The 43567-nt window shown below is 68.5% G+C and carries 41 protein-coding genes and 2 pseudogenes; 17 read left to right on the top strand and 26 right to left on the bottom strand.

Going from position 1 to position 43567, the window contains the following annotated elements:
• A pseudogene (locus U4Z31_RS33100) lies at positions 1 to 509 on the bottom strand (sulfonate ABC transporter permease); the annotation flags it as partial.
• 80 nt (positions 510 to 589) lie between these two features.
• Positions 590 to 844 (bottom strand): phosphate transporter, encoded by a 255-nt coding sequence (locus tag U4Z31_RS33095; protein WP_321812588.1) that lies wholly within the window; start codon positions 842 to 844, stop codon positions 590 to 592.
• Between the two features lie 244 nt (positions 845 to 1088).
• On the opposite strand from U4Z31_RS33095, the gene U4Z31_RS33090 reads away from it, so the two are divergent.
• From U4Z31_RS33090 to U4Z31_RS33080, 3 genes are all read left to right on the top strand, one after another.
• A complete protein-coding gene (locus U4Z31_RS33090) occupies positions 1089 to 2033 on the top strand; it encodes a metallophosphoesterase family protein (RefSeq protein WP_321812587.1) in 945 nt (314 codons plus the stop codon).
• A 47-nt stretch (positions 2034 to 2080) separates the two neighbouring features.
• Complete coding sequence (locus U4Z31_RS33085; protein ID WP_124489034.1) at positions 2081 to 2422, top strand: cupredoxin domain-containing protein; 342 nt, start codon at positions 2081 to 2083, stop codon at positions 2420 to 2422.
• Positions 2423 to 2545: 123 nt separating this feature from the next.
• Entirely contained in the window at positions 2546 to 3685 is a 1140-nt protein-coding gene (locus U4Z31_RS33080) for a patatin-like phospholipase family protein (protein WP_124489035.1), read from the top strand.
• Between the two features lie 47 nt (positions 3686 to 3732).
• On the opposite strand, the gene U4Z31_RS33075 is transcribed toward U4Z31_RS33080, so the two are convergent.
• Positions 3733 to 4437: an SDR family oxidoreductase gene (locus tag U4Z31_RS33075; protein ID WP_124523727.1), complete on the bottom strand. Its 705-nt coding sequence runs from the start codon at positions 4435 to 4437 to the stop codon at positions 3733 to 3735.
• Between the two features lie 120 nt (positions 4438 to 4557).
• Between U4Z31_RS33075 and gcvA the strand changes: the two genes are divergently transcribed.
• From gcvA to U4Z31_RS33060, 3 genes are all read left to right on the top strand, one after another.
• Entirely contained in the window at positions 4558 to 5457 is a 900-nt protein-coding gene (gene gcvA, locus U4Z31_RS33070; protein ID WP_321812586.1) for a transcriptional regulator GcvA, read from the top strand.
• Positions 5458 to 5579: 122 nt separating this feature from the next.
• Positions 5580 to 5888 carry an ArsR/SmtB family transcription factor gene (locus tag U4Z31_RS33065; protein ID WP_059449595.1) on the top strand — a complete coding sequence of 103 codons (309 nt, stop codon included), beginning with the start codon at positions 5580 to 5582 and terminating at the stop codon, positions 5886 to 5888.
• A gap of 71 nt (positions 5889 to 5959) precedes the next feature.
• Positions 5960 to 7021: an alkene reductase gene (locus U4Z31_RS33060; protein ID WP_321812585.1), complete on the top strand. Its 1062-nt coding sequence runs from the start codon at positions 5960 to 5962 to the stop codon at positions 7019 to 7021.
• Positions 7022 to 7036: 15 nt separating this feature from the next.
• Here U4Z31_RS33060 and U4Z31_RS33055 read toward each other — a convergent pair whose 3' ends face one another.
• Positions 7037 to 7564, bottom strand: a complete 528-nt coding sequence (locus U4Z31_RS33055; RefSeq protein WP_321812584.1) for a GNAT family N-acetyltransferase — start codon at positions 7562 to 7564, stop codon at positions 7037 to 7039.
• Between the two features lie 83 nt (positions 7565 to 7647).
• Here U4Z31_RS33055 and U4Z31_RS33050 point away from each other — a divergent pair, with 83 nt between their 5' ends.
• A complete protein-coding gene (locus U4Z31_RS33050) occupies positions 7648 to 8259 on the top strand; it encodes a LysE family translocator (protein ID WP_321812583.1) in 612 nt (203 codons plus the stop codon).
• A gap of 40 nt (positions 8260 to 8299) precedes the next feature.
• Positions 8300 to 8500, top strand: a complete 201-nt coding sequence (locus U4Z31_RS33045) for a hypothetical protein (protein ID WP_321812582.1) — start codon at positions 8300 to 8302, stop codon at positions 8498 to 8500.
• Here U4Z31_RS33045 and U4Z31_RS33040 read toward each other — a convergent pair.
• Entirely contained in the window at positions 8486 to 9406 is a 921-nt protein-coding gene (locus tag U4Z31_RS33040; RefSeq protein ID WP_321812581.1) for a phosphatidylinositol-specific phospholipase C, read from the bottom strand. The two genes, U4Z31_RS33045 and U4Z31_RS33040, sit on opposite strands and share 15 nt — an antisense overlap.
• A 6-nt stretch (positions 9407 to 9412) precedes the next feature.
• On the opposite strand from U4Z31_RS33040, the gene U4Z31_RS33035 reads away from it, so the two are divergent.
• Positions 9413 to 10435 (top strand): LacI family DNA-binding transcriptional regulator, encoded by a 1023-nt coding sequence (locus U4Z31_RS33035; RefSeq protein ID WP_321812580.1) that lies wholly within the window; start codon positions 9413 to 9415, stop codon positions 10433 to 10435.
• A 9-nt stretch (positions 10436 to 10444) separates the two neighbouring features.
• Here U4Z31_RS33035 and U4Z31_RS33030 read toward each other — a convergent pair whose 3' ends face one another.
• From U4Z31_RS33030 to U4Z31_RS32960, 15 genes are all read right to left on the bottom strand, one after another.
• Complete coding sequence (locus U4Z31_RS33030) at positions 10445 to 11305, bottom strand: carbohydrate ABC transporter permease (RefSeq protein ID WP_321812579.1); 861 nt, start codon at positions 11303 to 11305, stop codon at positions 10445 to 10447.
• A complete protein-coding gene (locus tag U4Z31_RS33025; RefSeq protein ID WP_321812578.1) occupies positions 11302 to 12171 on the bottom strand; it encodes a sugar ABC transporter permease in 870 nt (289 codons plus the stop codon). The genes U4Z31_RS33030 and U4Z31_RS33025 overlap by 4 nt, the downstream gene beginning before the upstream one ends.
• Positions 12172 to 12205: 34 nt before the next feature.
• On the bottom strand, positions 12206 to 13444 hold the full coding sequence (locus U4Z31_RS33020; RefSeq protein ID WP_321812577.1) for an ABC transporter substrate-binding protein: 1239 nt from the start codon (positions 13442 to 13444) through the stop codon (positions 12206 to 12208).
• 193 nt (positions 13445 to 13637) lie between these two features.
• Positions 13638 to 14846, bottom strand: coding sequence for a porin (locus U4Z31_RS33015; RefSeq protein WP_321812576.1), 1209 nt, complete (start codon positions 14844 to 14846; stop codon positions 13638 to 13640).
• A 176-nt stretch (positions 14847 to 15022) separates the two neighbouring features.
• The gene (locus tag U4Z31_RS33010; protein ID WP_044846726.1) at positions 15023 to 15961 is read right to left on the bottom strand and encodes a helix-turn-helix domain-containing protein; all 939 of its coding nucleotides are present in this window, start codon (positions 15959 to 15961) and stop codon (positions 15023 to 15025) included.
• Positions 15962 to 16021: 60 nt separating this feature from the next.
• Positions 16022 to 16612: a DUF3156 family protein gene (locus tag U4Z31_RS33005; protein WP_321812575.1), complete on the bottom strand. Its 591-nt coding sequence runs from the start codon at positions 16610 to 16612 to the stop codon at positions 16022 to 16024.
• The gene (locus tag U4Z31_RS33000) at positions 16609 to 18111 is read right to left on the bottom strand and encodes an APC family permease (protein ID WP_321812574.1); all 1503 of its coding nucleotides are present in this window, start codon (positions 18109 to 18111) and stop codon (positions 16609 to 16611) included. The genes U4Z31_RS33005 and U4Z31_RS33000 overlap by 4 nt, the downstream gene beginning before the upstream one ends.
• Positions 18112 to 18363: 252 nt before the next feature.
• Complete coding sequence (locus U4Z31_RS32995; protein WP_321812573.1) at positions 18364 to 19704, bottom strand: aspartate aminotransferase family protein; 1341 nt, start codon at positions 19702 to 19704, stop codon at positions 18364 to 18366.
• A gap of 106 nt (positions 19705 to 19810) precedes the next feature.
• Positions 19811 to 21313: an aldehyde dehydrogenase family protein gene (locus U4Z31_RS32990; protein ID WP_321812572.1), complete on the bottom strand. Its 1503-nt coding sequence runs from the start codon at positions 21311 to 21313 to the stop codon at positions 19811 to 19813.
• A 315-nt stretch (positions 21314 to 21628) separates the two neighbouring features.
• Entirely contained in the window at positions 21629 to 22360 is a 732-nt protein-coding gene (locus U4Z31_RS32985; RefSeq protein ID WP_124489048.1) for a helix-turn-helix transcriptional regulator, read from the bottom strand.
• A 395-nt stretch (positions 22361 to 22755) separates the two neighbouring features.
• Positions 22756 to 23631, bottom strand: coding sequence for a neutral zinc metallopeptidase (locus tag U4Z31_RS32980; RefSeq protein ID WP_321798986.1), 876 nt, complete (start codon positions 23629 to 23631; stop codon positions 22756 to 22758).
• A gap of 364 nt (positions 23632 to 23995) precedes the next feature.
• Positions 23996 to 26023: a sigma-54-dependent Fis family transcriptional regulator gene (locus tag U4Z31_RS32975; RefSeq protein ID WP_321812571.1), complete on the bottom strand. Its 2028-nt coding sequence runs from the start codon at positions 26021 to 26023 to the stop codon at positions 23996 to 23998.
• Positions 26024 to 26371: 348 nt separating this feature from the next.
• Positions 26372 to 26878: an acetone carboxylase subunit gamma gene (locus U4Z31_RS32970; RefSeq protein ID WP_034180969.1), complete on the bottom strand. Its 507-nt coding sequence runs from the start codon at positions 26876 to 26878 to the stop codon at positions 26372 to 26374.
• Between the two features lie 40 nt (positions 26879 to 26918).
• A complete protein-coding gene (locus U4Z31_RS32965) occupies positions 26919 to 29243 on the bottom strand; it encodes a hydantoinase B/oxoprolinase family protein (protein ID WP_044846667.1) in 2325 nt (774 codons plus the stop codon).
• An 11-nt stretch (positions 29244 to 29254) separates the two neighbouring features.
• On the bottom strand, positions 29255 to 31399 hold the full coding sequence (locus U4Z31_RS32960) for a hydantoinase/oxoprolinase family protein (RefSeq protein ID WP_321812570.1): 2145 nt from the start codon (positions 31397 to 31399) through the stop codon (positions 29255 to 29257).
• 430 nt (positions 31400 to 31829) lie between these two features.
• On the opposite strand from U4Z31_RS32960, the gene U4Z31_RS32955 reads away from it, so the two are divergent.
• The 5 genes from U4Z31_RS32955 (at position 31830) to U4Z31_RS32935 (ending at position 36843) form a co-directional block, all read left to right on the top strand.
• Entirely contained in the window at positions 31830 to 32621 is a 792-nt protein-coding gene (locus U4Z31_RS32955) for an SDR family oxidoreductase (RefSeq protein ID WP_321812569.1), read from the top strand.
• Between the two features lie 222 nt (positions 32622 to 32843).
• Positions 32844 to 33896: a LysR family transcriptional regulator gene (locus tag U4Z31_RS32950; RefSeq protein WP_321812568.1), complete on the top strand. Its 1053-nt coding sequence runs from the start codon at positions 32844 to 32846 to the stop codon at positions 33894 to 33896.
• A 99-nt stretch (positions 33897 to 33995) separates the two neighbouring features.
• Positions 33996 to 34682 (top strand): DUF4286 family protein, encoded by a 687-nt coding sequence (locus U4Z31_RS32945; protein ID WP_321812567.1) that lies wholly within the window; start codon positions 33996 to 33998, stop codon positions 34680 to 34682.
• Between the two features lie 90 nt (positions 34683 to 34772).
• Positions 34773 to 36092: an MFS transporter gene (locus U4Z31_RS32940; RefSeq protein WP_321812566.1), complete on the top strand. Its 1320-nt coding sequence runs from the start codon at positions 34773 to 34775 to the stop codon at positions 36090 to 36092.
• A gap of 49 nt (positions 36093 to 36141) precedes the next feature.
• Entirely contained in the window at positions 36142 to 36843 is a 702-nt protein-coding gene (locus tag U4Z31_RS32935; RefSeq protein WP_321812565.1) for a DUF2848 domain-containing protein, read from the top strand.
• A 74-nt stretch (positions 36844 to 36917) separates the two neighbouring features.
• Here U4Z31_RS32935 and U4Z31_RS32930 read toward each other — a convergent pair whose 3' ends face one another.
• Complete coding sequence (locus tag U4Z31_RS32930) at positions 36918 to 37898, bottom strand: NAD-dependent epimerase/dehydratase family protein (protein ID WP_124489056.1); 981 nt, start codon at positions 37896 to 37898, stop codon at positions 36918 to 36920.
• Positions 37899 to 37997: 99 nt separating this feature from the next.
• Between U4Z31_RS32930 and U4Z31_RS32925 the strand changes: the two genes are divergently transcribed.
• Positions 37998 to 38897, top strand: coding sequence for a LysR family transcriptional regulator (locus tag U4Z31_RS32925; protein ID WP_321812564.1), 900 nt, complete (start codon positions 37998 to 38000; stop codon positions 38895 to 38897).
• A gap of 42 nt (positions 38898 to 38939) precedes the next feature.
• Here U4Z31_RS32925 and U4Z31_RS32920 read toward each other — a convergent pair whose 3' ends face one another.
• From U4Z31_RS32920 to U4Z31_RS32910, 3 genes are read right to left on the bottom strand one after another with little or no spacing between them, the layout of a single operon-like run.
• Complete coding sequence (locus U4Z31_RS32920) at positions 38940 to 39260, bottom strand: hypothetical protein (protein ID WP_257769343.1); 321 nt, start codon at positions 39258 to 39260, stop codon at positions 38940 to 38942.
• A 26-nt stretch (positions 39261 to 39286) separates the two neighbouring features.
• On the bottom strand, positions 39287 to 39553 hold the full coding sequence (locus tag U4Z31_RS32915; RefSeq protein WP_321812563.1) for a hypothetical protein: 267 nt from the start codon (positions 39551 to 39553) through the stop codon (positions 39287 to 39289).
• A 59-nt stretch (positions 39554 to 39612) separates the two neighbouring features.
• Complete coding sequence (locus tag U4Z31_RS32910; protein WP_044846723.1) at positions 39613 to 40485, bottom strand: LysR family transcriptional regulator; 873 nt, start codon at positions 40483 to 40485, stop codon at positions 39613 to 39615.
• 159 nt (positions 40486 to 40644) lie between these two features.
• On the opposite strand from U4Z31_RS32910, the gene U4Z31_RS32905 reads away from it, so the two are divergent.
• Positions 40645 to 42105: an MFS transporter gene (locus U4Z31_RS32905; protein ID WP_321812562.1), complete on the top strand. Its 1461-nt coding sequence runs from the start codon at positions 40645 to 40647 to the stop codon at positions 42103 to 42105.
• Between the two features lie 69 nt (positions 42106 to 42174).
• On the opposite strand, the gene U4Z31_RS32900 is transcribed toward U4Z31_RS32905, so the two are convergent.
• Positions 42175 to 42372: an oxidoreductase-like domain-containing protein gene (locus U4Z31_RS32900; protein ID WP_039321747.1), complete on the bottom strand. Its 198-nt coding sequence runs from the start codon at positions 42370 to 42372 to the stop codon at positions 42175 to 42177.
• Positions 42373 to 42477: 105 nt separating this feature from the next.
• On the opposite strand from U4Z31_RS32900, the pseudogene U4Z31_RS32895 reads away from it, so the two are divergent.
• Positions 42478 to 42561 (top strand): annotated as a pseudogene (locus U4Z31_RS32895) (RidA family protein); the annotation flags it as partial.
• Between the two features lie 88 nt (positions 42562 to 42649).
• Here U4Z31_RS32895 and U4Z31_RS32890 read toward each other — a convergent pair.
• Positions 42650 to 43363, bottom strand: coding sequence for an SDR family NAD(P)-dependent oxidoreductase (locus tag U4Z31_RS32890; RefSeq protein ID WP_321812561.1), 714 nt, complete (start codon positions 43361 to 43363; stop codon positions 42650 to 42652).
• Positions 43364 to 43567 lie beyond the last annotated feature (204 nt).

Raw genomic sequence — 43567 nt, 5'->3', positions numbered from 1 at the left:
CTCAGGTCGCGCGGCACCGTGCGCAGCGACTGGTAGAAGCTGAACGTCATGTTCCACGCCTGGCTCGTGAAGATCGCGAAGATCGCCGCGAGCTCGGCGCCGAGCACGCGGCCCGGGAACAGTGCGAGGAAGAACGTGACCGTAAACGAGATATAGCCGAGCACCGGCACCGACTGCAGGATGTCGAGGATCGGGATCAGCACCATGCCGGCGCGGCGGCTTTTCGCGGCGAGCGTGCCGTATACAAGCGTGAATACCAGCGACGCGACCATCGCGGCAAGCATCCGCAGCGTGGTGCGCAACGCGTATTCGGGCAGGTTCGACGGATCGAGCGAGATCTTCTGCGTCTGCAGGACGGCAATCGGCGCCATCGTCTGATGAAAGCCGACGATCGCCATTGCGAGTATGCCGATGATCAGCGGAAACGCGACCGCATCCCAGCGGTTGGGGAGCACGCGCCACGCGGACGCGTTGGCGGTGCGATTCGGATCGAAGAAACTGATATCCATCGGTAGCGTCTTGGTCGAATTGAAAATCGATGGGATCGGCCGCGTGACGCGCGGCCGGATGCGCCGTTAGCCGGCGCGGCTCAGAACGGCTTGTGGCGCGCCCGGTACAGGACCGCCGGACGCGCGATCGACGCAGGCAAGACCAGCACCCGCGCGACGGCGGGCAGCATGATCGGCAGGACCGAACCCTCCTTGACCGGACCGGGATCCGCGCTCAGGTGAACGCCGACGTAGACGATGCCGCAGGCAACGATCGGCAAGAACGGCGCGAAGCCGATGGTGCGCGTGCGATGACCGCCCGCACCGCTGGTTTCCGTTGCCGCGAGATTCGGCATGAGGGGCTCCGGAGAAGTGATTCGGTGTCGCAGGCTATCGGGCGGACATGACGCAAACGTGACGTGTCACTTACAGGACATTGACAGGTCATCGGCCGGTGGTCCGTCATTGCGCCGCAAGCCGCGAGCAACCTCGCAACGCGCGGGAATAAATCCGCCGCCGCAGCGGTATGGCATACGAAGGCGCCGGCTTATTCCAGGACGATCCGGCCGTCCGGTTCCGTCACACGAATGCGAGGCTCACATGTCTTCATCGAATCCCATCCGCCCGTCGCGCCGTAAAGCCTTGCAATGCATGGCGTTCGGCGGCCTCGGCACGCTGTTTACGCTGTCGGGCGGCATCCTGACGCCGTTCGACCTCGCGCTCGCGCAAAGCGGCGCCGCACTCCCCGCGGACAAGGGCCGGCCGCTGTTCGTGCAGATCAGCGACACGCACATCGGCTTCAACAAGGACGCGAATCCCGACGTCGCGGCCACGCTGCGGCAGACCATCGAGCTCGTCAACGCGATGCCTGCCACGCCCGCGCTCGCGATCCATACCGGCGACATCACGCACCTGTCCAAGGCAGCGGAGTTCGACCAGGCGTCGCAGCTGCTGTCCGCGCTGCGCGTGCCGGAGCTGCATACGGTTCCCGGCGAACACGACGTGACCGACGGCTCGGGCGCCGAATATTTCAGCCGCTTCGGCAAGGCGTCGGACAACCGCGGCTACTACAGCTTCGATCACGCGGGCGTGCACTTCGTCGCGCTCGTCAACGTGATGCACTTCAAGCCGAACGGACTCGGCAGCTTCGGCGACGAGCAGCTCGCGTGGCTCGCGCAGGATCTGAAGGGGCAATCGTCGAGCACGCCGATCGTCGTGTTCTCGCACATGCCGATGTGGACCATCTACGAGCCGTGGGGCTGGGGCACCGGCGACGCACCGCAGACGATGGCGCTGCTGCGCCGCTTCGGCTCGGTCACCGTGCTGAACGGGCACATTCACCAGATCGTGTCGAAGGTCGAAGGCAACGTGACGTTCCACACCGCGCGCTCCACCGCGTTCCCGCAGCCGACCGCCGGCAACGGCCCCGGCCCGGTGCCGCTCACCGTGCCGCGCGACCGGCTGCCCGCGATGCTCGGCGTGACGACCGTCGACTTCGCCGGCCATCCCGTGGCGGCGTCGCTGCGCGACACGACGCTGGCCTGATCCCTCGCCCGATTCCTCGCCCGATTCCGCTACGCAAGGAGACCGACATGACCATCCTCAAGCCCTCGACGCTGCTGGCGGCGCTGACCCTGTGCGCGGCCGCCGCCGGCACGCCGCTCGCCGCATTCGCGCAACCGCCGGCCGGCCCGCTCGTGACGATCCACAACTTCATGTTTTCGCCGATGTCGACCACGATCAAGGCCGGCACGACGGTCACGTGGAAGAACCTCGACGCGGAACCGCATACCGTCGTCAACGACGCGGGCATCTTCCATTCGAATGCACTCGACCAGGACGAGACCTACTCGTTCCGCTTCGACAAGCCGGGGGTCTACAAGGTGTTCTGCGGGATTCATCCGTACATGAAGGAGACCATCACCGTGGAATGACGCGGCGCAGCGCGCCGCGCCACGCGCGCGAAGGTCCGGCACCGCGGAGCGACGCCCGCCGATCGCCTACACTGGTTCCAACCGGCCGGCCCCCGCCGGCCGTCACCGACCACGAGGCAAGCGATGACGGCAAGTCAACCCGCACACCCGAAGCTACCGGGACAGGTCGTGCTCGTGCTCCAGGGCGGCGGCGCACTGGGCGCATACCAGCTCGGCGTATTCGAGGCGATGGACGCGGCGGGCATCCAGCCGGACTGGGTGATCGGCACGTCGATCGGCGCGATCAACGCGGCGCTGATCGCCGGCAACGCGCCCGCGCACCGCGCGCAGCGAATGGCCGAATTCTGGCGCCACGTCACCGAACGGCCCGCCGTGACCGTGCCGGGCTTCCCGACGACCTGGGACAAGATCGGCTCGGAACTCGCGGTGATCGGCGCGGGCCTCACGGGGTTCTTCCGGCCGAATCCCGCCGCGTGGCTCGGACCGCTCGCGCGGGTCGGCGTCGAGCACGCGTCGTATTACGTGGTCGAGCCGCTGCGCGACACGCTCGCGTCGCTGATCGACCTCGACCTGCTGAATGCGTGCCGGCCGCGACTGACCGTCGGCGCGGTCAACGCGTGTACCGGCACGATGCGCTATTTCGATTCGCGCGACCGGCCGCTCGACCTCGACCACGTGATGGGCTCGGGCGCGCTGCCGCCCGCGTTCCCGGCCGTGCGGATCGACGGCGCACCCTACTGGGACGGCGGCATCTATTCGAATACGCCGGTCGAGGTCGTGCTCGACGATGCGCCGCGCCGCAGCTCGATCATTTTCTCGGTGCAGATGTGGAATCCGGTCGGGCCCGAGCCGCAAAGCATCTGGCAGGTGTCGGAGCGACAGAAGGACATCCAGTACGCGAGCCGCACGGACGGCAACATCGCGCGGCAACAGCAGATTCACCGGCTGCGCCACGTGATCAAGGAACTGGTGATGCGGCTGCCGGAGGCGGAGCGCACGTCGGCCGACGTGCAGGCGCTCGCCGCGTGGGGCTGCCAGACGACGATGCACGTGATCAAGCTCGCGGCGCCGCGGCTCGACGGCGACGATCAGTGGAAGGACATCGATTTCACGCCGGACGGCATCGCGGCGCGCCGGCAGGCCGGGTTCGACGCGACGATGCAGGCGATCGCCGCGCGGCCGTGGGATCAGCCGATGGACCCGACGGAAGGGCTCAGCGTCTGGAGCCCGGAAGAGAACCGGATCGGCGAACGGCACAACTGAGGCAGCCGGCGCAACGTCCGCGCGCGCACCGCCTGCCCGGCAGCGGCTTAAAGCGCACGGACGATGCCGCCGTCGACGCGAATGTTCTGCCCGGTGATGTAGCCGGCGCCTTCCGACAGCAGGAACGTCACGGTCTGCGCGATCTCCTGTGTCTTGCCGAAACGGCCGGCCGGAATGCGGGCCACGATCTCGGGCGTCTCCGGCCAGCTGTCGATGAAGCCGGGCAGCACCGAATTGATGCGGATGTTGTCCTTCGCGTACCGGTCGGCGTACAGGCGCGTGAACGCACTGAGCGCCGCGCGCAGCGCGGACGACACCGGCATCGCCTGCTCGGGCGCGTCGGCCGCGAAGCTCGAAATGTTGACCACCGCGCCGCCGCCCTGCTTCAGGAAGACCGGTGTCACGCGGCGCAGCACGCGCGCGACGTTGAGCACGATCAGGTCGAGCCCTTCGTGCCATTTGTCGTCGTCGATCGAGAGCAGGTCGCCCTTCGGCGGATGCCCGGTATTGTTGACGACCGCATCGATACGGCCGTACTTCGCGAGCGTCTCGTTCACGAAGCGCGCGATGTCGGCGTCTTCGGTGACCGACCCCGCCACGCCGAACCCGCCGAGTTCCTTCGCCAGTTCGACCGCGCTGCCGGACGGCGACATCAACGCGACGCGATAACCGTTGCCCGCGAGATCCCGCGCTATCGCGGCGCCCATGCCCTTGCCCGCCGCCGTCACCAAAGCCACTTTCTCTACAGTCATGCTGTTCTCCTGAATGGGTCGGCGCAGCGCCGCGATCATCGTCCATGGCAGCACTGTAGGACTCTATAATCGGCTTGTCGAACCATGATTTCTCCACCCACCCTATAGAATTTCTACTGCATGAAGGCGCTATCGCGTACCCGCCGGTTCCCGCCGCTCAATGCGCTTCGCGCGTTCGAGGCCGCCGCGCGACACCTCAATTTCCGGCTGGCCGCCGACGAACTCGGCGTGACCCAGGGCGCGGTGGCGCAACAGGTCAGGCATCTGGAGGACGTCGTGGAGGTTCAGCTGTTCCGGCGGCTGCCCAGGGGGCTGGCGCTGACGCGCGAAGGGCTCGAGTATTTTTCGTCGGTCCAGCGTGCGCTGCAGATCATCTCCGACGCCACGGACGCGCTCGGGCAGCGCCCGACGGTTCTGGCGGTCAGCACGACGCCGTCGTTCGCGTCGAAGTGGCTGATTCCGCGCCTGTCGGACTTCGGCCGGCTGCATCCCGACATCGAGGTGCGCGTGATCGCCGACGAAAGGCTTGCGTCGTTCCGTGCCGACGGCGTCGACATCGCGATTCGACTGAGCAGGCCGCCGTTCCCGGCCGGCCTGGTCGCCGAGTTGCTGTTTCCGCTCGACATCTTTGCCGTCGCCAGCCCGAAACTGCTCGACAGCGGCTCGCCAATCCGGACGCCCGCGGACCTGGCAAAGCACGTGCTGTTGCACGACGCGCACGATCTGTGGCCCGAGTTCATCGACAAGCTCGGCGGCAAAGGCCGGGCCGATCCGACGAAAGGGCCGCGGTTCAGCCAGTCGCTGCTCGCAATCGACGCCGCGGTCGCCGGCCAGGGCATCGCGCTGACCAGCGAGCCGCTGGTCGAACGCGATATCGCGGATGGCCGGCTGCGGCGCGTGTTCGACTTTTCGTTTCCAATGTCGCTCGGGTTTTACGTCGTCTTTCCGCAGGCCAATGCGCATTCGGAGGCGCTCGATGCGATGCGGCGGTGGCTGTTCGCGCAGTACGGGAACGGGTGACGCGCTGAAGTCCGACCGATCAACAACCCCACTTCCATCAGTGCCTTCGCGCGTATCGTTATTTTCCGATATATGATTCGCCCATCGACGATACCCGTTTGCCCAGAACACCACGCCCTTCCATGCCGACCGAACTCGACATCGACGCGATCCTGAAAGCGCTCTCGAACCCCGTGCGCCGGGAAATCCTCGTCTGGCTGAAAACGCCGGGCGCGCACTTCCCGGAGCAGACGCTGCCGTACGACCACGGCGTCTGCGCCGGGCAGATCGACGCGCGCTGCGGGCTGTCGCAGTCGACTGTCTCCGCGCACCTCGCGACGCTGCAGCGCGCGGGGCTCGTGACGTCGACGCGGATCGGCCAGTGGGCGTTCTTCCGGCGCAACGAGGCCGTCATCGACGCATTTCTCGACGCCCTGCGTCGCGAACTCTGACCCAGGCCATGCGGGCCACCCGCCGCGCACGACGCGACGGCCATCCCGTCTTTCGTGAAGAGGTTATCTCCATGCCCACCCTGTTCGATCCCGTTACCCTCGGCGACCTGACTCTACCGAACCGCGTCGTGATGGCGCCGCTCACCCGTGCCCGCGCCGGCAGCGCGCGCGTGCCCAACGACCTGATGGCCCGCTATTACGCCGAGCGCGCATCGGCCGGCCTGATCATCAGCGAAGCGACTTCGGTCACGCCGCAGGGCGTCGGCTACGCGGACACGCCGGGCATCTGGTCCGACGAGCAGGTGGAAGGCTGGAAGCGCGTGACGCAGGCCGTGCACGCGGCGGGCGGCCGCATCGTTTTGCAGCTCTGGCACGTCGGCCGGATTTCCGATCCGGTGTTCCTGGACGGCGACCTGCCGGTCGCGCCGAGCGCGATCGCCGCGGGCGGTCACGTGAGCCTCGTGCGGCCGCCGCGTCCGTACGTGACGCCGCGCGCGCTCGACATCGATGAAACTCCGGGTATCGTCGCCGCGTACCGCAGGGGCGCGGAAAACGCGAAGAAGGCGGGCTTCGACGGCGTCGAGATCCACGGCGCGAACGGCTACCTGCTCGATCAGTTCCTGCAGGACAGCACCAACCTGCGCACCGACGCGTACGGCGGCCCGATCGAGAATCGCGCGCGCCTGCTGCTCGAAGTGGTTGACGCGGCGATCGACGTGTGGGGCGCGGGCCGTGTCGGCGTGCACCTCGCACCGCGCGGCGACGCGCACACGATGGGCGATTCCGATCCGGCCGCGACGTTCGGCTACGTCGCACGCGAGCTCGGCCGCCGCAAGATCGCGTTCATCTTCACGCGTGAATCGTATTCGGGCGACCAGCTGAGCCCGCGTCTGAAGGAGGCGTTCGGCGGCCCGCTGATCGCGAACGAGCAGTTCACGCTCGAATCGGCGCAGGACACGCTCGCGAGCGGCCACGCCGACGCGATCGCGTGGGGCAAGCTGTTCATCGCGAATCCGGACCTGCCGCGTCGACTCGAACTCGGCGCACCGTTGAACAAGCCGGTGCCGGAGACGTTCTACGCCGAAGGCGAGACGGGTTACACCGACTACCCGGCGCTCAGCGACGCGGCCTGACGGCCGGCGGCCCGTTCATGCGCGCACGTCCGCGCGCATGAACACGCGCTGCGTCTCGTCGAGCCCGCGTGCAACGTGATGCGCGCGGATCGCATGCAGCGTGTCGTCGAGCAATGCGTCGTCGATGATGTCGAAGCCCAGGCGCGCGTAGTACGGTGCATTCCACGGCGCGTCGCGAAACGTCGACAGCACGACCTGCGCGATGCCGTCTTGCGCGGCGCGCGTCATGATCCGTTCGATCAGGCGCGCGCCGATCCGCTGCCCCGCATGCGACGGCGCGACGTCCAGCTCCTCCAGATAAAGCCGCTGCGCATCGAGCAGCCGGTAGAACGCGAAACCCACGCAGGCCCCCGCTTCGTCCGTCGCCACATACGCGCGGCCGTCGTCGATGCGTGCGAGCACGTCGGCCGCATCGGTCGGCTCGCCTTCGGCGATGTCGGACATGCCGATGTCGCGAAAGCGCTCGGCAGCGGCCACTTCCACCGCGGCCATCGCGGCCGCGTCTTCCCGCGTGGCGGGACGAATCCGGATCGATACTGTCATCACGACGAGGTAGGCAGGCAGGAACGGCCGTCACTATAATCGAAACTTCATACCTTTCGAACGCCTTGCCCACGAGGTTCGCCATGACGCTGTCCGCGCTCGCCGTGTTCGCCATCGCCCTGCTCGTCACCGCCGGCACGCCCGGCCCGAGCGTCGCCGCGCTCGTCGCGCGCGTGCTGACGAACGGCGTGCGAGACGTGCTGCCGTTCCTCGCCGCGATGTGGATCGGCGAGGCGCTGTGGCTCACGCTGGCGGTGGCCGGGCTGTCGGCGTTCGCACGCACGTTCGAGACGGGCCTGCTCGTGCTGAAGCTGCTCGGCGTCGCGTACCTGCTGTTCCTCGCGTGGAAGATGTGGACCGCGCCGACCGACACGCAGGCCGGCGGCCTGCCGCGCGGCCAGTCGCCGTGGCGCATGTTCGTCGCGGGCACGCTGGTCACGCTCGGCAACCCGAAGATCATGCTGTTCTATCTCGCGCTGCTGCCGACGATCGTCGATCTGACGCATGTCGGTGTGCTCGCGTGGGCCGAGCTCGTCGGCACGATGCTCGCGATCCTGATCCTCGCCGACTGCTTCTGGTCGCTGCTCGCAGTGCGTGCGCGGGCATTTCTGACGTCGGCACGCGCGAAGCGGGTCGCGAACCGCACGAGCGCGACCGCGATGGCGGGTGCGGCGGTGGCGATTGCGACGCGGTAGTCCGTCGATCGCACACCCTACCGCTCTCTGCAGACCTGCGATGCCGCAACTCGAGAAAATTCCCGCGGCACTTGCCGCACTGTCGATTTCTCGTCGCGAGATCGTGCTTCCGCTCGACGCCGCGCTCGAATGCATTGACTATTGCGAGCGTCATCGCATTCCGATCTATGGTTGGGAAGGTTGGGTCCTGACTGTCGGCGAGTTCGCGGTCTTCAATGTGAATGCGCTAACAACCCATTAGCCTGCGCCTGCCACCCACCACGGGCCCATCCTCATTACACTCGACCAGCGCCCGCACCAACGCCCAGTCATCGTCGTCGCAGAAGTCGAGCAGCATCGCACCGCACGGCCCGCGCGCTTCGCTCAACCGCGCCGCGAGCCGCGCCTGAATCCCGGCCACCCTGCCGTCGCCGCGCGCGACCACCGACGGATTCGCGCCCATTCCCGTGCCGCTGCAGAAATTGATCGCCCAGCGCCCGCTCTCCGGCGACGGCATGCGGCTCAGCAGCGCATCGATCACACGCCACTTGTAGTGGATCGACCCGGCGACAGGCACACGGTATTCATCCTGGATCACGAACGCCGCATCCGGATGATCGACCGTAAACGTCGCATTGTCGGGCCACGCGGTCAGGTCGATGCCCAGCGGCCGGCTGCTGCGGAACCGCCGCAACAGCACCACCGCGCCGCGCACGTCGCCGAGCGCCGGCAGCGCGCCGCCCGCATGCCAGCGCAGCCGCGGATGCCGCGCGCAATGCGCATCGAACGTCGCGTCGAAACTGCGCGTGCACGCATGCGCCGGCCATTCGTCCTTCACCGACATCACGATGCATTCGCGCGGATGCGCATCGAGAAAGCGCGTGCAGTCCGCGAGCACGTCGTCGAACGACAGGCCGAGCGCGATGCCGCCGTGATGGATGGCGAACGTATCGCCCCGGTGCCGGCAGCGAATGTCGAGCAGCCGCACGCCATGCGCGAGCTGCGCATCGAGCGGCGCGCGCTGCGTGCGCACGAGCGGATCGTCGACCGTATACGCACAGGTGTCATGGCTGCCCGGTAGGGTCAGCGTATGCAGCGGCCGCGCGTCGTCGAGCGCCGACATCCAGTCGGCCAGTGGCGTGGAGGCTTCGTGTCGCGAAGGGATCATGAATCGATGACTGACAAGGAAAGAAAGACGTGGGTGACCGCGTCGGATGTCGCCGTGCGGGCCGGCGTGTCGCGCTCCGCGGTGTCGCGCGCGTTCTCGCCGACGGCGAGCATCGCGCCCGAGACGCGCGAACGCGTGATGGTGGCCGCGCGTGCGCTCGGCTACCAGGTCAACCTGATCGCGCGCGACATGATCACGCAGCGCAGCAGCATGATCGGCGTCGTGACGGCCGGGTTCGAGAATCCGTTCCGCGCGCGGCTGCTGTCGGACCTGATGGCCGCGCTCGGGCAGCGCGCGTTCACGCCGCTCGTGACCAATGCGGACGATCCGCATCAAGTCCGGCAATCGCTCGAACGGCTGCTCAGCTACCGGATCGCGGGCCTGGTGATGACGTCCGCTTCGCCGCCGCTGTCGGTCGCACGACAGTATCTCGACCACCGGATTCCCGTCGTGATGATCAACCGCGAAGCGAACCTGCCGGGCGCGGACGTCGTCGTCAGCGACAACGCCACGGGCGCCGTCCACGCGGCGCAACGGCTCGTGCGGGCCGGCGCGCGCCGGCTCGCGTTCGTCGGGCCGCGCACCGCGAGCTACAGCGCACGCTCGCGCGCGGATGCGTTCGAGCAGGCGCTGCAATGCGGCGACGCGTACGATGCGGCGCTCGTCCGCGTGATCGATACGGACTCCGACACGCACGCATGCGGCCTCGACGCCGCACGGCAACTGTTCGCGACGGGCGAGCGGCCGGACGGTGTGTTCTGCTCGTCCGACCTGCTCGCGCTCGGCATGATCGACGCCGCGCGCGACGCCTTCGGCTTGCGCGTGCCCGACGACCTGCGCGTGATCGGCTTCGACGACATCCCCGCCGCCGCATACGACGCCTACCGGCTCTCGACGCTGCGCCAGGACACGCAAGGCCTCGCGCACGCGGCCGTCGACCTGCTCGCCGACCGGATCCAGACGTTCGATGGCGCCTCGCGCATGCGGGTCGTGCCGGTTACGCACGTGGTGCGGCATAGCTGCGCGTAACGCGTCGCGTCACTTCAGTCCGCCGGCGAAGCCGCGCAGCAGGTAGCGCTGCACGTAGCCGGCCACGGCAAGGGTCGGCAGCGACGCCAGCAGCCCCGCGCTCATCAGGTCGCCCCAGTCGATACCGTTCTCCGTCACGTAGCCGGCAATCGCGAGCGGCAGCGTGAAGCGGCTCGGCGTCGACACGAACAGCAGCGCGATCAGGAACTCGTTCCATGCGGCGATGAACACGAAGATCGCGGTCGCGATCAGCCCCGGCGCGCACAGCGGCAGCACGATCTGCACGAGCCGCCGCGCGAGCCCCGCGCCGTCGATGCACGCGGCCTCCTCGTATTCGACGGGCACGTCGCGCACGAACGCGAGCAGCATCCAGATCGCCATCGGCAGCGCGTAGATCTGGTAAGCAAGCATCAGCCCGAGCGTCGAATCGAGCAGATGCAACCGCTTCGCGAGCGCGAACAGCGGCACCGCGATCGTGATCGGCGGCATCAGCTTCAACGCCAGCACGAGCATCAGGAACAGCACATCCAGCCGCGCCGGAAACCGCAGCCGCACGAGCGCGTATGCGGCCGGAAACGCGAGCGTCAGCGCGAGCAGCGTCGTGCCGAACCCGACCAGCAGCGAATTGGCGAGCGGCGCGCCGATACCGTTCGACCACACCGACGCGAAATGCTCGAACGTCGGTGCAGCCGGCCAGATCCGCAGCGGATGATCGAGGCGTTCGAGCGTCGGCATGAACGCCGCGCCGGCCATCCACAGGCACGGCAGCAACAACAGCGCGAGCGCAATGATGCGCAGCGCCCACGGCGCGGCATGCGTGAACGCGGCACCCTTTCGCGCGTGCGCGAGGTACGCGGATCGCGCCGTCATGCGCGCCGCTTGCGAACCGTCTGCCATACGTACCCCGAAACGAGCAGCGCGGACGCCGCGAGCATCAGCACCGACGCGGCGCTCGCCGGCCCGACGTTGAAGAAGCGGAAGCCCGTGTCGTAGATGTAGGTCGACAGCGTCTGCGTCGCGTTGCCGGGACCGCCGCCCGTCAGCGCATAGACCTTGTCGAACAGCTTGAACGTGTCGATCGAGCGCAGCAGCAGCGCGAGGCCGATCTGCGGCGCCGCGAGCGGCAGCGTGATGTCGCGCAGGCACTGCCATTCGCTCGCGCCGTCGGTGCGCGCGGCTTCGTACAGTTCCTGCGGGATCGATTGCAGCCCGGCCAGCACGATCAGGAACGCCATCGGCGTCCACTGCCACACGTCGACGAGCGCGAGCGACCACAACGCAAGATGCGGATCGGACAGCCAGCGCACGCCTTCGACGCCGAACGCGGCGAGCAGCGCGTTCAGGAAGCCGTCGAAGTTGAGCCAGTTGCGCCAGATCGCCGAGCACACGAGCGTCGAGAGCATCATCGGCAGGATCGCGAGCGGCAGCGCAATGCGCCGCCCCGGAAACGCGCGCACGAACAGCAGCGCGAGACCGAAGCCGAGCGCGACCTCGACGAGCGACGCCGCGATCGTGAAGCGCAGCGTGTTGCCGAAACCGGCCGCGAACGCGTCGTCGCCGAGCACCGCGCGATAATTCGCGAGCCCGACGAACGCGCGCCGGCCGGCCGCATAGTCGACCTGGCAGAACGAGTCGATCAGCACCTGCGCGACCGGGTACAGCGCGAGCGCGGCCAGCACCAGCAGCGCGGGCCCGAGCAGCGCGACGAACGGCAGGCCGCGGCCGAGGGCTTTCATGCGCGGTTTCCGGACGATGCGTGGCGGCGTGCCGTCATTTGCCGGCCGCGGCCATCGCCTGCGCGATCTTCTGCTGCGCCTGGCGCAGCGCGGCGTCGGGAGCGGCCTGCCCGGTCAGCGCGAGCTGCAGCTGGTCGCCGAGAATGCTCTCGACCTGCTGCCAGTCCTTCACGCGCGGCCGCGCACGGCCGGCCTCGAGCGCCTTCAGCTGATCGGGGTACCAGCGGTACTGGCGCACCAGCGCCGGATCGGCGAACACGCTGCGGCGCGTCGGCGGAATGCCGATCCCGGCGAGACGCGTTTGCGTGTCGCGCGAGCTCAGGTAGGCCAGGAAATCCTGCGCGAGCTTCGCGTGCGGCGCATCCTTCGGAATGCCCATCTGCCAGATGCCGAGCATCGGCGCCGGGCCGGCCGTCTGCCCGGGCGGCGGCTGCAGCGCGATCTGCCCGACCACGCGCGACTGCTTCGGATCGTCGAGCGCCGGGATCCACGCCGGCCACACCTCGATCGACTGCGCGGCCGTGCCGCGCTGCAGTGCGTCGCGCACCTCGGCGGCGCCGTACACGTCGACGTCCTTCGGCGCGGCGGTCTTCAGCGCAAGGAAAGTCTTGAGCGCGGCCTGCGACTCGCGCGAATCGATCGTCACGTTGCCGGCACGGTCGAACACGTCGCCGCCGTAGGCCCACAGGATCGGCAGGAAGCCCGTCACGACCGGGTTGCCCTTGGTGCCGCGGAACACGACGCCCGACACGCTCTTGTCCGCGCCGCCGATGGTCTGCGCGATCTTCAGCACGTCGTCCCAGTTGCGCGGCGGCTGCAGCTGGTACTTCGCGAGCAGATCCTTCCGGTACGCGAACATCTCGACGTTGCCGACGATCGGCAGCGCGTACAGCGCGCCCGCCGCGTTGCGGCCGAGCGCGACCGCGGACGGCACGAGATCGGCGTCGGCGAGCGCTGCGGGCAGCGGCTTCAGCCAGCCGTTGCCGATGAATTCGGGTGCCCACGTATCGTCCATCATCACGAGGTCGTACGTGCCGGTGCCTTCGCGCATCGACAGCTTCAGCTTCTGGTACAGGTTCGCGTTCGGCAGCTTGAGCAACTCGATGTCGGTGCCCGGATGCAGCTTGGTGAAGCCGGCGACGGCGTCGGCCAGCCCCTTGCCGTAGATGTCGTCGCGGCCCGCGATGACGAGGTCCGCCGCGAAGGCGTGCGAGGCGGCAAGGGACAGCGCAACGGCGGCGGACAGCCCGCGCAGGCGGCTCAGCAGGGTCATGTGGTCTCTCTCGATCGGCGTGGTGGCGAGCCGCCGGGCGTTGCACACGTGTGCAACGCGGGCGACGCTTCGGGCGGCCTGAAGCGAACGCCATTGTTCACGTCGATCGTTAAGAATTTGTGGCACGCGGCGAAAGCGGCCGACGGTGCGGCCGCCCGCCCCGCCCGCCGCCCGTGCCGTCATGTGCCTGCCGTCAGAAGTTCACGCGAATCCCGGCCATCACCGCGAGCTGCCGGCTCGAATTGCTGTTCGCGAGCACCGGAATCTGCGCGTAGTTCACCGCATTGCCGTTCGCGTCGGTGCCGAGCCCCGTGCCGCTCGCGATCTGGCCGATCGCGACCGCATACAGCGCGGTGCGCTTCGACAGGCTGTAGTTCGTGCCGACGTTGACCTGGTGAAAGCGCGTCGTGCCGCGGCCGTCCGTGTGCGCGGCGTTGAAGATGTACGCGACGCCGCCCTGCAGCGCCGGCGTGAACATGTACGTGACGTTCAGCTCGCCGATGTCGAACGTGAACGCCTGCGTGCGCGGCTGCGCGCCAGTCGAGAAATAGCGGCTGTCGCCGAGGCGCGTGTGCGTGTAGGTCAGCGCGACCGTCGCCGCGCCGAGCGTCACCGAGCCGCCCGCGCCGAACGCGCGCATCGAGCCGGCGTCCTGCAGCAGGCAGTACATCGCGCCCGGGTTGCTGCACGCGAAGTCGCCGATATAGCCGCTCGCGCCGCCGAGCGCCGCGTCGAGCGGCTGGTGCAGGTCGAGATAGCCGACCGAGAACGCGACCGGCGCACGCGTGTAGGTCGCGGCGACCGCATAGCCGCGCTTCGCGGAAAAGTCGCCGGCCTGGCCGCCGAAGCTGAACGTGCCGCCGAACGTCAGGCCGTTGAAATCCGCGCTGGTGAACTTCACCGCGTTGTTGAAGTTGAACGCGGCGTTCAGGTTGTCGACGTCGCCGAGGTGCGAGCCGTACGGCGTCGCCCAGTTGTTGCTCGATACGTATGCGCCGAGCATGTCCGTGTACGAGTCGTATTGCCGGCCGAGGCCGAGCGTGCCGATCGCATCCTGGCGCAGCCCGACCCACGCCTGCCGGCTGAACGCGGTGCCGCCCTGCAGCGCCTGCCCGTTCGCGGACAGGAACTGCTGCTCGAGCGAAAACACCGCGTCGAGCCCGCCGCCGAGCGGCTCGGCACCCTGAAATCCGAAGCGGGACGGCACGAGGTTGCCGCCGCCCATCTGCCATGCATGGCCGCCGCCCGTGCTGCCGTCGGCGCGCGTGAACTGCTGGTTCGTCGAATAGATGACGCCGGTGTCCACGGTGCCGTACAGCGTCACGCTGCCGGAGGTCTGCGCGTGCGCGTGCATGCAACCCAGCGTGGCCGCGGCCGCGGCCAGTCTTCGTCCGATCTTCATGTCCCGTCCCTCTGTTGTCATCGATTCGTAGTGCGAACCGACGGTGTTGTCGATTTCGGTCACAGGACTCTATCCAGCGAAAATTCGGGACCCCTATCCCAAATCAGCAAATGGTGAAGCGAACGGAACGGGCGACACGCGGCGGCGCCCGGCGGCGCCGTCGCGATGCGAAGACGTCATTCGGGGCGCAAGGTTTGCGACGGCAGCTCGCCGAACAGGTCGCGATACTCGCGCGCGAAATAGCCGAGATGCGTGAAGCCCCAGCTTGCTGCGGCCTCGCCGACGCCGAGCTGATGCGCGGACGTCGTGCGCAGCAGGCGCCGGACCGCGTTCAACCGGATCGTGCGCAGATAGCCGACGGGCGTGACGTCGGCGACGCGCTGGAAGCTCGTCTGCAGCGTGCGGCGGCTGCAGCGCAGCGCGCGGCACAGCTCGAGCACGGTGACGGGTTCCTCGGGCCGGTCGCGCAGGTGTTTCTCGCAGCGGCTGACGATATCGCTGTAGGTGGCGTGCGTGATGTCGCGGCGCTCGACGCCGATGCCCTGCTCGAGCGCATCGAGGAACATGCCGAGCATCGTGTCGCGGAACATCTTGCGGGTGGCCGCGTATTCGAGGCAGCCGGGGTTGCGCTGCGCGTCGTCGATCAGCGACGACAGCCGCGCGCCGAGCGCGACGCCTTGCGCGTCCGACAGCCGCGTGACGTGCCGCAGCTTGCGCGCGCCGGCTGCGCCGAATTCGGCCTCGCAGAGCTCATCGACCATGTCCGACGCCGCGCTGATCCCGACCAGCCCCATCCCTTCCGGCGTATGGAATTCGAAATCCTCGCCGGCGCGCAGCGCGAGCAGCGCATAGCCGTCGACCGGCTGGCTCTGGAACGTGCCGGCGAGCGGCACCGACAGCGGCACCGCGAGCGACGTGCGCCCGGCCGGTGCGAGGCCGGTTTGCGCGACACGCCGGTTGGTCGTCTCGCGGAAGAAATGGAAGTCGTCGTACAGCACCTGCGTGACGGTGCCCCTGAAGCGGCCCGGCGTCATCTGGCGGTAGACCTGATGCCAACCCGCGATCGCGAGCCCGTGGTCATGCACGTCTTCGTGTGAGCGTGACTGGAACAGCATCGGCATCTCCGGTAAAACCCTGATTCCACGCTGCGGCCGCACGGCACGCAGCGCCACAGCTTACCCCCGCAAAATTCCGCGTAGTGCAGTTTCGAATGCAAGACAGGCCGCCGACAGCGCGGCGGCCTGCTCACCGGTCACGCGCACGTAGCGGCGAAACGACGGCATCCGGTTCACGACCTCGCTGCCGCCGAACGGCACGACGGCGAGCGTCCAGCGGCCGTCGCGCGCGGCGATCGTACAGTCGGTCAGGTGCAGCGGGCGCAGCGCGCCGGCGAGCGACGAATCGGCGACGAGCGCGGCCACCGTCCGCGCGAATCCGGGGTCGCTTCCCGGCTCGGGCGCGGCCGCGATGCCGGTGCGCCGCAGCCAGCCGGTCTGCAGCACGCGCGCGAGACCGTGCCCGGCCGGGCCGTCTGCGTGGATCGACAGTTGCACGCTGACCGTATGCATCAGGAACTGGCGGTCGATGCGCTCTTCGATGCTCACGCGCACGCCGTTCGGCAGCCGGGCCAGGAGTTCGGCCGCGCCGCCGTTCGCGTGGCACACCGCACCGAGGTCGGCCAGCACGCGCGCGGCGATCGCGCCGGGCCGGTGGCCGGGCGGCGGTGCGTCGGGCGCCGCGCGCCAGCGGGCGAGCGCGGCCCTCACGAGGCGACGTGCTCGTTGCGCAGCACTTCCTCGACCGGCACCGGCCTGAACGGATGCCGGCGCTGCACGACGAGCGTCCAGAACAGCGCGTACAGCGCGGTAAGCCCGAGCATCACGCCGAACGGCACGTAGATGTCGCGCGCGTTCATGCCGGGCGGCGTGATGTACCAGATCGCGAGCACGATGCCGACGCTCGACACGATCTGCGGCAGCGGAAACAGCGGCGAACGGTACGGGCGCGGCAGGTCCGGGCGGCGGATGCGCAGCATCACGACCGACGCGGTCACGAGCAGGTATGCGGTGCCCCATGCGCAGGTCGCGGCGAGCACCAGGTGCAGGATGCTGTCGAGATTGCCGTTGATCAGCCACGCATGGAAGATCGGCACGACCGCCGCCGCGACGATGCCGACCACCGGCGTCTTGAAGCGCGGATGCAGATACGCGAAGCAGCGCGGCAGCGCGCCGTCGATCGCCATCCCGTACAGGATGCGCGGCAGCCCGGCCATCAGCGTGTTGATCGTCGCGGCGCCCGCGCACAGGAACGCGATGCCGAACCAGATGCGGCCGAAGGGCCCGAGCACCTGCAGCGCGAACGCGGGAATCGCGCCCGGCGTGTCGAGCAGGTGCGTGAGGCCGTCCGGGCTCACCGGCACGTTCGCGACCTGGCGCCGGATCGCCGCGCCGTACAGGAACATGCAGATCGCGACGCCGACGAGGCCGAGCGCCATCGCGCGCGGAATCGTGCGGCCCGGCGCCTTCATTTCCGGCGCGAGCGGCGTGACGAACTCGCAGCCGACGAACATGAACATCGCCATCCCGACCAGCGACAGCACGGCCGGCACCGACGTGCCGACTTCCGAGCCGCCGAACCAGCCGTCGAGATGCACGGCCGGCGCGGCCGCGAGGCCGAGGATGCCGAAGATCATCAGCGACAGCCACATGCCGGCCGTCAGCACGATCTCGAGCTTGCTGAACACCTTGATGCCGATGATGTTGGTGATCGCGAACGTGACCACGAGGCCGACGCCGACGAGCCACGAGCTGTTGTGCTTCTCGAGCGCGGCGTTCAGCGATTCGAAGTTCACGAGCGCCATGATGCCGCTCAGGATCGTCTCCGCCGTGCCGGCGAACACGTGCACGAGGAAATACGCGGAAATCGTGCCGGTGATCGCCCAGAAGCGGCCGAGCCCGCACGACAGGTAATCGTAAACCGAGCCGGCCGTCGGCAGCATCGCGGCGGCTTCGGAGAACGTCGTCGCCTGCGCCTGCATCATCACGAACGCGATGAGCATCGCGATCGCGAACGCCCAGCCGCCCATCCCGAAGCCCGAGGTCGCGGTGAGAATCACCGGGCTCGCCATGATGAGGCCGACGGCGCTCGCCAGCGCGGTCGGAAACCCGACCGCACCGGCCTTCAGCACCGTGCCGCCGCCCGCTTCAGCCGACGCACCGGCGGGCGTGTCGCCCGCTGCGCCGGTCATTCCAGACCATCCCGACATCTTCGTCTCCTTCCCTTTTCGGGCCGGAACCGGCGCTGCGGCGCCCGCTCCGAGCCATGCTTCGCGGTCGGCCCGGGGCGGCGCTCAAGCGCCGGCACCCGGGCCCCTGTCGATCCAAACCTGATCCGATGTCGAAAAAATACGCAGGCAAAATAATCCGGTCATAGCGCAAATCGGCAAACCGGCGGTGGCGGACGGGTTATCCCGCCCTCCACCGCCGGTTCGGCGTCATGCGCTCATGCCGTCACGGCCTCATGCGAACGGCACGGCCTCGAAGCCCGCCGCGAGCGCGTCGACGATCCGGTCGAGCTGCTCGCGCTGGATCACGAGCGGCGGCGACAGGATGATCTTCGTGCCGACCGGCCGCACCAGCACGCCGTGCTCGCGCGCCACTTCCGCGACCGCGTTCGCATAGCCGGACAGCGGGTCGATCGGCTCGCGGGTCTGCTTGTTCGCGACGAGATCGAGCGCGAGCATCAGCCCCTTGCCGCGCACCTCGCCGACCGCCGCGAAGCGTTCCGGGAACGACTGCAGCGCTTCGAGCAGATACGCGCCCTGCTTCGCCGCGTTCGCCGGCAGGTCTTCCTTCACGACGATGTCGAGGCTCGCGATCGCGGCCGCGCAGGCGACCGGGTGCCCTGCGTACGTGTAGCCGTGCATGATCGCGCCGCCGAAGTCCGCGTTCGCGGCGAACGCATCCTCGATCCGCGCGTTCACGGCCGTCGCGCCGAGCGGCACGTAGCCGGACGAGATCCCCTTCGCGAGACACATGATGTCGGGGCGCACGCCCCAGCCGCGGCTGCCGAACAGGCTGCCGCTGCGGCCAAAGCCGGTCACGACTTCGTCGGCGATCAGCAGCACGCCGTAGCGGTCGCACACCTCGCGCACGAGCGGCCAGTAGTTGGCCGGCGGCACGATCACGCCGCCCGCGCCCTGCACAGGCTCGGCAATGAACGCGGCGACCGTGTCGGGGCTCTGGAACTGGATCTCGCGCTCCAGCATTTCCGCGCAGATCCGCCCGAGTTCCTCCGGATCCTGCGTGAACGGGTTGCGGTACAGCCACGGCGTCTCGACGTGGAAACAGCCGGGCAGGTTCGGCTCGTAATTGCGTCGGAACACCGTGTTGCCGTTCACCGACGCGCCGCCGAAGTGCGTGCCGTGATAGCCCTGCTTCAGCGAGATGAACTTGGTGCGGTCGGCCTGGCCGCGCACCTTCCAGTACTGGCGCGCGATCTTCAGCGCGGTCTCGATCGAGTCCGAGCCGCCCGAGCTGTACAGCACGCGGCGCATCCCTTCCGGCTCCATCATGTCGATCAGCTTCTTCGACAACTCTTCCGCGCGCGGATGCGAGATGCCGTCGAACAGCTGGAAGTATTCGAGTTCGTCGAGCTGGCGCACGATCGCATCCTTCACTTCCTGGCGGTTGTGCCCGACGTTCACGTTCCACAGGCCCGCGACGCCGTCGACCAGCTGCTTGCCGCTTTCGTCGAACACGTAGCAGCCGTCGCCGCGCACGATGCGGATCGGCTTGCGCTGTTTCATTTCGTTCGGGTGCAGCATCGGGTGCCAGAATTTCGCTTCGTTGTAGCTCATTGCAATCTCCACTTTCGGATCGTTTGAACCTCGACCGTCCGGGGTCGGGGTTCGAGGTTTTCGGGTTGTTCGCGGGGTTCGTGGTGTTCGGAGCAGGCGCCGCGCGTCAGTGCGCGATGCAGACGGATTTGGTTTCGGTGAAGCCTTCGATCGCGTACTGGCCGAACTCGCGGCCGATGCCCGATTGCTTGTAGCCGCCGAACGGCATCGACGGGTCGAGCGGAATGTGACAGTTCACCCACACGGTGCCGGCCTCGATCTGCGGCACGAGGTTCATCACGCGCTTCAGGTCGTTGCTCCAGATGCTCGCGGCGAGGCCGTACGGCGACGCGTTCGCGAGTCGCACCGCGTCGGCCGCATCGTCGAACGGCACGACGACGATCACCGGGCCGAACACTTCGTCGCGCACGATCGCGCTGTCCGGATGCGGATCGGCGATCACGGCCGGCTTCACGTAGTAGCCGGGCAGGTCGTCGGCCGGCGTGCCGCCCGCGAGGAACGTGAGGCCCGCGCGGCGCGCGCCTTCGATGTGCTCGACGACCTTGTCGCGATGGTGCGCGGAGACGAGCGGGTTGATCTGCGCGGTGGTATCGAGCCCCGCGCCGAGCTTCATCGACTGCGCGACGCCCGCGAGGCCGTCCGCGAGCTGCGCGAATTTGCTGCGATGGACGTAAATGCGCGACGCGGCCGCGCACACCTGCCCCTGGTTGAAGAACGCGCCGGCGGCGACGCCGTCGAGCGCCTGCGCGACGTCGACGTCGTCGAGCATCACGATCGGGTTCTTGCCGCCGAGTTCGAGCGAGAAGCGCGTCATGTTCTGCACGGCCGCCGCGCCGACCAGCTTGCCGGTCGCGGTCGAACCCGTGAACGAGATCTTCGCGATCGACGGGTGGCTCGACAGCGCGGCGCCGCACGTGCGGCCGCCGGTGACGACGTTGAACACGCCGGGCGGCACGCCGGCGTCGAGGGCGAGTTCAGCGAGGCGCAGCGCGGTGAGCGGCGTTTCCGGCGACGGCTTCAGCACGATCGTGCAGCCGGCCGCGAGCGCCGGAATCAGCTTCCACACCGCGATCATCAGCGGGAAATTCCACGGCACGATCGCCGCGACCACGCCGACCGGCTCCTTGCGCGTATAGGCCGCATAGCGCGCGCCGGGCGGGAACGGGATCGACACGTCGAGCGTCTGGCCGGTGATCTTGGTCGCCCAGCCGGCCATGTAGCGCACATATTCGACGCTCGCGCCGACCTCGATCGCGCGCGACACGTGGATCGACTTGCCCTGGTTCAGCGTTTCGAGTTGCGCGAGCGTTTCGGCGTCGGCCTCGATCAGGTCGGCGAGCTTCAGCAGGATGCGCTCGCGGTCCGCCGGGCGCAGCCCGCTCCACACTCGGGTGTCGAACGCCTGCTTCGCGCTCGCGACCGCGCGGTCGACGTCGTGCGCGTCGGCATCGGCGACCGTCGCGAGCCGCTCGCCCGTCGCCGGGTCGTACACGTCGAGCCGCGCGGGCGAGTGCGCGCGCTGCATGGCGCCGTCGATGAAAAGGCCGAAGTCGCGTGCGACGAAGGTGCGCACGGTGTCGCTGACCGCGACGAAGTTCGTGGTGCTCATGGGCGTCTCGATGATTGTCATGACTGGGCCGCGTGCGCTTCGGCATGCGGGTGTCGAACCACTTTATCGACGGGGGATCGCGCCCGGTGAGCGCAAATTGGCAAGCGCGTGCGGGACCGGAACGCGGGTGACTCGGGAACGTGGAATGGCGGCGTGCGAGCGTCGCGTTATCGTCGGATCGATGGCGGGGTGCGATGCGATCGGTGCAACGTGGATGCGGGTGCGGGTGCGGGTGCGGGTGCGGATGCGGATGCGGATGCGGATGCGGATGCGGACGCGGGTGCGGATGCGGATGCGGATGCGGATGCGGAAAAGCTACAGGAACAACGCGCCGACCAGCTCGGTGCGGTTCGACACGCCGAGCTTCCGGTACATGCGCATCAGATGTGTCTTGATGGTCGGCTGGCCGAGCGCGAGATCGCGTGCGATTTCCTTGTTCGAGCGGCCGTCGCGTACGAGTCGCGCGATCTGCTCCTCGCGGTAGGTCAACCGCTCCTCGCAGCCGATCCGGTGAATCCCGCGCCGCGCGCGCAGCAGCGGGGCCAGCGCGGCTTCGGCGACCGGCTGCAGCCGTGCCAGCGCGTCGATCTCGCCTGATGCGAACCGGCCCGCCGTGCGGTTGCCGTCCGCGTCGCCCGTCCCGAAGCGCAGCAGCGAAAACGCGCCGACCGTGCGGCCCGCGTCGTCGCGCAGCCAGATCTCGACGACGTCGGCCACATCGTGCCGTCGCAGGAAACGGGTCCAGTACGCGGACGCATCGCGTCTTTCGTCAGGCAATTGGGACGCGAGCGTCACGACCGCACGTTCACCTGCCGCGCAGCGCGACGGGTGCAGCGGATCGAGCATCCGGTAGCGCGCGATGTAGGTGCGATGCATCGCCTCCGGCATCCCGAACAGCTCGAAATCGGCCGGCTCGCCGCTCAGGTCGAGCCGGTAGAACACGGTCGCGGACGGGCTCGCAAACGCGTCGAACGCATCGACGCACGCGCGCAGCGCGCGCTGCCAGTCGGCGGCTTCGTGGTCGGCGGAAGCGGATGAGGTCGGCATGATGGGAGCGGCCGGCGGCCGAACGCGTCGAAGGTCGAGCCAGCCTACCCGCGCCGAAATGGGCCGGTGAGCACAAATCGGCAATTCGTCCGCAGGGGGCGGATGACGAAGCTGCCGGCCATGTCGCGACAACGGAGCCTGCGACGGGAAGGCATGCGCCGTGAGCCGTGCGGACGATGATGGCTGTCGAGGGTGACGCGAGTCATCGCACGCGCCGGCGGCGACCCGACGACAGAATCCACGTCGCGTAGGCATGCGCCGCAAGCCGTGCAGTCGAGAATGGACGTCGAGGGTGGCGCGAGACATCGCGCGCGCCGATCGAGCATGATCGGAATGATCAGCGAAATGCGCGGAGCGGCAGCGTTTGCGCCGCGCCCGGTCAGTCAGGGTCCGCGTCAGTGCGCGTTCGCGGCGAACGTGTCGCAGGCACTTACTTCACCCGACTCCATCCCGCGCCGCAGCCAGTACACGCGCTGCTCGCTGGTGCCGTGCGTGAAGCTCTCCGGTACGACATAGCCCTGGCCTTGCTGCTGCAGCCGATCGTCGCCGATCGCAGCCGCCGCCTTCAGCCCCTGCTCGAAATCGCCGGGCTCCATCAGCCGCTGGTTCGCGCGCTGCGCGTTGTTCGCCCACACGCCGGCGAAGCAGTCGGCCTGCAGTTCCATCCGCACCGACAGCGCGTTCGAGCGCGCTTCGCTCGAACGGCGGCGCGCGGCATCGACCTTGTCGGAAATGCCGAGCAGGTTCTGCACGTGATGGCCGACTTCGTGCGCGATCACGTAGGCCTGCGCGAAATCGCCGCCCGCGCCGAACCGCTTGCGCAGTTCGTCGTAGAAGCCGAGATCGATGTACACGTTGCGATCGCCCGGACAGTAGAACGGCCCCATCGCGGTCTGGCCGGTGCCGCACGCGGTCGGCGTCGAGTTCGTGAACATCACGAGCTTCGGCGGCTGGTACTGCGCATGCAACTGGGTGTTGAAGACGCCCGTCCACGTGCGCTCGATATTGCCGAGCACCTTGCGCGTAAATACCGCACCGGGATCGTTCGCCGGCGCGCCCTGATGCTGCGTGGGCGCGGGCTGCGCCTGCTGCTGGCGGCCCTGCAGCGCCGATGCGCCTTCGAGCACGACGCGCGGGTCGATCCCGAAGAAATACGATGCGGCCAGCGCGACCACGATCGTGCCGATGCCGATCGTCGCACGCCCGCCGCCGAACCCGCCGCCGCGTCGATCCTCGACGTTCACGCTTTCTCTTTCGTCGTCCAGCCTCATTGCCGGCCCTCCCTTCCTTGTCGTTGTGCTGACCGGACAGCCCCCGGCAGACGATTGATTCCCATTGCGACGTGCAGCGTCCGGCGCGCCATCGCACGGCGGCACCGCCCGGTCAGTGGTGCGGCACCATGCAGTACCGCGCCGCCCCGCCGTTACACGACGCACGCGGCATCCGGACGACAGTCTGGCGCACGCGCCATTTTGCCGACCTTGGCGTCTTATCGCAAAATAAGGAGCATAGAGCGACCGGACCGGCGACATCGTCATTCTTTGCAAAATGACGGCGCGTGCGGCCCGGGAGGACGAGATGACCGGCGGAAGAACCAGGCTTGCCCGTCGGCCGCCCGGCCAGGCCTGCCGCGACTTACTTCGCGTGACCTCGACGAACGTCGCTCACTGCTTCGAGCAAGCGGTACTTGCGGATCTTTTCATAGAGCGTGCTCTTCGCGATGCCGAGCTGACTCGCTGCCTTCGTCAGATTGCCGGCATGACGCGCAAGCGCGCGACGGATCGATTCCGCCTCAGCCATCTTCAACGAGTCGCCCGCATCCGGCGCGAGCGCGTCGACGGCCCGCGCGGCGCATGCATCGATCGGCGCCCCCGCGCCGATCTCGGCAGGCAGTTTGTCGGCCTTTATCACCGGGCTGTCCGACAGCAGCAGCGCCCCCTCGATCGCGTTCCGCAGTTCGCGCACATTGCCGGGCCACGGATAGCGCAACAGGCGTGCATACGCATCGTCGTCGAACGACCTCGGGGAGAGGCCATACGACTCGCACAGATGCCCGAGCCAATGCGCAATCAGCGCCGGCAGGTCCTCGCCGCGCTCGCGCAAGTTCGGTATCGACACGGTCGTGACCGCGATCCGGTAGTACAGATCCATCCGGAACCGGCCGTTCGCGACGGCGTCCTTCAGATCCCGGTGCGTCGCCGCGACCAGCCGGAAATTCACCCTGCGCGGCGTATTCTCGCCCAGGCGATAGATTTCGCTCTCCTCCAGCACGCGCAGCAGGTGCGGCTGGATGTCGAGCGGCATTTCCCCGATCTCGTCGAGAAACAGCGTGCCGCCATCGGCCGCTTCGATCTTGCCCGCCGCACCGGACTTGCGTGCGCCGGTAAATGCGCCTTCCGCGTAGCCAAACAACTCGCTGGCCAGGAGGTCTCTCGACAACCCGCCGCAGTTGAGCGCAACGAACGGACCGTCGGCGCGATCGCTCGCCTGGTGGATACCCTGCGCGAACAGCTCCTTGCCGACGCCGGTTTCGCCGAGCAGCAGCACCGGCACCCTGGACGGCGCGAGCTGGCGCGCACGATTCACGGCCGCCCGCAATGCGGCGCTGTCGCCGACGATACGCTCGAACCCTCGCGGCTCGCCGCCGTGCCGTTCCCGTCCGCGCGCGATCGGGACGGCCCCGCGGGGATTCGTGATGCCCGGCGTCACGATCATGTAGCCGAGCACGTCCGCACCGTCACGCACGGTTTCGATGTGGCTGCGCGACAGCCATGCCGGCGCACTCGCCGACAGGCGGCCGTCGCCCGCGTAGTGCTCGAGTTCGGGCAGCGCGAACGCAGCGTCGCACCGGATATCGAATCCGAGCCGGCGCAACACCGGAACGACCTGCGCGTTGGCCTTGACGAGTCGGCCGCGTTCGTCGACGACGATCACCGCATCGGAGGAAGACGCACCGAAGCGTGACGCGCAGCGGTCGAGCAGGCTCAGACGGCGCGCCATGCCCTCCTTCGCGAGCCGGCTTTCGATGCGGCCCGCAAGCGATACCGCGAGCGCAAGGCTGTATGGGTTGTAGGTCTGCGCGAGCCCCGAAATGTCGATCACGCCCAATACGTGCCCGTCGCGCGGATCCTGGATGACGGTCGCCGAGCAGGTCCAGCGCTTGATGCCCGCGCAGAAGTGCTCCGCGCCATGGATCTGGACCGGCTGCCTGAGCGCGAGCGCGGTGCCGATCGCATTGGTGCCGCAATTCAGCTCGGTCCACTCGCAGCCCGGAATGAGGCCGACCTCGCGCGCAGGCTCGACGATCCGCATGTCGCCCTCCTGCTGGAGGATCATCCCGCTCGGATCGGCCAGCAGCATTACCGTACCCGTCTGCGAAAGAAAATCCCGGGTGTGCTGCATCAGCGGCAGGCTCGCATCGACGAGGCGACGGTTCGACGTGCGCCACTGCACGAGCCCGTCTTCATCGAGCGGCGGCGGCGCACGGTCGACGCCGGGATCGACGCGGCTGACGAGACAGCGCTGCCACGAATCGTCGACCACGCCGCGTACGTCGGGCGAACGCCACTCGCTGCCTGTCACCAGATGCTCCCATGCGGCCATGATGCTCGCGTCATGGCGTGGACTGGGAAACCAGTCCATCGGCGTGCCTCTCTGTTGCATGTCTGTCTCCTGGCGGTGTCGTGACGGCACCAACCGCACGGCCGTCTCAGCGGCCATTTTGTCGACTTTGTGGGGCGCCCGACCGCAGCCGGCGGCGAGCGTAGCGACTATCGTACTCCGTCCCGGCGCCTCGACGTCCGTCCGGACACCAACCACTGCAAGCAATGCGCGCGCCAGCAAGCGGTCGCCCGCACGTCGTCGCGCGGCTCGGCACGCCGTCGAGAACCGGTGGCCGAAAAGAAACCGGCCGTTCGAAAATCGAACGGCCGGAAATCGAACACTTTCCGCGAACGAAGCCGAAGCGAGGCCGGCGAACGCCGAGCCACGCGGACAGCGTCAAATGTCAGATCATTGCACGCGCTCCGGAACCGGCAGCTTCACCCATTCCGCGTAGAACGCATCGATGTCGGGTTCGAAGTCGTGAATGACCGGGTACCACGGCGTAGGCGCCTCGACGTCGTGCATCGCGCCGCAAGTCGGGCAGTAGTATTCGCGATAGACCTGCCATTGCGTGTCGGGCGCCATCAAGCGTGGGTAGACCTCGTCCATCGCCTCTTCGGATTCGCGCACGAAGATGTTCGCATGCAGTTTCCAGTTGTCGCGGTAATCGCAGAACACATGACCGCAGTCGCATTGCGTGACCCAGTGCTTCGTCGCCCATTGCTGCACGATGTACAGGTGCGGGCCGAGCGGCAACACGATGCGGTCCTTCCAGCCGAGCTTCTGCTGCAGCGCATCGACATACATCCGGAAGCGCTCGCCGTCCTTCGGCATCGACAGCATGCGCAACGTGGTGTCCCAGTCGAGCTTGCCGTCGACCATGTTCCTGATCTGTTCCTTGGTGTAGGTAGACATCTCCAGTCCTCCATGTGGGTGATAGTGCGCAGGGTCCGGTTCACTCCTCGACCAGCACCACTGTATTGACGTCGGGCATCTTCGACAGGTCCATGCGGAATTTCGAGCCGTAGGTCGGCACGTCGAGCTCGTCCTCGGTGAGCGTCCACGTGTCCGGCAACTCCCAGAACGCGCGGAACTGCTGCTCGAATTTCGTCGACAGGCCGAAGCTCGTCGCGAACATGTGCTGCACCTGTGTCGATGCATGCTTGAGGAGGATCCGCTCGCGCTCGCCCTTCATCCATTCGCGAGTCGGTTGCGAGCGCGCGAGACGCGCGTTGCGGATCTCGATGCGCCGCAGAGCGGTCGCTTGCGGATCGACCGTCCAGATGCCGTTGACATCCCGCGTCGCCACCGCCCCATAGACCTTCTGCGCGTATTCGGGCAGCAGCACCGCGTTGTTGAGATCGCGTTCGATCGCGTCGATCTCGCGGTCGAGCGGATCGCCGAAGCCGGGGCCGCCGCGCAGATAGTTCAGGTAGAGATCGTAGTTGCTGTAGCAGTCCTCCGTGGTCATGCATTGCTGGTCGCGCTTGACGACCGCGCCGGCGTTCAGGTGGTTTTCGTAATCCGGCAGGTCCGGATTCGTATCGCCGCCGAGCGGCAGGCTCTCGCCGAGCGCGATGCGCTCCTCGATGCCAGTGCGATGCGCTTCGAAACGATAGCCGGTGGCGGGCGGGTAGCCGCCCATCAGGCCCCAGTCGCTGTTCATGTAGCCGTTTCCCATGAAGAACATCGTCCAGTCCTGCGCCTTCCAGACCATGCGCAGCGTCTCGAATCCGCAACCGCCGCGGTACTTGCCGTAGCCGCCCGAATTCGACTTCACGTTGCGGCCGAGGTACAGCAGCGGCTCGGCCATCTCCCAGATCTCGATGTCGCCCATGTCGCCTTCGGGGTTCCAGATCGCGGCCGCGTGATTCAGACCGTCCTTGATCGCGCACGCGCCGGTGCCGCACGACGACGCCTCGAAGCTGTTCACCGCATGGATATCGCCGTCCTGGTTGATCCCGCCGCCCTGCAGCCAGTTCGACGTGTTGGCGTTCCCCGCGTTGACCTCCTCGAGATAGCCGCGGCTGAAGTACGCCTGCGACAGGGCGCGCCACATCGCGCTCCAGCCCGACACCAGGAAGTGCCACGCGTAAGCGTGTCCGGTGCGGCGGTCGTCCGGGTTCATCCACGCGCCCTTGGGCAGGTGGAATTCGGTGCCGAAATACGCACCGTCGTTGATGCGCTGCGTCGGCACCAGCGTCTGCGTCATCATCACCCAGATGCCGCTCGTGAACGCGACCTGGTGCGCGTTGTACGAGTGCCAGCCCCAGCGGCTCGCGCCCTCGAAATCGAGACGCCACGAGCCGTCCTTGCGAATCTCCATCTCGACCGGCGAATGCATGATCGAGTCGAGCTTCGCAAACGCGGACGACGTCTGCACGTCCGGATGGTCGTACGGCACGTCGACGAACGCGACCTTGCGATACTTGCCCGGCAGCGTCATCGCCTTGAGGCGCGTCTGCAACCCGCGCCGTCCTTCCTCGATCACCTCGAAGCCGAATTTCTCGTAGGCGTCGAGGCCCTCCTCGTCGATCACTTCCTCGATCAGATCGCGGATCATGTGGCAGCCGGCGATGCGCGTGCGCTCGTCGAGAATCCAGTACTTCGGCGTGCGAACCGAGCGCTGGCTCTCGTGCAGCCAGTCGCGCAGCGGCGTGTCGTTCACCCCTGTCTTACGGCACGTAATCATGTAGCCGTCGCCGAAACGCTGCACCTGGCCCGTCGACATCGATCCCGGTGTCACCGCGCCGGTATCGATCACGTGCGTGACGCCGCCAACCCACCCGACCAGCTTGCCGTGCGCGAAAATCGGCACGATCGTTGCGATGTCGCACGGGTGGACGTTGCCGATCGAGCAGTCGTTGTTGGTGAACATGTCGCCGGGCTGAATGCCCGGATTGGCTTCCCAGTTGTTTTCGATCATGTACTTGATCGCCGCGCCCATCGTGCCGACGTGGATGATGATTCCGGTCGACGTGAGCACGCAATCGCCCGCCGCGTTGTAGAGCGTGAAGCACAGCTCCCCTTCCTGCTCGACGATCGGGCTCGCGGCAATCTTCTTGGCCGTTTCGCGCGCATGCACGAGGCCGCCGCGCAGCTTCGAGAAGATCTTCTCGTAGCGGATCGGATCGCGCTCGCGCAGCTCGAGCCGTTCGAGCCCGTTGTAATGGCCGGTTTGCGCGGTGCGCTCGAGAATGCCGTCGCGAAACTGCTTGAGCGTCTGGCCGTTCTTCAGCAGATCGGCGAAGCCGACTTCCTGGCTGGACATCATGTTCATCGCATGTCTCCTTACTTGACTTCGCTAAGATGGAAGAGGCGGTGCTTGTCGAGCGTGGTGGCGAAGCCCTTCGGGACGACGAACGTCGTCGCGTCGGATTCGATGATCGCGGGCCCCGCGATCTCGTTGCCCGGCTTGAGCGACTCCATTCGCCAGATCACCGCGTCATGCCACTGCTTGTGCCGATACAGACGCCGCGTGCCGATACGCGCGTCCGCCGGCGGCGTGGGGCCGGCAATGGCGTCTTCCGGCAATACCGGCTTCTGCGTGACGACCATGCCGCGCATGATCGCGCCCGTGACCGAGAAACCCAGCTCCGGCGAGCGCGCGGAGCTCGCGTACACGCGGCCGTAGGTCTCTTCGAAGGCCGTCACGATCTTGTCCCAGTCGTCCGCACCGGACGCGCCCGCGATCGGCGATTCGATTTCGAGGTCGTTGAGCTGGCCCATGTACTGCATCCGGAAGCCCGGCCGCAATATCACGTCCCGCTCGCCGAAACCGTTGATGCGAAACTCGTCGATCACCTTGGCGGTCAGTTCGGCCCAGGCCTTCTGGATCGTCTGCGCGGCCTGCGCCTTCTCGGCGTCGGACGCGAGCTGCGGCAGCGCGAGATCGACGCTCTTGTCGTAGCGATACTCGAAATCCGCGCACGCGCAGCCGAATGCCGAGAAGCCTGCCGCCCACGCCGGCACGACGACATCCTTGAAGCCGAGGCCCTCGGTGTAGCCATAGGTATGAACCGGCCCCGCGCCGCCATACGAGAAGCACACGAATTCGGTCGGGTTGTACCCTTTCGCGCTGACGTTCGAGCGCAGGTATTCGCGCAGTTGCAGGTCGAGCAGCTCGATCACGCCGGCCGCCGCATCCTCCACGGAGAGTCCGAGCGGCTCGGCGATCTGCACGCGAATGTGCTCGCGGGCGTGATTCACGTCGAGCTTGATCTGGCCGCCGAGGAAGTTGTCCGGGTTCAGGTAGCCGAGCACGACGTGGCAATCGGATACGGACACCGTCGTCAGGCCGCTGTCGGGCCAGCACGTGCCGACGCGATAGCCGGCGCTGTCCGGCCCGAGCTTGATGGCCCCGCTGTACGGATCGAGCCGCACGAAGCTGCCGGCGCCCGCGCCGACCGAATCCATCGTGACGAGCGGCAGCGACAGCACCAGGCGCGCCATGTCCGGGTCGGACGCGATCGCGAATTTGCCCTTCGTGATGAGCGCCATGTCGAATGACGTGCCGCCGATGTCCGAGCATGCGATGTTGTCGTAGCCGAGCGCCTCGCCGAGGAGCTTCGAGCCGATCACGCCGCCGATCGGCCCCGACACGATGGTGCGCGCCAGTTCCTTCGCTTTCCAGCTGATCGTGCCGCCGTGCGTCGCCATCACGCGCAGGTCGAATTTCGCGCCGTGCTTGCGGAAGCGGTCGCTGACTTTCCTGAGCGTCTGCCGCGACGGCTCGGCCGCATACGCTTCGAGCACCGTCGTGTTCATCCGGTGGCTTTCCTTGCGCTGCGGGTAGTAGTCGACCGATGCGAACACCGGGAGATCGACGCCGCGCGCAGCCAGCTCGTCGCGCACGATGTCCCGCGCCTGGCGCTCGCTCGCGGCGTTCTTGTGCGACTGAAGAAAACAGATGACGATCGCTTTCGCACCGGCGGCGACGAGCTCCCGCGTAGCCTGCCGCACTTCGTTTTCCCGCAACGGAATCACGATCTCGCCCTGGACGTCCGTACGCTCGGTGACACCTCGCGTTCGCGACAACGGCACGAGCGGCTCGTCGTAGCGGTGCGTATTCAGGTGGATGCGCTCTTCGAGCGCGTACCCGAGGTAGCTCTGGATCGCCCGCCCCATCAGGTGCACGTGCTCGAAGCCCTTGTTGACGAGCAACCCGACGTCGAGCCCCTTGCGCTGCACGACGCGGTTGAGCATCGCAGTGCCGGAATACACGCAGGTGACCAGTTCCGGATAGACGTCGTCGACGTCGCGTTGCCAATGCGCGAGCGCGTCCTGCGACGAGTTGAAGATCGCGAGTGATTCATCCTCCGGATTGCTTTGCGCCTTGCCGACGACAAACCGTCCGTCCTCGCGCACGAAGAAGGTGTCGGTCATCGTGCCGCCCGCGTCGATGCCCAAGACCTGGACTTGCGAAAGTCCTTCCATGGTGATGTCTCCAATGATTGAAGTCGTGATGAGCCGCGCTCCGGTTCGAACGGGGTCATCGTTCGATCCCGGGCGTCGGCTCATCTGCAAGGAGGCAACAACCGTGCCATTCGGTGGATCCGGCCGATCGGCGCGCCCCGGTCAAGCCAGGCGGGGCGCCCATCGGATGGAGCGGGTTGCTTCGGGCAGGCGACTCACCTTGGACGTCCGGATTCCGGACTGGTCAGGCGTCCGAATATCAGTCGGCTCCCCCGGCGGGCGGGTGCACGCTTGCCCCGGATCAGGAACGGAGGCAGCGCGGGCGCCTCGCCGTGCGGCGTGACGTCATCGCCGGCCGTCGCCCCTCATTCACGTTCATCCTTTCGGCTGATACCGGCATTCATCCGTGCCGCCTAAAGTGACCGGAAACGCCCCCCTTACGGAGAACGACATGACGCACCCGCAACCCCGTACGATCGCGATCACCGGCGCCGGCACCGGCATCGGCGCCGCGTGCGCGCGCCGCTTCGCCGCCCGCGGCGACCGCGTCGTACTGATCGGGCGGCGCCGCGCACCGCTCGACGCGCTCGCCGCCGAGACGGGCGGCCTCGCGCTCGCCGGCGACGCCGCGAGCACGGCCGACTGGGCCCGCTTCCTGCCGGAGATCGCCGGGCGGTTCGGCCCCGTCGATGCGCTCGTCGCGTGCGCGGGCGGCCACGGTCTCGGTCGCGCGGACGCAACCGACGACGCGCAATGGCGCGACGCGCTGCATGCGAACCTCGACACCGCGTTCGTCAGCGCACGCGCGTGCCTCCCCGACCTGATCGCGCAGCGCGGCAGTATCGTGTTGGTCGCGTCGATCGCCGCGCTTGCGGCCGGGCCCGGCGTATGCGGCTACACGGTCGGCAAGCATGCGCTGCTCGGGCTCGCGCGATCGCTTGCACGCGACTACGGGCCGCACGGCGTGCGCGCGAACGCGGTGTGCCCGGGCTGGGTCCGTACGCCGATGGCCGATGCAGAAATGGAACCGCTGATGTCCGCATACGGCGACACGCTCGACGGCGCGTATGCCCGCGTGAGCGCCGACGTGCCGCTGCGGCGCGCGGCCGATCCGGACGAGATCGCGGCCGTGTGCGCATTCCTGGCATCACCGGATGCGTCGTTCGTAACGGGCGCGACGCTCGTCGCCGACGGCGGCGCAACGGTCGTCGACGTGCCGACGCTCGCATTCGACACGCTTTGATGCATGGGGATACGCCGCCCGCACGACGCATCTTCGTTGCACTGGGACGCATCGCCCGCGCGCGCATCGTGACGGGCGGCCGCGCTCGCCCGCCGGTACGCGACCGCCCGTTCCCTCGCCCGGCGCATGCACCACGCCGCGCGCGCTTCCCGCCCCGGAAATCCGCTAACATCGACCGATCCCGCCGCCCCCGCGCGGCACTGCCTCACCGATCGGCATTCGATGAACATCCGGTTTCTTGAAACCTTCGTCTGGCTCGCGAAGCTGGAGAACTTCCGGCTCACGGCCGAGAAACTGCACACGACGCAGGCGGCCGTGTCGAGCCGCATCGCGTCGCTGGAAGAAGCGTTCGACGTGCGGCTGTTCGACCGCAACACGCGCTCGGCGACGCTCACGCCCGCGGGGCGGCGCATGCTCGCGTACGCGGAACGCATCGTGCGGCTCGACAGCGAGATGCGGCGCGACATCGACGCGGCGAGCGACGCGGGGCTGATCCGGATCGGCGTGATCGAGTCGATCGTCCACAGCTGGTTTCCGGCACTGATGGCGCAATTGCGCGAGCGCTATCCGCGCCTCGACGTCGAGATCACCAGCGACACGACACTGCACCTGATCCGCCTGCTGAGCACCGACGGCGTCGACCTGATCCTGCAGACCGACCCGGTGCCGGGCCCCGACTTCACGAACCTGCCGCTGTGCGAATTCCCGGTGCGCTGGGCGGCGAGCCCGCGTCTCGGGCTCGGCGGCGAACGGCTCGACGTCGCGCGGCTTGCCGCGTACCCGATCATCAGCTTCTCGCGCCACTCGGGCCCGCACGCGACGATCGAGCGGCTGTTCGCGGCCGTCGAGCGGCCGGCCAGCATCAACTGCATCACGTCGGTCGCCGCGATGATCCGGCTCGTCGCCGACGGTTTCGGCGTGGCCGCGCTGCCGCCTGCGATCATCGGGCGCGAACTGCAGGAAGGCGCGCTCGAACTGCTCGACGTCGAACCCGAATTCCCCGCGCTGCCGCTCGTCGCGTCGTATCGCACGCGGGGGCTGCCGGTCGCCGCGCGCATCGCGGAACTGGCGAGCGAAGTCGCGCGCGCAATGCCGGCGGTTTCCAGTCATGCGAGGCCCGCCGCGTCGGCAAAGGCCGAAACCGAAACCGAAACCGACATCGTCGACAAGTCCCCCGCCCGCTCGGCGAAAAAAGCCCGACCCGCGTCGGCAAAACGCACGCCCCAATCCGCGTCGCCCGCCCCCTCGGCGAAACGCCGCCCGCGCCGCTCATAAGAAAACCTGTTCACCGCGAATTTGTTTTCTTGTTGGACGGGTGCGGCCCGTCTTCGGGACACTGCGGTTCCTGACACACCCCGTCACAAGGAACCCGCCATGTCCCGCCTTTCCCTTCCGCACGGCCAGCTCTGCGTCTGGACGGACATCGATCCCGCGCACGAAGCCGATTTCAACGCGTGGTACGACCGCGAGCACATGCAGGAGCGTGTCGCGATTCCCGGCTTCACGCATGCGCGCCGGTTTCGCGCGACCGACGGCGGCCCGCGCAAGTACCTCGCGCTGTACGTGACGGACACGCTCGACGTATTCCATAGCGACGCGTACCGGCGCGCGTTCACGCAGCAGACCGCGTGGTCGCTCGCGAACTTCGAACGGATGACGGGCACGCAGCGGCGGGTCGGCGACCTGACGATCGAGGCCGGCGACGGCGAAGGCGTGCATCTCGCGCTGTTCGTGCTGCCGCCGGAGCGCGTCGACGTGCCGCACCTGCGCGAGCGCTTCGACGCGGCGCTGCACGAGCCCGGCATCCACGCGGCCCGGCTGTTCCGCACCGCGCCGGACCTGTCCGCGCCGATCGGCGCCGACGCGGCCGCGCGTCCGGCCGCCGACGCGCTCGTGCTGATCGAGGGCAGCGATGCCGCGGCCACGCGCCGCGTCGCCGCCGCGATCGCCGGTCACGACGACGTGCGCACCTTCGACCTGCTGTGGCGCGCCGCCGCGCCGCTGCCGGCTGCCGGTCGCGACGCCGAAGCCGAACCGGCCGCCGCCGCGCTGCCGGCCTGAACGCCGACGCCGCCACCGGCCGCGCCGTCCGTGATCCGCACGCGGCCCGCGCATCGGTCCCCGCGCGTCACCCCCGTCCTCCTTCACGACATGCCCGACACCATGAGCACTCTCGCCCAGCCCGCCGCCCACGCGCCCCGCCGCGTCCGCAACAGCCGACTCGCGACCGCGAGCATGATCGGCACGTCGCTCGAGTGGTACGACTTCACGATCTACAACACGCTCGCCGCGCTCGTCTTCAACCACCTGTTCTTTCCGTCGGTCGATCCGCTGGCCGGCACGATCCTCGCGTTCTCGACCTATGCGGTCGGCTACGTGTCGCGTCCGCTCGGCGGCTTCGTGTTCGGCAACCTCGGCGACCGCATCGGTCGCCGCGCGGTGCTGATGCTCACGCTCGTGCTGATGGGTGTCACGACCGCGCTGATGGGCGCGCTGCCGACCTATGCGCAGGCCGGCATCCTGAGCCCGATCCTGCTCGTCACGCTGCGCTTCGTGCAGGGCGTCGCGCTCGGCGGAGAATGGGCCGGCGCGGTGCTGCTGTCGGTCGAGCACGGCGACCAGAAACGGCGCGGACTGTCCGCGTCATGGACACAGATCGGCCCGTCGTTCGGCACGCTGCTCGGCACCGGCTGCATCGCGCTCGTGACGCTCTCCACCACGTCCGACGCCTTCCTGTCGTGGGGCTGGCGCGTGCCGTTCGCGGCCAGCGCGCTGCTCGTCGTATTCGGTTTCTGGCTGCGGCGCGGCGTCGACGAAACGCCGCAGTTCGAGCAGCTCGCCGAATCGCACGCGACCGCCGACGTGCCTGTCGCCGAAGTGCTGAAGTGTCACTGGCGGCGCCTGCTGATCGCCGGCGGCTCGCGGATCGGCTCCGACGTGCTGTACGCGCTGATCGTCGTGTTCACGCTGACCTACGTGACGACCGTGCTGCACCTGTCGCGGCCGGTCGCGCTGACGGCCGTGATGATCGGCACGGCCTGCAACGCGCTCGCGGTGCCGTTCTTCGGCGCGCTGTCGGACCGCTTCGGACGCCGTCCGGTATACCTCGCCGGCGCGATCGCCGGGATCGTATGGGCGTTCGTGTTCTTCGCGATGCTCGATTCGGCGCGGCCGGGCGCGATCGTCGCGGCGGTCGCGATCGGCCTCGTGATCCATGCTGTGATGTACGGCCCGCAAGGCGCGTTCGTCACCGAACAGTTCCCGACCCGCGTGCGTTATGCGGGCTCGTCGCTGGCCTACACGCTCGCCGGCATCGCCGGCGGCGGCTTCGCACCGCTCGTGATCGCCACGCTGTTCCGCCAGACGGGCACGACGACGGCCGTATCGCTGTACGTCACCGCGGCGCTCGTCGTCACGTCGATCGCGCTGCTGGCCGCGCGCGAGACCGCGCACCGGCCGCTCGCGGATTGAACATCCCCGCCGGTCGTTTCACTCATTCGCACTTCGAACGGATACCCGCATGCAAGCCCTGTCGTTCAACGTGTTGTCCCTGCAAGGCGCGCCCGCCCAGGTCGACGTCGAGATCGAACGTGTCGTGATCGCCGGCTGGGCCGGCCGCGATCCGGACGCGATCCGCGCGCACATCGACGAACTCGCGGCGCTCGGCGTCGCGCCGCCGTCGGCCACGCCGTGTTTCTATCGCGTGTCGTCCGCGCTGCTCACGCAGGCGCCGTCGATCGGCGTGCTCGGCGCACGCTCGGGCGGCGAGATCGAGTGCGTGCTGATCGACAGCCCGGTCGGCACGCTGGTGACGGTCGGCTCCGATCATACGGATCGGGAAGTCGAGGCCTACGGCGTCGCGGTGTCGAAACAGGTGTGCGCGAAACCGCTCGGCCGCGACGCGTGGCGTCATGCGGACGTCGCCGATCATTGGGACGCGATCGAGATGCGTTCGTGGTGGATCAAAGCCGGCGGCGAGCGCGTCGCATATCAGCACGGCGCGGTCAGCGGGCTGCTTGCGCCCGCCGCGCTGTGGCACCGCTTCGACGACCGGCGCACGATGCCCGCGCGCTGCGCGATGTTCGGCGGCACGGTCGCCGTACACGGCGCGATCGCGGCGATGGGCGACGGTGACGCGTTCGAGATGGAACTCCACGATCCGGTGCTCGGGCGCAGCCTGCGGCATCGGTACGAGGTCGAGGTATTGCCGGTTGTCGCGTAAAGGCGGTGGCAGGTGCGCAGGCAATAAAGAACCCGCCCGCACGCGGCCCCGTCACCCGCCTTCAGCGCTCGCCGTCATCGCAAGCAGCCCAGCCCGGCCAGCGTCGCCTCCACCGCCGTATCGAGCGGCGTCACCGGCTCGCGGCCCAGCACCGCCGTCACCCGCGCGTTGTCCATCCGGAGCGGCTCGCGCCACAGATAGCGCATCTCGAGCATCTCGCGCATCGTCGTGACGAACGGCGCCGCGACCCACACGAGCCACCACGGGAAACGCCGCACCGTCGGCCGCATCCCGTGCCGCTGCGCGACGCGGCGCACGGCCTGCGCCATCTGCGTGCCGTCCGCGTCCCAGTGACCGCCGAAGTGGAAGCGCGCGAACGGCGCCAGCGTGTCGCGCCGCTCGAGCAGCTCGACCATCGTGCGCGCGACGTCCGGCAGGTACGCCCATTGATGGCCGACGCCCGGCCGGCCCGGCACGCTGATGGCCGCGACGGGCCGCCCGGCCTTGACGAGCGCCTGCCCGAACCAGTTGTTGCCCGCGTGCGCCCCGAAGAAATCGCCGGCCCGCACGATGATCGTCCGGACGCCCTGCGCGGTCGCCGCCTGCAACCGCCGCTCCATCTCGACGCGGATCGCGCCCTTGCGCGTCACCGGATGCTGCGGCGCCTCTTCGCGCAGCACCGGAAACGCGTCGGGGCCATAGTTGTAGACCGTCCCCGGCAGCACGACGGTCGCCTGCGCCAGCGTCGCCGCCGCGATCGTGTTGTCGAGCATCGGCAGCACCTGCGTCGACCAGTTCCGGTAGCCGGGCGGATTCACCGCATGCACGATCACGCTGCAGCCGCGCGCCGCGCGAACCACCGCCTCGCGGTCGAGCGCGTCGCCGCGCAGCCACGCGATCCCGTCGCGCTCCACCGTCTCGGCGTCGAGCCCGCGCTTGAGCGCGCGCACCTGCCAGCCGGCATCGCGCAACTGACGCGCGACCTCGCCGCCGATACCTCCGCTCGCGCCGAGCACGAGTGCCTGTCGTTGCGTCCCGCCTGCGTTCGCCGTCATTGCCGTTCTCCGTGAATGAACCGTTGTCAGCACCCATTCTGGCGCGAGGCAGCCTAACAAGGAATTGCTTAACCCGATGCATCGGCTATACATTTATGCATGGCCATCGATCTGAACTGGGAACGCTACCGCACCTTCCTCGCCGTGCTGACGGAAGGCTCGCTGTCGGGCGCGGCGCGCGCGCTCGGCATCACACAGCCGACGGCCGGCCGCCACGTCGCGGCGCTCGAAGCCGCGTTCGGCCAGACGCTGTTCACGCGCTCGCCGTCGGGGCTGCTGCCGACCGAGGCGGCCCTGGCGCTGCGCGGCCATGCCGAGGCGCTGCGCAGCGCGGCGGCCGCGTTCGAGCGCGCGGCCGCGAGCCACGGCGCGGGCGTGCGCGGCACCGTGCGGATCTCGGCCAGCGACGTGATCGCGGTCGAGGTGCTGCCGCCGATGCTCGCGCAGTTGCGGCGCGACCATCCGGGGCTCGTGATCGAACTGGTGCCGACCGACCGCATCCAGGACGTCCTGAATCGCGAGGCCGACATCGCGGTGCGGATGGCGCCGCCCGCGCAGGAGGCGCTCGTCGCGCGGCGCATCGGCGCGCTGGAAGTCGGGCTGCATGCGCGCGACGACTACCTGGCGCGCAACGGTACGCCGTCATCGACGGACGAACTCGCCCATCACGCGCTGATCGGCTTCGATACGGTCACGCCGTTCATCCGCGCGGCGGGGCGCGGGATGCCGCTGTGGAACCGCGATGCGTTCGCGCTGCGCACCGACAGCAATCTCGCGCAGCTCGCGATGATTCGCGCGGGCTACGGGATCGGCTTCTGCCAGAACCGGCTCGCGCAGCGCGATGGACGGCTCGTGCGCGTGCTGCCGGACGGGCCCGCGACGAAACTGGAAACCTGGATGGTCATGCACGAGGATCTGCGGACGAGCCCGCGTTGCCGGGCCGTATTCGATGCGCTGGCGAACGGGCTGCGTGCGTATGCCGAAGGGACGGCCGACTAGGCCGTTCCCGCCCGCCGCGCACGCAAATCGCCGCGGCGCGCGCTATTCGTGGATCTTGCCGGCGAACAGGATGTCGGCCATGCGCCGCCACGGGTTGTCGGGCAGGTCGTAGCAGCGCAGCCCCTCGTCGGACGCCTCGGCCCAGTCGACCATCGCCTCCAGGTACTCGCCGATCGAGCGGTTTTCCCAGCCGAGCGCGGCGGCCGCATACGGCGCCGGCGGCAAGTCGGCCTCGAGCTGGCGCTCCTTGTGCCAGTCATGGCCGAGCACGCGCAGGAAACGGATCAGCGAGCGCTCGTCGATCACCCGCTCGAGCGCGTGCGCCAACCGCGCGGCCATCTCGCTTTTCAGTTCGTCGTTCATGCGTATCGCCCCCTGCTACGCAACGTTCAGAACGCTTCCAGCTCGCACCAACCGGGATACGTTTCCTCGACGAGGAAGAAATCGTCGAAGTAGACCAGCCCGCGCCGTTCGAGCGACCTCATGCACGCATCGGCGGCGTCGCCGCCGAAGAACGGGCCGAGCGACACCAGCCGGTCCGACTCGTCGAAACAGTCGGCGAAATTGAATTCGCGCATGAGCGCGGACAGGCCGACGTCTTTCTCGACCAGCGCCGCGCGTCGAACGACGATCCCGAAATCTCTCGATATTTTCATCGGTACCGACTCCCGTCGAATACGTGCCGCTGCGCCGACGCGCATGCGTGCTTCATGCTTCACATCAGCAACTGCCGCGACAGCACCTCGCGCGCCTGCGTGACCGTCTCGCGCTCGCCCGGCATCGGCGGCGTCAGCGAGAACACCGCGTCGGGCAGCGTCGGCAGCCGGTATTTCGCGCCGAGCCGCACGAGGCCCTCGCCGATCGCCGACGCGCACAGGCAGCCGACGCCGAGCCCCGCCGCCAGCATCGACTGCAGCCCCGCGACGCCCGACGCGCTGTGCACGAGCACGTACGGCGCGTGCTGCTCGTCGAGCGAGCGCACCGCGATCTGATGCATCATGCAGTCGTCCGGCAGCAGCACGAGCGGCAACGGCTCGGGCAACTGCTCGGCGAGCGCGGGCGACGTGACCCACGACAGCGGCTCGCGCCGCAGCACCCAGCGCGTATCGGCCGACGCGGGCCGGAACGGGCCGCTCGACAGGTTCATCACGACGCCAAGATCGATCTGCCCGCGCGCATGGGCAGCTTCGATCTCCGCGCTCTTCATCGCGCTCACGTGCAGGCTCAGTTGCGGGTAGCACTCCCGCAACCGCGCGAGCAGGCCCGCGACTTCATGCGTCCGGTAGTAGTCGGTGATCGCGACGCGCAATTCGCCCTTGATCGCCTGTCCACGCACTTCGTCGAACGCGGCCTCGTTCAGCGCGACGATGCGCCGCGCATGCTGCAGCAAGCGCGCGCCGGCCGGCGTCGGCTCGACCCCGCGCTTGCTGCGCACGAACAGCGGCACGCCGGCGCGCGACTCGAGCTTGCGCACCTGCTCGCTGACCGTCGACTGTGACAGATGCAGCAGCGGCGCGGCCGCCGTTAGGCTGCCCGCATCCGCCACCGCCGCGAACGTGCGCAACTGATCCAGGTCGAAACCGCGCATCGCACCCTCCATCCATCGAATAACCCGATGGATGCTACCACCAATTCCCGCTTTTCCGATTCATCGGCGGTCCGCAGAATATCGGTTCAACGGCCCGCCGAACCCGTTTCCACGGGATTCGGCATGCGTTGCGGCCACCATTCTTCCGGATTTCCTTTCATGACCGACAACACCCTCGCCCGTTGCGCGCCGGCCGGCGCGGCTGCCGCGGCACCGCCGCGCAGCCATCACGGCTGGGCGCTCGTGGTCCTGCTGGTCGGCGCCATTCTGCCGCCGCTCGACTACTTCATCGTGAATCTCGCGCTGCCGGCCATCCGCGACGGCATCGGCGCGCGGCCGGCCGAGCTGCAGCTCGTCGTGTCGGCCTACGCGTGCGCGAACGCGGTCGTGCAGATCACCGGCGGGCGTCTCGGCGACCTGTACGGCCGCAAGCGGATGTTCATGATCGGGATGGCCGGGTTCGTCGTCGCGTCGGCACTGTGCGGGCTCGCCGGCAGCGGCGCGGTGCTGGTCGGCGGCCGCGTGCTGCAGGGCCTGTTCGCCGCGATCCTCGCGCCGCAGGTGCTCGCGACGATCCGCAGCGTGTTCAGCCCGCAGGAGCAGGTGCGCGTGATGGGCTTCTACGGTTTCGTGTTCGGCCTCGCGGCCGTGATCGGCCAGCTCGGCGGCGGCGCGCTGATCGACCTGCATCCGTTCGGGCTCGGCTGGCGCGCGATCTTCCTGGTCAACGTGCCGATCGGCATCCTCGCGCTGCTCGGCAGCTGGCGCTTCATCCCGGAAAGCCGGCCGCCGCGCGGCCAGCGCATCGACGTGCCCGGCACGGTACTGCTGTCGCTGTTCCTGCTGATGCTCGTCTATCCGCTCACGCACGGACGCGAGGCGGGCTGGCCGCTGTGGATGATCGCGTGCGTCGTCGGTGCGCTGCCGATGCTCGGCGCGCTGCTGGCGGTCGAAGCGCGCCGGCTCGCCGGCGGCCGCGACCCGCTGCTCGACGTGCGCCTGCTGCGCAATCCGGTCGTCGCGCTCGGGCTCACGCTCGCGTTCCTGTTCTACATGCTGAGCGCGTTCTTCCTGAGCTACGGCATCTATCTGCAAGGCTGCCTGAACTGGTCGCCGCTCGCGTCGGGGCTCGCGATCCTGCCGCTCGGCATCGGCTTCCTCGCGAGCCCGCTGCTGATGCCGCGTCTCGTCGAGCGGTTCGGCGGCTATCGCGTGCTCACGCTCGGCTTCGCGATGCTCGCGGCCGGGGTCGCGACCGCCGCCGCGCTGGCCGGCGATCATGCGCCCAGCCCGGGCTTTTACGCGGGGATCGCGGCGATCGGCATCGGGCAAGGCCTCGTGCTGCCGTCGGTCGTGCGGATCGTGCTCGCGGAAGTCGACGCGGCGCGCGCCGGGGTCGCATCCGGCATGGTCACCGCGATGCTGCAGATCGGCGCGGCCGTCGGCGCCGCGACGCTGGGCGGGCTGTTCTTCGCGCGGCTCGGCGCGCAGCCGCGCGCGCTCGACTACGTGCAGGGGTTCAGGACGGCGATGTGGGCGCTGGCGGCCGTGCTGCTGGCGTGCGTCGCGTTGTCGGCCGCATTGGGGCCGATGCATCGGCGGGGGCGCGCCATCGCGTGACGACGCCGGCCCGGGAAGCCCTCGCCGGCAACGAATCGCGGCATGCGCGATCGCTTGCCGGCGGCGGGCTCACTGGTGATGCTTGAGTTGCGCGTGCCGTGCTTCCCATTCGGCCAGCTCGACGCGATAGCGCGCCAGCGCTTCGTCGTACAGGTCGAACACGCACGGCGAGCAGCCGCTGTTGCAGCAGTCTTCCAGTTCGGGTTGTTCGGGCGGGGTCGGACGCGGATCGTCTGCGAGCGTATCCGCGGAGGCAGGCTTGGTCACGGCTTCAGTCATATGGTGTGGAACGCCCAGTATACGGTGATGGTCGGCGGCATGCAGGCACGCACCGGGCGCAGCCGCGCATCCCGCACCGACAGGAATCGCGCCATGGCCGAAGCAGTGAATCCGCCGGAACGCCGGGCGCCGTTCGGCGCCTTCTCAATGGCCGCGATCCAGGGCGACGGCGGGATCCGATCGAAATCGCGGCAATCACGGAAATCTCGCGTGCGCGATTTCGCATGCCCTGACGTCGCACTCGAGTGCGATCACCCGCTCCCTGCTACGCCACGCGACCGCTCACCGGAATCGATGCGCCGGTGATCGCCTGCGCGTCGGTCGACAGCAGGAATCCGATCGTCGCCGCAAGCTGCTCGGGCCGGACCCAGCGCGTGAAATCCGCATCCGGCATGTCCGCACGGTTTGGCGGCGTGTCGATGATGCTCGGCAGCAGCGCGTTCACGGTCACGCCGCGATCGAGCAGTTCCGCCGCCAGCGCCTCGGTGAGCCGCGCGACGCCCGCCTTCGCGGCTGCATAGGCACCCATCCCGGTGCCCGCCTTGAACGCCGCGCCCGCGCCGATGTTGACGATGCGGCCGGCCGGGCTCGTCACCAGATACGGCAGCGCGGCCTTCGACGCGTTCAATGCCGTCTTCACGTTCAGTTCGTACATGCGGTCCCACGTGGCCGCGTCGCCGTCGGCGATCGTCTGCCAGACGAACGCGCCCGCGATGTTCAGCAGCGCGTCGACCCGGCCGAATTCGCGATTCACCGCTTCAAGGGCGCGCGCAGCCGCCTGCGGATCGACGAGGTCGATGCCGCCGATGCGCAGCGCATCGGCCGGCACGTCGGGCAACGCCTGCGCGTCCGGCGCCGCGCCGCGGCCGATCAGCGCGACGCGCGCGCCGCGCTGGCCGAGCCAGGCGGCCGTGGCGACGCCGAGATGGCCGAATCCGCCGGTGATCGCGACTGCCTTGCCTTTCAGGTCGTGTTCCATCGATGTGCTCTCCTGGGTCGAGGGGGTTGGATGATACGTGGTTCGGGGCGATGCCGGTACCGACACGGACGCGCGTGGCCAGCGTTTCGACAGCGTAGCGCCGTTCATGCTTGCGCGCGCACGGCGATCAATGCGTCACCGCCAACGCAGCCGCTCGGTTGATCCGCAGCCGTGAAGGCGCGCACCGCGCATGACGGTGGACGG

Source organism: Burkholderia sp. BCC1985 (genome assembly GCF_905339915.1).
GTDB lineage: Bacteria > Pseudomonadota > Gammaproteobacteria > Burkholderiales > Burkholderiaceae > Burkholderia.
This window is presented reverse-complemented; position numbering and strand designations above follow the sequence as displayed.

Excerpts from the sequence above, each read along its gene's own strand:
- U4Z31_RS33095 (WP_321812588.1), bottom strand. The coding sequence starts at position 844 with ATGCCGAATCTCGCGGCAACGGAAACCAGCGGTGCGGGCGGTCATCGC.
- U4Z31_RS33090 (WP_321812587.1), top strand. The coding sequence starts at position 1,089 with ATGTCTTCATCGAATCCCATCCGCCCGTCGCGCCGTAAAGCCTTGCAA.
- U4Z31_RS33085 (WP_124489034.1), top strand. The coding sequence starts at position 2,081 with ATGACCATCCTCAAGCCCTCGACGCTGCTGGCGGCGCTGACCCTGTGC.
- U4Z31_RS33080 (WP_124489035.1), top strand. The coding sequence starts at position 2,546 with ATGACGGCAAGTCAACCCGCACACCCGAAGCTACCGGGACAGGTCGTG.
- U4Z31_RS33075 (WP_124523727.1), bottom strand. The coding sequence starts at position 4,437 with ATGACTGTAGAGAAAGTGGCTTTGGTGACGGCGGCGGGCAAGGGCATG.
- gcvA (WP_321812586.1), top strand. The coding sequence starts at position 4,558 with ATGAAGGCGCTATCGCGTACCCGCCGGTTCCCGCCGCTCAATGCGCTT.
- U4Z31_RS33065 (WP_059449595.1), top strand. The coding sequence starts at position 5,580 with ATGCCGACCGAACTCGACATCGACGCGATCCTGAAAGCGCTCTCGAAC.
- U4Z31_RS33060 (WP_321812585.1), top strand. The coding sequence starts at position 5,960 with ATGCCCACCCTGTTCGATCCCGTTACCCTCGGCGACCTGACTCTACCG.
- U4Z31_RS33055 (WP_321812584.1), bottom strand. The coding sequence starts at position 7,564 with ATGACAGTATCGATCCGGATTCGTCCCGCCACGCGGGAAGACGCGGCC.
- U4Z31_RS33050 (WP_321812583.1), top strand. The coding sequence starts at position 7,648 with ATGACGCTGTCCGCGCTCGCCGTGTTCGCCATCGCCCTGCTCGTCACC.
- U4Z31_RS33045 (WP_321812582.1), top strand. The coding sequence starts at position 8,300 with ATGCCGCAACTCGAGAAAATTCCCGCGGCACTTGCCGCACTGTCGATT.
- U4Z31_RS33040 (WP_321812581.1), bottom strand. The coding sequence starts at position 9,406 with ATGATCCCTTCGCGACACGAAGCCTCCACGCCACTGGCCGACTGGATG.
- U4Z31_RS33035 (WP_321812580.1), top strand. The coding sequence starts at position 9,413 with ATGACTGACAAGGAAAGAAAGACGTGGGTGACCGCGTCGGATGTCGCC.
- U4Z31_RS33030 (WP_321812579.1), bottom strand. The coding sequence starts at position 11,305 with ATGACGGCGCGATCCGCGTACCTCGCGCACGCGCGAAAGGGTGCCGCG.
- U4Z31_RS33025 (WP_321812578.1), bottom strand. The coding sequence starts at position 12,171 with ATGAAAGCCCTCGGCCGCGGCCTGCCGTTCGTCGCGCTGCTCGGGCCC.
- U4Z31_RS33020 (WP_321812577.1), bottom strand. The coding sequence starts at position 13,444 with ATGACCCTGCTGAGCCGCCTGCGCGGGCTGTCCGCCGCCGTTGCGCTG.
- U4Z31_RS33015 (WP_321812576.1), bottom strand. The coding sequence starts at position 14,846 with ATGAAGATCGGACGAAGACTGGCCGCGGCCGCGGCCACGCTGGGTTGC.
- U4Z31_RS33010 (WP_044846726.1), bottom strand. The coding sequence starts at position 15,961 with ATGCTGTTCCAGTCACGCTCACACGAAGACGTGCATGACCACGGGCTC.
- U4Z31_RS33000 (WP_321812574.1), bottom strand. The coding sequence starts at position 18,111 with ATGTCGGGATGGTCTGGAATGACCGGCGCAGCGGGCGACACGCCCGCC.
- U4Z31_RS32995 (WP_321812573.1), bottom strand. The coding sequence starts at position 19,704 with ATGAGCTACAACGAAGCGAAATTCTGGCACCCGATGCTGCACCCGAAC.
- U4Z31_RS32990 (WP_321812572.1), bottom strand. The coding sequence starts at position 21,313 with ATGAGCACCACGAACTTCGTCGCGGTCAGCGACACCGTGCGCACCTTC.
- U4Z31_RS32985 (WP_124489048.1), bottom strand. The coding sequence starts at position 22,360 with ATGCCGACCTCATCCGCTTCCGCCGACCACGAAGCCGCCGACTGGCAG.
- U4Z31_RS32980 (WP_321798986.1), bottom strand. The coding sequence starts at position 23,631 with ATGAGGCTGGACGACGAAAGAGAAAGCGTGAACGTCGAGGATCGACGC.
- U4Z31_RS32975 (WP_321812571.1), bottom strand. The coding sequence starts at position 26,023 with ATGCAACAGAGAGGCACGCCGATGGACTGGTTTCCCAGTCCACGCCAT.
- U4Z31_RS32970 (WP_034180969.1), bottom strand. The coding sequence starts at position 26,878 with ATGTCTACCTACACCAAGGAACAGATCAGGAACATGGTCGACGGCAAG.
- U4Z31_RS32965 (WP_044846667.1), bottom strand. The coding sequence starts at position 29,243 with ATGAACATGATGTCCAGCCAGGAAGTCGGCTTCGCCGATCTGCTGAAG.
- U4Z31_RS32960 (WP_321812570.1), bottom strand. The coding sequence starts at position 31,399 with ATGGAAGGACTTTCGCAAGTCCAGGTCTTGGGCATCGACGCGGGCGGC.
- U4Z31_RS32955 (WP_321812569.1), top strand. The coding sequence starts at position 31,830 with ATGACGCACCCGCAACCCCGTACGATCGCGATCACCGGCGCCGGCACC.
- U4Z31_RS32950 (WP_321812568.1), top strand. The coding sequence starts at position 32,844 with ATGAACATCCGGTTTCTTGAAACCTTCGTCTGGCTCGCGAAGCTGGAG.
- U4Z31_RS32945 (WP_321812567.1), top strand. The coding sequence starts at position 33,996 with ATGTCCCGCCTTTCCCTTCCGCACGGCCAGCTCTGCGTCTGGACGGAC.
- U4Z31_RS32940 (WP_321812566.1), top strand. The coding sequence starts at position 34,773 with ATGCCCGACACCATGAGCACTCTCGCCCAGCCCGCCGCCCACGCGCCC.
- U4Z31_RS32935 (WP_321812565.1), top strand. The coding sequence starts at position 36,142 with ATGCAAGCCCTGTCGTTCAACGTGTTGTCCCTGCAAGGCGCGCCCGCC.
- U4Z31_RS32930 (WP_124489056.1), bottom strand. The coding sequence starts at position 37,898 with ATGACGGCGAACGCAGGCGGGACGCAACGACAGGCACTCGTGCTCGGC.
- U4Z31_RS32925 (WP_321812564.1), top strand. The coding sequence starts at position 37,998 with ATGGCCATCGATCTGAACTGGGAACGCTACCGCACCTTCCTCGCCGTG.
- U4Z31_RS32920 (WP_257769343.1), bottom strand. The coding sequence starts at position 39,260 with ATGAACGACGAACTGAAAAGCGAGATGGCCGCGCGGTTGGCGCACGCG.
- U4Z31_RS32915 (WP_321812563.1), bottom strand. The coding sequence starts at position 39,553 with ATGAAAATATCGAGAGATTTCGGGATCGTCGTTCGACGCGCGGCGCTG.
- U4Z31_RS32910 (WP_044846723.1), bottom strand. The coding sequence starts at position 40,485 with ATGCGCGGTTTCGACCTGGATCAGTTGCGCACGTTCGCGGCGGTGGCG.
- U4Z31_RS32905 (WP_321812562.1), top strand. The coding sequence starts at position 40,645 with ATGACCGACAACACCCTCGCCCGTTGCGCGCCGGCCGGCGCGGCTGCC.
- U4Z31_RS32890 (WP_321812561.1), bottom strand. The coding sequence starts at position 43,363 with ATGGAACACGACCTGAAAGGCAAGGCAGTCGCGATCACCGGCGGATTC.